The 55,411-nt window shown below is 73.2% G+C and carries 58 protein-coding genes and 1 pseudogene (1 of these 59 cut by a window edge); 15 read left to right on the top strand and 44 right to left on the bottom strand.

Annotated elements, in window-relative coordinates; genetic code table 11:
• From C569_RS32320 to C569_RS0113750, 3 genes are all read right to left on the bottom strand, one after another.
• The coding region (locus C569_RS32320) for a helix-turn-helix domain-containing protein (RefSeq protein WP_155945538.1) at positions 1-234 on the bottom strand (234 nt) is incomplete at its 3' end.
• Positions 235-284: 50 nt separating this feature from the next.
• Positions 285-923: a TMEM175 family protein gene (locus C569_RS0113755; RefSeq protein WP_026268117.1), complete on the bottom strand. Its 639-nt coding sequence runs from the start codon at positions 921-923 to the stop codon at positions 285-287.
• Positions 924-1,029: 106 nt separating this feature from the next.
• Positions 1,030-2,610: a Rieske 2Fe-2S domain-containing protein gene (locus tag C569_RS0113750; protein WP_026268116.1), complete on the bottom strand. Its 1,581-nt coding sequence runs from the start codon at positions 2,608-2,610 to the stop codon at positions 1,030-1,032.
• Between the two features lie 249 nt (positions 2,611-2,859).
• Here C569_RS0113750 and C569_RS32315 point away from each other — a divergent pair, with 249 nt between their 5' ends.
• The gene (locus C569_RS32315; protein ID WP_081635946.1) at positions 2,860-3,084 is read left to right on the top strand and encodes a hypothetical protein; all 225 of its coding nucleotides are present in this window, start codon (positions 2,860-2,862) and stop codon (positions 3,082-3,084) included.
• Positions 3,085-3,162: 78 nt separating this feature from the next.
• Here the strand turns inward: C569_RS32315 and C569_RS0113740 are convergent, their stop codons facing one another.
• From C569_RS0113740 to C569_RS0113705, 8 genes are all read right to left on the bottom strand, one after another.
• A complete protein-coding gene (locus C569_RS0113740) occupies positions 3,163-4,389 on the bottom strand; it encodes a DivIVA domain-containing protein (protein ID WP_018786353.1) in 1,227 nt (408 codons plus the stop codon).
• Positions 4,390-4,411: 22 nt separating this feature from the next.
• Positions 4,412-5,557, bottom strand: a complete 1,146-nt coding sequence (gene rlmN / locus C569_RS0113735; protein ID WP_026268115.1) for a 23S rRNA (adenine(2503)-C(2))-methyltransferase RlmN — start codon at positions 5,555-5,557, stop codon at positions 4,412-4,414.
• Positions 5,558-5,661: 104 nt separating this feature from the next.
• Entirely contained in the window at positions 5,662-6,999 is a 1,338-nt protein-coding gene (locus C569_RS0113730; protein WP_018786351.1) for a phosphatidate cytidylyltransferase, read from the bottom strand.
• 254 nt (positions 7,000-7,253) lie between these two features.
• On the bottom strand, positions 7,254-7,811 hold the full coding sequence (gene frr, locus C569_RS0113725; RefSeq protein WP_013284608.1) for a ribosome recycling factor: 558 nt from the start codon (positions 7,809-7,811) through the stop codon (positions 7,254-7,256).
• 86 nt (positions 7,812-7,897) lie between these two features.
• Entirely contained in the window at positions 7,898-8,665 is a 768-nt protein-coding gene (gene pyrH / locus C569_RS0113720; protein WP_036345766.1) for a UMP kinase, read from the bottom strand.
• Between the two features lie 157 nt (positions 8,666-8,822).
• Positions 8,823-9,650 carry a translation elongation factor Ts gene (gene tsf / locus C569_RS0113715; RefSeq protein WP_018786349.1) on the bottom strand — a complete coding sequence of 276 codons (828 nt, stop codon included), beginning with the start codon at positions 9,648-9,650 and terminating at the stop codon, positions 8,823-8,825.
• Between the two features lie 126 nt (positions 9,651-9,776).
• Positions 9,777-10,643 carry a 30S ribosomal protein S2 gene (rpsB, locus tag C569_RS0113710; RefSeq protein WP_018786348.1) on the bottom strand — a complete coding sequence of 289 codons (867 nt, stop codon included), beginning with the start codon at positions 10,641-10,643 and terminating at the stop codon, positions 9,777-9,779.
• A gap of 323 nt (positions 10,644-10,966) precedes the next feature.
• The gene (locus C569_RS0113705; protein ID WP_231394786.1) at positions 10,967-12,001 is read right to left on the bottom strand and encodes a hypothetical protein; all 1,035 of its coding nucleotides are present in this window, start codon (positions 11,999-12,001) and stop codon (positions 10,967-10,969) included.
• Positions 12,002-12,199: 198 nt separating this feature from the next.
• On the opposite strand from C569_RS0113705, the gene C569_RS0113700 reads away from it, so the two are divergent.
• The 4 genes from C569_RS0113700 to C569_RS0113685 all read left to right on the top strand — a co-directional run bounded on the left by C569_RS0113700 (position 12,200) and on the right by C569_RS0113685 (position 15,957).
• Positions 12,200-12,781, top strand: a complete 582-nt coding sequence (locus C569_RS0113700) for a hypothetical protein (RefSeq protein WP_018786347.1) — start codon at positions 12,200-12,202, stop codon at positions 12,779-12,781.
• Between the two features lie 119 nt (positions 12,782-12,900).
• Complete coding sequence (locus C569_RS0113695; protein WP_026268113.1) at positions 12,901-13,260, top strand: YraN family protein; 360 nt, start codon at positions 12,901-12,903, stop codon at positions 13,258-13,260.
• A gap of 1 nt (position 13,261) precedes the next feature.
• Entirely contained in the window at positions 13,262-14,782 is a 1,521-nt protein-coding gene (locus tag C569_RS0113690) for a YifB family Mg chelatase-like AAA ATPase (protein ID WP_018786345.1), read from the top strand.
• A complete protein-coding gene (locus C569_RS0113685; RefSeq protein WP_018786344.1) occupies positions 14,779-15,957 on the top strand; it encodes a DNA-processing protein DprA in 1,179 nt (392 codons plus the stop codon). Before C569_RS0113690 ends, C569_RS0113685 begins: the two co-directional genes overlap by 4 nt.
• Positions 15,958-15,964: 7 nt before the next feature.
• Here the strand turns inward: C569_RS0113685 and C569_RS0113680 are convergent, their stop codons facing one another.
• Complete coding sequence (locus C569_RS0113680) at positions 15,965-16,306, bottom strand: hypothetical protein (protein WP_026268112.1); 342 nt, start codon at positions 16,304-16,306, stop codon at positions 15,965-15,967.
• 466 nt (positions 16,307-16,772) lie between these two features.
• On the opposite strand from C569_RS0113680, the gene C569_RS0113675 reads away from it, so the two are divergent.
• Complete coding sequence (locus C569_RS0113675; protein WP_196806724.1) at positions 16,773-17,699, top strand: tyrosine recombinase XerC; 927 nt, start codon at positions 16,773-16,775, stop codon at positions 17,697-17,699.
• Between the two features lie 88 nt (positions 17,700-17,787).
• Positions 17,788-18,969 carry an aminotransferase class V-fold PLP-dependent enzyme gene (locus C569_RS0113670; protein WP_018786341.1) on the top strand — a complete coding sequence of 394 codons (1,182 nt, stop codon included), beginning with the start codon at positions 17,788-17,790 and terminating at the stop codon, positions 18,967-18,969.
• A 35-nt stretch (positions 18,970-19,004) separates the two neighbouring features.
• Here the strand turns inward: C569_RS0113670 and C569_RS30235 are convergent.
• Positions 19,005-19,595, bottom strand: a pseudogene (locus tag C569_RS30235) (murein hydrolase activator EnvC); the annotation flags it as partial.
• A 209-nt stretch (positions 19,596-19,804) separates the two neighbouring features.
• Between C569_RS30235 and C569_RS0113660 the strand changes: the two are divergent.
• Both C569_RS0113660 and C569_RS0113655 read left to right on the top strand, forming a co-directional pair.
• Positions 19,805-20,464 (top strand): methyltransferase domain-containing protein, encoded by a 660-nt coding sequence (locus C569_RS0113660; protein WP_018786339.1) that lies wholly within the window; start codon positions 19,805-19,807, stop codon positions 20,462-20,464.
• Entirely contained in the window at positions 20,461-21,567 is a 1,107-nt protein-coding gene (locus C569_RS0113655) for a sulfite oxidase (protein ID WP_018786338.1), read from the top strand. The genes C569_RS0113660 and C569_RS0113655 overlap by 4 nt, the downstream gene beginning before the upstream one ends.
• 12 nt (positions 21,568-21,579) lie before the next feature.
• Here C569_RS0113655 and C569_RS0113650 read toward each other — a convergent pair whose 3' ends face one another.
• From C569_RS0113650 to proS, 12 genes are all read right to left on the bottom strand, one after another.
• On the bottom strand, positions 21,580-21,903 hold the full coding sequence (locus C569_RS0113650) for a DUF2469 domain-containing protein (RefSeq protein WP_011905215.1): 324 nt from the start codon (positions 21,901-21,903) through the stop codon (positions 21,580-21,582).
• Positions 21,900-22,781 (bottom strand): ribonuclease HII, encoded by an 882-nt coding sequence (locus tag C569_RS0113645; protein ID WP_026268111.1) that lies wholly within the window; start codon positions 22,779-22,781, stop codon positions 21,900-21,902. Before C569_RS0113645 ends, C569_RS0113650 begins: the two co-directional genes overlap by 4 nt.
• On the bottom strand, positions 22,775-23,242 hold the full coding sequence (locus tag C569_RS0113640) for an NUDIX hydrolase (protein ID WP_026268110.1): 468 nt from the start codon (positions 23,240-23,242) through the stop codon (positions 22,775-22,777). Before C569_RS0113640 ends, C569_RS0113645 begins: the two co-directional genes overlap by 7 nt.
• A 90-nt stretch (positions 23,243-23,332) precedes the next feature.
• Positions 23,333-23,965 carry a signal peptidase I gene (gene lepB, locus C569_RS0113635; RefSeq protein ID WP_018786335.1) on the bottom strand — a complete coding sequence of 211 codons (633 nt, stop codon included), beginning with the start codon at positions 23,963-23,965 and terminating at the stop codon, positions 23,333-23,335.
• Complete coding sequence (gene lepB, locus C569_RS0113630; RefSeq protein ID WP_018786334.1) at positions 23,962-24,840, bottom strand: signal peptidase I; 879 nt, start codon at positions 24,838-24,840, stop codon at positions 23,962-23,964. The genes lepB (C569_RS0113635) and lepB (C569_RS0113630) overlap by 4 nt, the downstream gene beginning before the upstream one ends.
• 168 nt (positions 24,841-25,008) lie before the next feature.
• Positions 25,009-25,368 carry a 50S ribosomal protein L19 gene (gene rplS, locus C569_RS0113625; protein WP_018786333.1) on the bottom strand — a complete coding sequence of 120 codons (360 nt, stop codon included), beginning with the start codon at positions 25,366-25,368 and terminating at the stop codon, positions 25,009-25,011.
• 143 nt (positions 25,369-25,511) lie between these two features.
• A complete protein-coding gene (gene trmD / locus C569_RS0113620; protein WP_018786332.1) occupies positions 25,512-26,315 on the bottom strand; it encodes a tRNA (guanosine(37)-N1)-methyltransferase TrmD in 804 nt (267 codons plus the stop codon).
• A gap of 14 nt (positions 26,316-26,329) precedes the next feature.
• Positions 26,330-26,869 (bottom strand): ribosome maturation factor RimM, encoded by a 540-nt coding sequence (gene rimM / locus C569_RS0113615; RefSeq protein WP_018786331.1) that lies wholly within the window; start codon positions 26,867-26,869, stop codon positions 26,330-26,332.
• Positions 26,869-27,129, bottom strand: coding sequence for an RNA-binding protein (locus C569_RS0113610; RefSeq protein ID WP_026268109.1), 261 nt, complete (start codon positions 27,127-27,129; stop codon positions 26,869-26,871). The genes rimM and C569_RS0113610 overlap by 1 nt, the downstream gene beginning before the upstream one ends.
• A complete protein-coding gene (gene rpsP, locus C569_RS0113605) occupies positions 27,104-27,562 on the bottom strand; it encodes a 30S ribosomal protein S16 (protein ID WP_018786330.1) in 459 nt (152 codons plus the stop codon). The genes C569_RS0113610 and rpsP overlap by 26 nt, the downstream gene beginning before the upstream one ends.
• A gap of 241 nt (positions 27,563-27,803) precedes the next feature.
• Positions 27,804-28,451, bottom strand: a complete 648-nt coding sequence (locus C569_RS0113600) for a DUF402 domain-containing protein (protein WP_026268108.1) — start codon at positions 28,449-28,451, stop codon at positions 27,804-27,806.
• A 75-nt stretch (positions 28,452-28,526) separates the two neighbouring features.
• Positions 28,527-29,933, bottom strand: coding sequence for a proline--tRNA ligase (proS, locus tag C569_RS0113595; protein ID WP_018786328.1), 1,407 nt, complete (start codon positions 29,931-29,933; stop codon positions 28,527-28,529).
• Positions 29,934-30,002: 69 nt separating this feature from the next.
• Here proS and C569_RS31755 point away from each other — a divergent pair, with 69 nt between their 5' ends.
• Together C569_RS31755 and C569_RS0113585 are read left to right on the top strand one after the other, a co-directional pair.
• Positions 30,003-30,533, top strand: coding sequence for a hypothetical protein (locus C569_RS31755; protein WP_018786327.1), 531 nt, complete (start codon positions 30,003-30,005; stop codon positions 30,531-30,533).
• 25 nt (positions 30,534-30,558) lie between these two features.
• A complete protein-coding gene (locus tag C569_RS0113585) occupies positions 30,559-31,152 on the top strand; it encodes a TetR/AcrR family transcriptional regulator (protein ID WP_026268107.1) in 594 nt (197 codons plus the stop codon).
• A 40-nt stretch (positions 31,153-31,192) separates the two neighbouring features.
• Here the strand turns inward: C569_RS0113585 and C569_RS0113580 are convergent, their stop codons facing one another.
• The 8 genes from C569_RS0113580 to ftsY form a co-directional block, all read right to left on the bottom strand.
• Positions 31,193-32,272 (bottom strand): amidohydrolase family protein, encoded by a 1,080-nt coding sequence (locus tag C569_RS0113580; RefSeq protein WP_018786325.1) that lies wholly within the window; start codon positions 32,270-32,272, stop codon positions 31,193-31,195.
• Positions 32,273-32,282: 10 nt separating this feature from the next.
• Entirely contained in the window at positions 32,283-32,660 is a 378-nt protein-coding gene (locus C569_RS30225) for a Uma2 family endonuclease (RefSeq protein ID WP_231394785.1), read from the bottom strand.
• 119 nt (positions 32,661-32,779) lie between these two features.
• Entirely contained in the window at positions 32,780-34,333 is a 1,554-nt protein-coding gene (ffh, locus tag C569_RS0113570; RefSeq protein WP_018786324.1) for a signal recognition particle protein, read from the bottom strand.
• A gap of 198 nt (positions 34,334-34,531) precedes the next feature.
• Positions 34,532-36,796 carry a [protein-PII] uridylyltransferase gene (locus tag C569_RS0113565; RefSeq protein ID WP_018786323.1) on the bottom strand — a complete coding sequence of 755 codons (2,265 nt, stop codon included), beginning with the start codon at positions 36,794-36,796 and terminating at the stop codon, positions 34,532-34,534.
• A gap of 17 nt (positions 36,797-36,813) precedes the next feature.
• A complete protein-coding gene (locus tag C569_RS0113560; RefSeq protein ID WP_018786322.1) occupies positions 36,814-37,152 on the bottom strand; it encodes a P-II family nitrogen regulator in 339 nt (112 codons plus the stop codon).
• Positions 37,153-37,177: 25 nt separating this feature from the next.
• Complete coding sequence (locus C569_RS0113555) at positions 37,178-38,533, bottom strand: ammonium transporter (protein WP_018786321.1); 1,356 nt, start codon at positions 38,531-38,533, stop codon at positions 37,178-37,180.
• Positions 38,534-38,699: 166 nt separating this feature from the next.
• Entirely contained in the window at positions 38,700-39,563 is an 864-nt protein-coding gene (locus tag C569_RS0113550; RefSeq protein ID WP_174361701.1) for an aminoglycoside phosphotransferase family protein, read from the bottom strand.
• Positions 39,564-39,571: 8 nt separating this feature from the next.
• Positions 39,572-40,762 carry a signal recognition particle-docking protein FtsY gene (gene ftsY, locus C569_RS0113545; RefSeq protein WP_018786320.1) on the bottom strand — a complete coding sequence of 397 codons (1,191 nt, stop codon included), beginning with the start codon at positions 40,760-40,762 and terminating at the stop codon, positions 39,572-39,574.
• Between the two features lie 147 nt (positions 40,763-40,909).
• Here ftsY and C569_RS0113540 point away from each other — a divergent pair, with 147 nt between their 5' ends.
• Together C569_RS0113540 and C569_RS0113535 are read left to right on the top strand one after the other, a co-directional pair.
• Complete coding sequence (locus C569_RS0113540; protein WP_018786319.1) at positions 40,910-42,622, top strand: alkaline phosphatase D family protein; 1,713 nt, start codon at positions 40,910-40,912, stop codon at positions 42,620-42,622.
• A 13-nt stretch (positions 42,623-42,635) separates the two neighbouring features.
• Complete coding sequence (locus C569_RS0113535; RefSeq protein WP_018786318.1) at positions 42,636-43,061, top strand: MarR family winged helix-turn-helix transcriptional regulator; 426 nt, start codon at positions 42,636-42,638, stop codon at positions 43,059-43,061.
• 138 nt (positions 43,062-43,199) lie between these two features.
• On the opposite strand, the gene C569_RS0113530 is transcribed toward C569_RS0113535, so the two are convergent.
• The 3 genes from C569_RS0113530 to C569_RS0113520 all read right to left on the bottom strand — a co-directional run bounded on the left by C569_RS0113530 (position 43,200) and on the right by C569_RS0113520 (position 47,921).
• The gene (locus C569_RS0113530) at positions 43,200-43,817 is read right to left on the bottom strand and encodes an HAD family hydrolase (protein WP_018786317.1); all 618 of its coding nucleotides are present in this window, start codon (positions 43,815-43,817) and stop codon (positions 43,200-43,202) included.
• Entirely contained in the window at positions 43,814-47,413 is a 3,600-nt protein-coding gene (smc, locus tag C569_RS0113525; RefSeq protein WP_018786316.1) for a chromosome segregation protein SMC, read from the bottom strand. Before smc ends, C569_RS0113530 begins: the two co-directional genes overlap by 4 nt.
• A gap of 313 nt (positions 47,414-47,726) precedes the next feature.
• Positions 47,727-47,921, bottom strand: coding sequence for a hypothetical protein (locus C569_RS0113520; protein ID WP_013284566.1), 195 nt, complete (start codon positions 47,919-47,921; stop codon positions 47,727-47,729).
• A 373-nt stretch (positions 47,922-48,294) separates the two neighbouring features.
• Here C569_RS0113520 and C569_RS0113515 point away from each other — a divergent pair, with 373 nt between their 5' ends.
• Together C569_RS0113515 and C569_RS0113510 are read left to right on the top strand one after the other, a co-directional pair.
• The gene (locus tag C569_RS0113515; RefSeq protein WP_018786314.1) at positions 48,295-49,515 is read left to right on the top strand and encodes a CAP domain-containing protein; all 1,221 of its coding nucleotides are present in this window, start codon (positions 48,295-48,297) and stop codon (positions 49,513-49,515) included.
• A gap of 77 nt (positions 49,516-49,592) precedes the next feature.
• Positions 49,593-50,462 (top strand): endo alpha-1,4 polygalactosaminidase, encoded by an 870-nt coding sequence (locus C569_RS0113510; RefSeq protein ID WP_018786313.1) that lies wholly within the window; start codon positions 49,593-49,595, stop codon positions 50,460-50,462.
• 73 nt (positions 50,463-50,535) lie between these two features.
• Here the strand turns inward: C569_RS0113510 and mutM are convergent, their stop codons facing one another.
• The 8 genes from mutM to rsmD all read right to left on the bottom strand — a co-directional run.
• A complete protein-coding gene (mutM, locus tag C569_RS0113505) occupies positions 50,536-51,393 on the bottom strand; it encodes a bifunctional DNA-formamidopyrimidine glycosylase/DNA-(apurinic or apyrimidinic site) lyase (protein WP_018786312.1) in 858 nt (285 codons plus the stop codon).
• A complete protein-coding gene (rnc, locus tag C569_RS0113500; protein ID WP_018786311.1) occupies positions 51,386-52,204 on the bottom strand; it encodes a ribonuclease III in 819 nt (272 codons plus the stop codon). Before rnc ends, mutM begins: the two co-directional genes overlap by 8 nt.
• Positions 52,201-53,160, bottom strand: coding sequence for a fatty acid synthesis plsX protein (locus C569_RS0113495; RefSeq protein ID WP_026268105.1), 960 nt, complete (start codon positions 53,158-53,160; stop codon positions 52,201-52,203). The genes rnc and C569_RS0113495 overlap by 4 nt, the downstream gene beginning before the upstream one ends.
• A 132-nt stretch (positions 53,161-53,292) precedes the next feature.
• The gene (rpmF, locus tag C569_RS0113490; RefSeq protein WP_018786309.1) at positions 53,293-53,466 is read right to left on the bottom strand and encodes a 50S ribosomal protein L32; all 174 of its coding nucleotides are present in this window, start codon (positions 53,464-53,466) and stop codon (positions 53,293-53,295) included.
• Positions 53,467-53,471: 5 nt separating this feature from the next.
• On the bottom strand, positions 53,472-54,035 hold the full coding sequence (locus C569_RS0113485; protein ID WP_026268104.1) for a DUF177 domain-containing protein: 564 nt from the start codon (positions 54,033-54,035) through the stop codon (positions 53,472-53,474).
• Between the two features lie 124 nt (positions 54,036-54,159).
• Positions 54,160-54,657, bottom strand: a complete 498-nt coding sequence (locus C569_RS0113480) for a hypothetical protein (protein ID WP_018786307.1) — start codon at positions 54,655-54,657, stop codon at positions 54,160-54,162.
• A gap of 139 nt (positions 54,658-54,796) precedes the next feature.
• Complete coding sequence (coaD, locus tag C569_RS0113475) at positions 54,797-55,273, bottom strand: pantetheine-phosphate adenylyltransferase (RefSeq protein ID WP_018786306.1); 477 nt, start codon at positions 55,271-55,273, stop codon at positions 54,797-54,799.
• A protein-coding gene (gene rsmD / locus C569_RS0113470) for a 16S rRNA (guanine(966)-N(2))-methyltransferase RsmD (RefSeq protein WP_018786305.1) crosses the window boundary here: on the bottom strand, positions 55,270-55,411 show its end. The gene runs 422 nt beyond the window's last position; only the last 142 of its 564 coding nucleotides appear in the window; its start codon lies off the right edge, out of view — the gene reads right to left on this strand; it ends in the stop codon at positions 55,270-55,272. The genes coaD and rsmD overlap by 4 nt, the downstream gene beginning before the upstream one ends.

Below are 55,411 nucleotides of genomic sequence, written 5' to 3'. Positions count from 1 at the left end.
CGTCAACGCCTTCTGCTCGTTCGCGCGGCGTCCCCGTCGACGGGCATCCAAAGCCCGGTTTCCCTTACGGTCGAAGGCATCCACCCACCGCCACACCGTCTTGGGCGCCACCTGAAACGCCCTCGCCGCAGCGGCCTGACTCATCCCCGCCTTCACCGCCGCGACCACCCGGCGACGCAGATCCTCCTGCGCCGCCGGGGAAAGCGACCGCGTATCACGCACCATCACACCCATACATACCCAACGATAACGGCATATTTGGGTTACGGGTCAATAACAGTCACTCAGGGCGTCTCGGGCGACTCCCGGCCCGCGGGCGGGAGGTCGCCGGGCCCGCGCACCAGATAGACGCCGACCAGCAGCAGGTACGCCAGCAGGCTCAGCACCGGATCGACGAACACGATCGCGAACGCGATCAGGTACAGCAGCGGACCGACGCGGAACCGGCGCGCCACCGCCCGCGCCAGCCTCGGGTCCAGGCCCGGTTGCAGCAGCCCACGGCGGCGTGCCCACCACCAGCTCAGGTTGAAGAAAAGCGCCTCGCCGAGCACCACGCCCGCGTACAGCGCGGCGGTCAGCCGCTGGTCGCCGACGGTCCCGCGCAGGTTCTCCGCGAGCAGGTCGGCGGTGAACGGGATCGCCGCCACGAACATCAGCAGCAGCAGGTTCAGCACCAGCAGCATCTGGTCGACCCGGCGGACGTAACGCCACATGTTGTGGTGGGTCAGCCAGACCTGACCGACGATGGCGAAGGTGATCACGTACGCGAGGTAGGCGCGCCACTCGTGCAGCAGCGCGGCCGGCAGCCCGTCGTCCCGCGGGGTGTTCGGGCTGAACGACAGCAGCTCGACGGCCATCAGGGTGAGCACGATGGCGATCACCGCGTCGCTGAACGCCTCCACCCGGGAGGCGTCCCGCGCCATCTCGTTGCCGCGCCCGAACCGGTACGCCGGTTCCCTGTCCGCACCCGTCACGCCGCCCCCTCACGACCGATGGTCGCGTGCCGGGGGCGCGGACGCGGCGAATCCGTCAGATGGCCGCCTCCCCGGCCGGTGCCGGGGTCTCCGCGTCGGCGCGGTGCGCGCGGATCTTGTGCCCGACACTGGTCAGGCAGCGCCCGCTGGCCAGGTCGAACTTCCAGCCGTGCAGCTGGCAGGTGAGCTGGTCGCCGTCCACGATGCCGAACCGGCTGAGGTCCGCCTTCAGGTGCGGGCAGCGCCGCTGCACCACCCAGCCGTCGAGCGTGATGTCCTCGGCGTCGACCGCCCGCTCGTGCTCGTCGTACCAGCCCTCGGCGTACTGGAGGCGCTCCTCGGACAGGCACTTGAAGAAGGCGTAGACGAACTCGTTGTACTGGCCGATGCGGGCCGCGGAGAAACGGCAGGAGAGGAAGAGCGAGTTGACCCAGTCCACCTCGCCGATGTGCAGCAGGTGCTCGATCAGTGCCCGCTCGGTACGGAACCGGTAGCGGACCTTCTCGTCCGCGTACGGCCGGACCTCCTTACCCGGGAAGTCCACCACGATCGACTCGACCTCGGACCCGTCGTAGCCGACCAGGTCGAAGCGGACCGGCCCGCCGACGCCCTTGGCCAGGTAGATCGACTCGTCAAGCAGCGGCTCGATCCGGCGCTTCATCTCGCCGAGCACGTCGACCTCGGGGTGCCGCCATGACGCCTTCTCGGCCTCGATCACGCCGCGCTTGCGCTCCCGCATCTCCTCCAGGTGGGCGACCTTGTTCGCGAAGAACTCCTCCACCGGCTGAGGGTGGGTGGTGGTCGCGCCCTCGGTGGTGATCTCGGCGACGCTGCCCGGCAGCAGCACGATGCCGTTCGTGCCGCCGACCTTCGCGTACTCGGCCAGGAACACCGACTGGTCGGGGAAGATGTTGCCCTCGTCGCCGAAGATGTCGTTGAACTGCCACAGCTCGTCGTCGAGGAAGCACGGCGGGCCGGCGATCGGAAAGACGTGGTCGGCCTTCAGGTCGTCGATGTAGCGCCAGGTGCGGTCGAACTGCCGGTCCCGCTTCTGCTTGCCGAACGCGGTCTTCGCCGCCTGCGGCAGCTCGTAGACCATCGGGTACCAGATCGCGCCGGAGAACTGGAGCATGTGCGCGTGCACGTGGCCCAGCTCGGCGAACACGCTCAGGTCGGTCGGGCGGGCGTCGTTCTGGTTGAGCAGCCGGACGCCGTCGTACTCGACCCAGAGCGAGGAGTCTCCGATCGGGCCGTCGGTCGGGCTGGTCAGCGCCTGGATCATGATCTTCAGACCGCCGGGCAGCTCCACCACCTGCTCGTTCGGGGCCTTGAGGAACTTGGTGAAGCCCAGCCCCCGGAACTCGTCCTCCATCTCCGAGGTGGGGAACTCGGGCAGCAGGACGGTGGCGTCCTTCGACACGAAGTCACGCAGGTGCTTCGCGTCGAAGTGGTCCCGGTGCAGGTGCGACACGTACAGGTAGTCGACCTGACCGAGGGTCGCCCAGTCGAGCAGCGAGTTGTCCGGGAAGGGGAACCACGAGGCGAAGTAGGCGGGGTTGACCCACGGGTCGCACAGGATGCTGCCCGCGGGCGTGTCGATCCGCATGCTGGCATGCCCCGTACCGGTCACTCGCACCGCAGTCCTCCTCAAAAAGGCATCAAGGTGTACGTCAAGACGCTACCGGAGGCAGTGTGCTCGCCGTCCCGCGACGCCGGTAGTGGCCATCCGCCCCCACCGGTACGGGACCAACGACCCGGGCCGGGCGGGCCCGCCTGCTGTCGCCCGCCCGGGTCGTCCCCGGTGCTGGAGGCCGGACCCTGCGCCGGGCCCGGTTGGGGGCGTGCCAGACTGATCGGAGATCCGATCGCGAGGGAAGGACCGACAGTGGCAGGAGACGAGCCGGTAACCGCGCCAGATCAGCACAAGCCCGGACACCGCAAGTCCGGACGGATCGGTGCGGTGCTGTCGGCGCTGGCCTTGGTTCTGATGGCGTTCTGCGGGATCGAGGAGGGCCGGGTGGAGCACATCTGGCTGTTCGGGATCGCCGGGCTGCTGATCGCCATCGTCATCGGCGACGCCGTGCTGCGCCGCAACGGCCTGCGGTCCTGACGCGCGGCGCCCACGGTGGTGCGCGAAGGGCCCGTCCCCCGGCGAGGGGGCGGGCCCTTCGTCGTCTCGTGACCGGGGTCAGCGGCCGAGCAGGATGTCCTGCACGTCCTTGAGCGCGGCGTCGACCTCGGCCTCGAAGTAGCCGCCGGGCACCAGCCCGAAGCGCAGCGTGTCGAGTTCCTTCGGGTTGACCGGCATCGCGTTGCGCCCCTGCATGCCACCGAGCAGCGTCTCGAAGAACCGGTCGACCTGGTCCGGGTCGTACCCGCTGCCGAACCGGCGGACCTGGAAGCTGCGGCGGATCTGGTCGACCCGGTGCAGGTCGCTGCCGGGCGGGCCGGCCATCGGCGGCCCGACCATCGGCGGGCCGGCGGCCGGCGGGCCCACGAGGGGCGGGCCGGTCATCGAGGGGCCCGGGCCGTAGCCCTGGTCCGGCGGGCCGTAACCCGGGTCGGGCGGGCCGTAACCGGGTTCCGGCGCACCGTAGCCCTGCTGCGGCAGCGCCGGCGGACCGCCGGGGCCACGACCACGCAGCTCACGCTCGGGCATGCGGATCTCGGCGGTCATGTCGGCACGACCGCGCCGACCGGCCTCGAACCCGTCGAACCGCTCCTCCTGGCCGTACCCACCGGAGCCGCTGTCCGGCGGACCGTAGCCACCCGGGCCGCTGTCCGGCGGACCGTAGCCACCCGGGCCGCTGTCCGGCGGACCGTACCCACCGGGGCCGCCGTCCTGGCCGTAGCCGGCCGGGCCGGGCGGCAGGCCGCGCGGCGGCGGGCCGCCGTGCCCCATCGGTGCGCCCGGGCCCATCGGGCCGGGTCCACCCGGGCCGCGGGGACCGTCGTAGCCACCGCGCGGGCCGTCGTAGCCACCGGCGAACGCGCCGGTCGGCTCGTCGTAACGGTTGCCGTAGCGCTCGGCGGGCGGACCGGGCTGAGCGGACATCTGCCGGGGCGGCATCGGCGGCTGCGGGACCGGCGACATGCCCCGGTCGTCGCGCATCGGCGGGCCGAGCCGGTCGGCCATCCGGGGATCGCCACCGCGCCCGGCCGGTGCGCCACCGCGCTCCTCCAGCTCGGCGAGCTGCCGCTCGACCCGGTCGAGGTGCAGGTCGACCTGCCACTCGTCGTAGCCGTTGAACCGGACCCGGAAGACGACGTCGTGGACCTCCTGGGAGGCCACGGGCGCGCCGACCGGCTGGCCGTCGAGTGTCGCCTCGACCCGGTCCAGAAAGGCGTCGACCTCGTCGACCTTGTAGCCCCGGCGGAGCGCCTTACGCCGGAAACGCTGACCCTGACTCGCCACTATGTCTCCTGGTCTCGTACCGCTACGCCGTTGCCGCGCGTGAGTCGCCGTCCGTGTCCCCGGCGGCGGCGAGCTGCCCACAGGCCCCGTCGATCTCGCGTCCCCGGGTGTCGCGCACCGTTGTCGACACCCCGGCGTCGCGCAACCGCCGGACGAACTCCCGCTCGACCGGCTTCGGGCTGGCGTCCCAGCGGCTGCCCGGAGTCGGGTTGAGCGGGATCAGGTTCACGTGGGCCAGCTTGCCGGCCAGTAGCCGCCCGAGCAGATCGGCTCTCCACGGCTGGTCGTTCACGTCCTTGATCATCGCGTATTCGATGGACACGCGACGCCCCGTCGTGGCCGCGTAGTCCCACGCCGCGTCCAGCACCTCGGACACCTTCCAGCGCTGGTTGACCGGGACGAGTTCGTCGCGCAGCTCATCATCGGGGGCATGCAGCGACAACGCAAGGGTCACCGAGAGGTCTTCGCTGGCCAGTCGGCGGATCGCCGGCACCAGACCGACAGTCGAGACGGTGATGTGCCGCTGCGACAGGCCCAGCCCCTCCGGCGCCGGTGCCACCAGCCGGCGGATCGCCGCCACCACCCGCGAGTAGTTGGCGAGCGGCTCGCCCATGCCCATGAACACCACGTGCGACAGCCGCGGCGGCGAACCGGCCACCGCACCGGAGGCGGCCACCCCGGCCAGGTAGACCGCCTGGTCGACGATCTCGGCGGTGGACAGGTTGCGGGTCAGCCCGGCCTGGCCGGTGGCGCAGAACGGGCAGGCCATACCGCACCCGGCCTGGCTGGAGATGCAGACTGTCACCCGGTCCGGGTAGCCCATCAGCACGCTCTCCACCAGCGAGCCGTCGTGCAGCCGCCAGAGCGCCTTGCGGGTAGCGCCGTCGTCGCAGGCCAGCTCGCGGACCGGGGTCAGCAGCGTGGGCAGCAGCTCGCCCGCCAGCCGCTCCCGGGCCGCCGCCGGCAGGTCGGTCATCCGCTCCGGGTCGCGCACCAGCCGGCCGAAGTAGTGGTTGGAGACCTGCTTGGCGCGGAACGCCGGCTCACCCAACTCGGTGACGAGCGCCTGCCGGCCCGGCAGGTCCAGGTCGGCGAGGTGGCGGGGAGGCATCGCGGGACGGCGACCGCGGGCGTCGGGGTCTACGGAGATCAGCGGGAGACTCGTCATGGCGCGTCCAGTCTGACACGCGCCCGCCCGGACGCACCCGTCCGTACGTGTCGAATCGCCCCCGGCCACCCGGCCCGCAGCAGGTCGCCGCCGTGACGCATACCTCAGCTCACCACCGGGACGAACACTGCGAGCAACAGGTACGCCACCGGCACGGCGAACAGGATCGAGTCGAGCCGGTCCATCAGGCCGCCGTGCCCGGGCAGCAGGTTGCTCATGTCCTTGACGCCGAGATCCCGCTTGATCATCGACTCGGCGAGGTCACCGAGCACCGCCGAGACCGAGATCGCCATTCCGAACAGCGCCCCCCACCAGGGTGCCACGTCGAACAGCGCCCACAGCAGCGCCGCGCTGCCCGCCGCCGCGGCCGTCACCGAGCCGGCGAAGCCCTCCCAGGACTTCTTCGGGCTGATCGTGGGTGCCATCGAATGCTTGCCGAACGACACGCCCGCGGCGTATCCGCCGGTGTCGGAGAGCACCACCGCCGCCAGCGTCACCAGCACCCGCAGGTGCCCGTCGTCGGGCGCCGCCGCGAGCATGGCCGCGAACCCGGCGAGGAACGGCACGTACACCGCGATCAGGGTGGCCGCGGTCAGATCGCGCTGGTAGTTGCCGGGCCCGTCGCCCAGCCGCCAGATCATCGTGCCCAGCACCGTGACCAGCAGCCCGAGGCAGAGCGCGTCGGGGCCCGCGTACCAGCCCAGGCCCACGGTGAGCACGCCACCGGCGACCAGCGGCGCCAGCGGCGGGTGGGCGCCGCTGCGGCGTACCGCGCGGGCCATCTCCCAGATGCCGATCCCGACGGCGGTCGCCAGCACGGCGAGGAACGCCGGCCTGAAGAAGAACAGCGGCACCACGACCGCCGCGCCGAGGGCCACCCCGACGCCGATCGCGGCCGGCAGGTTGCGCCCCGCCCGGGACGCCTTCGGCGCGGTGGTCGGCGGACGCTCGGCGCTCGCCCGTCGCCGTCCCGGCCCGCGGCGGCCGGCCGACGGCTCGGGTGCGGACGCCGGCGCGGGCTCGTCGCGTACCACCGGGATCTGGTCGGTGGGCTCGTCCCGCACCGGCGCGATCTGCGCGGTCGGGTACTCGTCGTCGCGGGCCGGCTCACCCCACGGGCCACGGTGCTCCGGCCCGTCCGGCCGGCCACGGTCGCCGGCCGGCGGGCCGTCGTACCGGCCCGGCCCGTCGTGGTGCCGCGAGGTCGTCGGGTACGGACCGGCGTACGTGTCGGGGCCGGCGTACGTGTCCGGGCCGGCGTACGTGTCCGGGCCGGCGCCGGGACGCGCGTAGGTGTCCGGCGCGGCGGGGTGGGTGTGCGCGGCCGGGCCGGGACGCCACGGGCCGGGCTCCAGGTCGGTGTCCGGCCAGGGCAGGGCCGGGGCGGCCGGGCGGTCCCAGCCACGCGACTCGGTGTTGCCGTAGGGGTCGGGGTGGGACATCACGCACCGGCAGCCGGTACGAGAGCCACCACATGACGCAAGACCAAGACCATCCCCTACCGGCGTGAGACTTCCTGTTTACCGACCGACGGCCGGGCGACTCCCGCCGTTCACCCCGTGGTGGTCGGGAATCGTGCCGAGCCTACTGCACCCGCCGCAGCGCCGAAGGTGTGCGCCGCCGGGCACGACGACGGCACCGGGCCGCCGCCCGGGCGGGCGACGGCGGCGCGGTGCCGTGCGAGGTACGTGCGTGCTCAGACCTCGAGCAGCTCGCTCTCCTTGTGCTTGACCAGCTCGTCGACACCTGCGACGAAGCGCTGGGTCAGGTCGTCCAGCTCCTTCTCCGCGCGCCGGCCCTCGTCCTCGCCGACCTCGCCGTCCTTGACCAGGCGGTCCAGCTCCTCCTTGGCCTTGCGGCGGATGTTGCGGACGGCGACCTTGGCCTCCTCGCCCTTCTGCCGGGCGACCTTGATCATGTCGCGGCGCCGCTCCTCGGTCATCTGCGGCAGGACGATACGGAGCTGGTTGCCCTCGTTGTTCGGGTTGGCCCCGAGGTCCGAGTCACGGATCGCCTTCTCCATGGCGCCCAGCTGCGAGTTGTCGTACGGCTTGATGATCACCATGCGCGGCTCGGGCACCGCGATGGACGCCATCTGCGGCAGCGGGGTCGGGCTGCCGTAGTAGTCGATGACGATCCGGGAGAACATGGCGGCGTTGGCGCGTCCGGTACGGATGCCGCCGAACTCCTCCTTGGCGTGCTCGATGGCACGCTCCATCTTCTCCTCCGCCTCGAGGAGGGTGTCGTCGATCACCGGTCTCCTCGCCTCCTTCTGTCGCTCGTCGTGTGTGGTGCGGGTGCTGCCGTGGCAGAGGGACCGCTGCCGGGCCGGCGGGCCGGTCAGGCGGTGATCAGGGTGCCGATCTTCTCGCCCCCGACGGCCCGGACGATGGTGTCGTCGCCCTGGGCGCCGAAGACCAGCATCGGCAGGCCGTTCTCCATGCAGAGGCTGAACGCGGCGGCGTCGGCCACCCGCAGGTTACGGCGCAGCACCTCGGAGAAGGTGATCGAGTCGAGCTTGCTCGCGGTCGGGTCGATCCGGGGGTCGGCGGTGTAGACCGCGTCCACGCCGTTCTTGCTCATCAGCACCACGTCCGCGCGGATCTCCAGCGCCCGCTGGGCGGCCACCGTGTCGGTGGAGAAGTACGGCATGCCGGCGCCCGCGCCGAAGATGACCACGCGGCCCTTCTCCAGGTGGCGGATCGCCCGCAGCGGGATGTACGGCTCGGCGACCTGGGCCATCGTGATCGCGCTCTGCACCCGGGTCTCGATGCCCTCCTTCTCCAGGAAGTCCTGGAGGGCCAGGCAGTTCATGACCGTGCCGAGCATGCCCATGTAGTCGGCGCGGGCGCGGTCCATGCCGCGCTTCTGCAGCTCGGCGCCGCGGAAGAAGTTGCCGCCGCCGACCACCACGGACACCTGAACGCCGCGGCGTACCACGGTGGCGATCTGGCGGGCGATGCCCTGCACGACGTCGGGGTCCACGCCGATCGCGCCGCCGCCGAAGACCTCACCGGAGAGCTTCAGCACCACCCGGCGGGACCGACCGGGCGGAGGGGCGGTCGGATCGTCCGCCGCCAGGCTCCGGTCACTCACAACCTGCGTCATCCGCCCCGCCCCTTCTCCCCGCGCATCGCGCGAGCGTCGCGTACGTGCCCCTGCCGACCCTATGCGACGAGGAGGCCGCGGTGCCTGTCGCGTACACCGGCGGCCTCCTCGTCGACGTTCTCCCCTGTGCCCGGGCCGGACGGCCCGGTGCGGCGGCTCAGGCCTGGCCGACCTCGAACCGCAGGAAGCGGGTCACCTCGATGCCGGCGTCGGCCAGCACCTGCTTGACGGTCTTCTTGTTGTCGGCGACCGACGCCTGCTCCAGCAGGACGAAGTCCTTGAAGAAGGCGTTGACCCGGCCCTCGACGATCTTCGGCAGCGCCGCCTCGGGCTTGTTCTCCTCGCGGGCGGTCTGCTCGGCGATGCGCCGCTCGGACTCGACGGTCTCGGCCGGCACCTCGTCACGGGTGAGGTACTTCGGCCGCATCGCGGCGATCTGCATGGCCACGGCGCGAGCGTCGGCGTCAGCGGCCTCGTCCGTCTTGCCGGCGAACTCGACCAGCACGCCGACCGCCGGGGGCAGGTCCTGGCTCTTGCGGTGCATGTAGACGGCGGTGGTGCCGTCCAGCTTGGCGAAGCGGTTGAGCACCAGCTTCTCGCCGATCTTGGCGGACTGCTCCTGGATCAGGTCGGCCACGCTCTTGCCGTCGATGCTGCTGGCGAGCAGCTCCTCGGCGTTGGTGGCGCCGCTGGCCACGCCGTGCTCGACGAGCTGCTGGGCCAGCGCGATGAAGGCGTCGTTCTTGGCGACGAAGTCGGTCTCGCAGTTGAGCTCGAGCAGCGCCTGGCCGGAGTGGGCGATCAGGCCGTTGGCGGCGGTGCGCCCGGCCCGCTTGCCGACGTCCTTGGCACCCTTGACGCGCAGGATCTCGACGGCCTTGTCGAAGTCGCCCTCGGCCTCGGTCAGCGCCTTCTTGGAGTCCATCATGCCGGCGCCGGTGAGGTCGCGGAGCTTCTTGACGTCCGCGGCGGTGAAGTTGGACATGACTCTCTCTTCGGTGTCAGTGAGGTGGTCTGGGGTGCTGGTTACCCGGTTCCGGGCCGGTTCTGCCCGGCGTACCCGTCGCGCCCCACCGCCGGGAACCCGGACGGTGGGGACGCGACGGCGAGATCACTCCGCGGAGGCGGTCGCCGGCTGCTCGGCGGCCGGCGCGGCCTGCTCGGCGGCGGCGGGCTGCTCGTCGGCCTTCTTCGGCTCCTCGAGCAGCTCGCGCTCCCACTCGGCCAGCGGCTCGTCGGCGGCGACCTGACCGGCCTCGGGCTTCTCGTCCGCGCCCCGGTTACGGCCGGAACGGGCGATCAGACCGTCGGCGACGGCGGCGGCGACGACCTTGGTCAGCAGCTCGGCCGAGCGGATGGCGTCGTCGTTGCCCGGGATCGGGAAGTCGACCTCGTCCGGGTCGCAGTTGGTGTCGAGCACCGCGATCACCGGGATGCCCAGCTTGCGGGCCTCGTCGACGGCGATGTGCTCCTTCTTGGTGTCGACGATCCACACCGCGGCCGGGAGCTTCTGCATGTCCCGCAGACCACCGAGGGTCTTGGTGAGCTTGATCTTCTCGCGGGAGAGCTGGAGCGTCTCCTTCTTGGTGTAACCGGCGGCGGTGCCGCTCAGGTCACCCAGGGCCTCCAGCTCCTTCATCCGCTGCAGCCGCTTGTACACGGTCTGGAAGTTGGTCAGCATGCCACCGAGCCAGCGGTGGTTCACGTACGGCTGGCCGACCCGGGTCGCCTGCTCGGCGATGGCTTCCTGGGCCTGCTTCTTGGTGCCGACGAACAGGATGCTGCCGCCACCGGCGACGGTGGTGCGGACGAACTCGTACGCCTTCTCGATGTAGTCGAGCGTCTGGCGCAGGTCGATGATGTAGATACCGTTGCGCTCGGTGAAGATGAAGCGCTTCATCTTCGGGTTCCAGCGCCGGGTCTGGTGCCCGAAGTGCACACCGCTTTCCAGCAGCTGACGCATGGTCACGACGGCCATGGTGGGTTACTCCTACGTTGTCCCTGGTTGTCCGTCCGGCCGGCGGCCAGACGCCTGGCGCCCGGTCGCCGGCCAGGGTGGGCCCGGTGATCAGACCGGGACCAGGGAGGCCGTCGCCCCACGGACAAAACCGTGGAGAGGGCACGCGAGGTCGACCGCACGAGGCGGTCGCCAGTCGACCAGTGTACGCGCCCTCTCCGCCGCCCGGCCCCCGGGTGCGGGAGGCCGGCTTGATCGATCCTTGATCGACACCGGTACGGCGAAGTGGCGGTGTCAACCTGTCGGTGATACCGCCACTTCGCGGTAGATGGGCGTTTCCCCGCTCAGCCCGCCGCGAGGGCGGCGGCGAGGAAGAGGACCAGCCCGACGGTCAGGTACGCCGTCGGCGGGCGCAGCCAGCCCCGGCTGCCGTCGGCGAGCGCCAGCCCGCCGGTACGCAGCCCGTACAGGCCGGTGCCGAAGATCGGCAGCCCGACCACCAGGAAGACGCCCACCACCACGTGCGACGTCGACACCGGATCACCGAACAGGCCGTGCAGCAACACCCGTACCGCCGGCACCTCCAGCACCAACACCATCACCGCCAGCAGCACCGCTAGCGCGGGGCGCCGGGTCCGGTAGACGCCGTCACCGGGCGGCGGTCCGTCCGGTCGGGGCATGAGTGCCGGCATCGGGCCGGTCGGCATCTCCAGCGGGTTCGGGGCCGCCGCCGGCTGGGCCGGGCCGCCCGGACGCTCGCCGATCCGCAGCGCGGTGGCCTCGCCGGGGTTCAGCCGCGCCGCGGCGACTGGGTCCACCCCGCCGTCGGCGCCAGGCGCCGGGTACCCACCGATCGGGCTGAGCCGGGGCTTGTCGACGCCGCCGGCAGCGCTGCGGGCGTCCACGCCGGGGCCGCCGGCCGGGTCGCTGCCGTGGGCGATGAGGCCGTACGGGTCCGCACCGGCCGAGGCGGCGCCGGTCAGGGGGGCGGCCCCGGGCGTACCGAGCGAACTCGACAGCGGGTTCCCGTGCGCGGCGGTGCCGAGCGCGTCGACGCCGCTGCGGGACACCGCGCCGAGCGGATCGGCCGACGACTCCCGCGCCGCGCGACGGCCGGCGCGGGACCCCGGCAGCTCACCGGAGACCTCCGGGTCGTCCGGTCGCTGCGAACGCCAGCCGCTCGTGTCGTCCACCAGCGGATCGGCGGCGGAGTACCGGCCCGGCTCGGCGTACCGGTTCTCACCGGCGCGCTGCTCGGGCGTGCGGTAGTCGTCGTCGCGGTAGCGGGCCTCGCCCGCCGCGCGCCAGTCCGACTCGTATCTGCGGTCGCCCCACCGCGAACCCTGCTCATCCTCGGAGTAGCTCCGTCGTCCGTCCACGACCGGCACGGTATGCGACCGGCTCCAGCCGCGCCATTCGGGTCACCCGAGGGTCGGCCCAGGTCAGCGCCGACATCACCGGGTCGCCGACAGGACACGTTCAGTAGCCGCGCCAGGTCGCTGCCGCCCGGCGCCCCAGCGACGCGGATCCGGGATACCTTACTCCCGCTCACCGCACGAGAACGGGGAACGACGATGATGGCACGAACCGCTGCGAGCCTGCTGCTAGCGGCCACGGCACTGATCCTGACCTCCGGGTGCGCGCCGGAACCCGCGCCGCCGCCGGGGTCCGCCACCACACCGGTGGGCGCGCCGTTGCCGGTCGTGCGCACACTCCGGACGCCGGACACGCTGCTCGGCCTCACCAAGAACATGGATCGCGTGGCCATCGAATCGGCCAAGCGGCACCTCGACACACTGAAGCGTGAGGTCGCCCCGGCCACGAGTGCCGCCGGCTGGGCGTACGGCGGGCACGGGCCGGACGCCGACATGGTGTTCGTCACGGGAGTGTCCGGCACGGTCATCGACCAGCAAGGGCTGGTCGAGCGCGCACTGAACCCGTACCGCGTCGGCGCCCGGGAACAGGTCGATGCAGGCCCGCTGGGCGGTACGGCCCGCTGCGGCCAGGGGCGGACCGAAATGGAGAGCTACCTCGTCGTCTGCGCCTGGGCCGACACCCAGACCCTGGGCATCGTCGCCTTCCTCTCGTCCCGCCCGATCGGCGACCGGACGGCGCAGTTCCTCGAAGTACGCGAGGCGATGACCGAGACCGCCGGATGAACGGCATGCAGTAGCACAGTGGACGGGTGATCGTGAGCCCGTCCACAGGCGGCACCTTGTCTACAGGACGGCCCCTCGCAGCGCCCCCGCTCGTGGCCGCCGGTCGCATCCTGGCCGGCATGACGAACCGGAACCGAGCCGTCGGCGCGTACGGCGAGCGGTGCGCGCTGCGGCACCTGATCGAGACGGGCCTGCGCCCGGTCGCCCGCAACTGGCGCTGCCCAGACGGCGAGATCGACATCATCGCCTGGGAGGGCCCGGTCCTCGCCGTCTGCGAGGTCAAGACCCGCCGTGGCGAGCAGTTCGGCTCCCCCGCCGAGGCGGTCGTACCGGCCAAGGCCCGCCGGTTGCGCGGCCTGGCCGCGCGCTGGCTCGCCGAGACCGGCACCACCGCGGACGAGGTCCGCTTCGACGTGCTCTCCGTCCGGCTCCCTGTCACTGGCCCCGCCCGCGTCGAGCACCTCCGCGGCGCGTTCTGACATGGGGTACGCGAAGGTGCTGAGCGTCGGCCTGGCCGGTGTCGCCGGGCATCTCGTCGAGGTCGAGGCCGACCTGGCTCCCGGGCTGCCCGCCGTGATCATCTCCGGCCTGCCGGACACCGCGCTGCACGAGGCGCGCGACCGGGTCCGCGCCGCGATCGTCAACTCCGGCCAGAAATGGCCCAACCGGCGCATCACGCTCAACCTGCTCCCCGCCACCCTGCCCAAGTACGGCTCGGCGTTCGACCTCGCGATCGCGCTCGCCGTCCTGGCCGGCTCGGGTGAGCTGCCACCGGTCGCCCTGGACGCCACTGTCGTGCTCGGCGAACTCGGCCTCGACGGCACCGTACGCCCCGTCCGCGGCACGCTGCCCATGGTCGCCGCCGCCGCCCGCGCCGGGCACACCCGCGTCGTCGTGCCCGCCGGCAACGCCGCCGAGGCGGCGGTCATCCCGGGCGTACGCGTGCACGCGGTCGACACCCTGCACCGGCTCGTCGCCCACGTCCGCGACGGGAGCCCGCTGCTCGCCCCGCCCGCCCACGTCCCCGCCGGCGGCCCGGCCGGGCCCGACCTGGTCGACGTGGCCGGGCAGCCGCTCGGGCGGCGCGCCCTGGAGATCGCCGCCGCCGGGGGCCATCACCTCGCGCTGCTCGGCCCGCCCGGCGCCGGCAAGACCATGCTCGCCGAGCGACTGCCGTCGATCCTGCCCGAGCTGGACGACGAGGCAGCACTGGAGGTCACCGGGCTGCACTCGATCGCCGGCCTACTGCCACCCGGCGGCGGGCTGCTGCGCCGGCCCCCGTTCCAGGCGCCGCACCACTCGGCCACGGTGCCCGCGCTCGTCGGAGGCGGCTCCGGGCTGGCCCGGCCCGGCGCGGTGTCGCTCGCTCATCGCGGGGTGCTGTTCCTGGACGAGGCCCCCGAGTTCGGCAAGGGCGCGCTGGAGGCGTTGCGGCAGCCGCTGGAGAGCGGCCGGGTGCGGGTGGCGCGTACCCGAGGCGCCACCGAGTACCCGGCCCGTACCCAACTGGTGCTGGCGGCCAATCCCTGCCCGTGTGCGAAACCCTCCGGTGACGTCGACTGCGAGTGCCCGCCGCTGGCCCGGCGGCGCTACCTGGGGCGGTTGTCGGGCCCGCTGCTCGACCGGGTCGACGTGCAGGTTCAGCTGACGGCGGTCCGCGCGGCGGAGCTGCTGAACACCAGCGCCGCGCCGGAGTCCTCGGCCACCGTCGCCGCCCGGGTCGTCGCCGCGCGGCACGCCGCCGCCGAGCGCTGGGCGGCCACCGGGCACCGGGTGAACGCCGACGTCCCCGGTCCGTACCTGCGCCGGCCGCCGTGGCACCTGCCCGCCCGGGTCACCACGGATCTGCGCCGCCGGCTCGACACCGGTTCGCTGTCCGCGCGCGGCTACGACCGCGTACTCCGTCTCGCCTGGACGATCGCGGACCTGGACGGGCGGGACCGGCCGGGCCACGACGACGTCGCGGAGGCCGTCCAGCTCCGGACCGGGGAGGTCGCGTGAGCGCCGACGACCGCCGGCTGGCGCGGGTCGCGCTCACCTGGCTCGCCGAGCCCGGCACCCGGTCGGTGTACGCGCTGGTCGAGCGGATCGGCCCGGTCGCCGCACTCGACCTGCTGCTGTCCGGCGAGGCGCCGGAACGGGCACTGCGGGCGGCAGTCGCGGCGCGCGGCGTCTCCGGTGACGCCCGGGCGGTCGCCGCGGCGGCGCTGGCCCACGGCGAACGGCTCGGCGCCCGGCTGGTCACCCCGGAAGACGACGAGTGGCCGGCCCAGGTCCGCGACCTGCGCCGGCTGGCGCTGTCCGGCGCCACCCGGCGGGTCGACGTGGAGACCGACCCTCCGCTCTGCTTCTGGGTACGCGGGGCGTGGCCGCTCGGTGAGGCGCTGGCGCGCTCGGTGGCGGTGGTCGGCGCCCGCGCGGCCACCCCCTACGGCGCGCACGTCGCCACCGAACTGGGCTACGGCCTCGCCGACCGGGAGTGGACGGTGGTGTCCGGTGGGGCGTTCGGCATCGACGCCGCCGCGCATCGCGGGGCGCTGACAGCGGGCGGACGGACCGTCGCCGTGCTCGCCTGCGGGGTGGACCGCCCGTACCCGATGGGCAACGCCGCCCTGTTCGACCGGATCGCCGAGACCGGCCTGCTGGTGAGCGAGTGGATTCCGGGCGCGGAGCCGCTGCGGCCGCGGTTCCTCATCCGCAACCGGGTGATCGCGGCGGCGACGAGCGGCACGGTCCTCGTCGAGGCCGCCGCACGCAGCGGCGCCACCCAGACGCTCAACCGGGCGCTCGGCCTGCACCGCCCGGCGATGGTGGTGCCCGGGCCGGTGACCTCCGCGATGTCCGTCGGCGGGCACGAGGTGCTGCGGGACCGGCCGGAGGCCCGGCTGGTCACCAGCGTCGCGCACGTGCTGGAGGAGGTGGGCCGGATCGGGTACGACCTGGCCCCGCCCGCCCGGGCACCCGAGCGCCCCCGGGACCGGCTCGACGAGGAGGCCACCCAGGTGCTGGAGGCGCTGCCGCGCCGCCGGACGCTCGACCTGGAGAGCGTCGCGGCGCGGGCGGGAGTGGACCTGCGTACCGCCATGCGCAAGCTGTCCATGCTGGAGGAACTGGCGATGGTGGTACGCCGCGACGGCGGTTACGCGCTCGCGCCGCCACCGGCCGACCGGACGTGAGCCCGTGTCAGTCGCCCTCGAACCGGATCTCGGCGTCGCGGCGGTCCGCGCATCGGCGGACGAGCCGGGCCAGCCGGAGGACGTGGTCGACCTCGGCCGGCGTCCGGGCCACCTCGGCCAGGCACCGCAGCTCGGCGAGCAGTTGCGGCATCCGCCCGGCCTCCACGGCCAGCTCGCCGAGCGGGTCGACGCGGTCCAGCATCGGGGTCCGGCCACCGCCGCGGACCCGCTTGAGCAGGTCGGGCAGCACGTCCTGCGGGTCCGCCACGGCCTCGATCGAGGCGTACGCGGGGCGGCGACGACCGGTGCCCGCCGATATCTGCCGGTAGAGGACGGCGTCCACTCCCACTCTCGGTCCTCCTCGAACCGGCGTCACCGTCACGGGAACGCGTTCGCCTGATCGCGGCCGGATCGACCTCCGTCGGGGCTGGCTCGGCCGCGCTGCCTGCCGGTCGCCGCACCGCACCGCACCGCACCGCACCGCAAGCGTGCCGCAGCACGAGTTTCCCCTGTCCAGACCCGCTTCTGCCACCCCGCTCAGCGCGTCGCCGCGTATCCGACGCCGGAAGGAGGCGGGCGACATGGCGGACGGCACATCCCACGGACGACGGCCGACCCGCCGCGAAGGCGGGCGCGACAGCCGGGCGGTACGGCGTAGCGGCGGCGGCACGGCGGCGGGCGGCGCTCCGGCCTTACGCTGGAGCGGTGATCGCTGTCTGCCTCCTCCGCCGCGACCGCGTGCGCCCGGACCGGGTGCCGCGGTGAGTCAGCGGCGGCGCGGCACGCGGGACGCGCACGCGGAACTGCCCGCCTCGATGCGCGAGGCGGTGGACGACTTCGCCGACCACCTGTCGCGGGCCCGCAACCGGTCCGTCCACACCGTCCGGGCGTACGTCACGGATCTGGTGTCGCTGCTGGACCACGCCGTCCGGATGGGCTGCGCCGAACTGCCGGAGCTGGACCTCGCCGTGGTGCGCAGCTGGCTGGCGAAGCAGCGGACCATGGGGGCGGCCCGGACGACGATGGCGCGGCGCGCCGCCGCGGCCCGGACGTTCAGCGCCTGGGCGCACCGGACCGGCCTGCTTGCCGACGACGTGGCGGCGCCGCTGGCCAGCCCCCGAGCGCGGCGGGAACTGCCCACCGTGCTGCGCGCGGACCAGGCCGCCGCCCTGATGGAGGCGACCCGTCCCGCCGACGTCCCGCAGGCCGGGGAACCGGCGGGCACGGAGGCGCCGGAGGCGGTGCTGCTGCGCGACCGGCTGCTGTTGGAGTTGCTCTACGGCACCGGGGTACGCATCAGCGAGGCGTGCGGCCTGGACGTCACCGACGTCGACCAGGACCGCCGGGTGGTACGCGTGCTCGGCAAGGGTGGGCGGGAGCGGTCGGTGCCCTACGGAGTGCCGGCTCAGCGGGCGCTCGACGCCTGGCTGCGCGAGGGCCGGCCCGCGCTGCTGAACGCGGGCTCGGGCCGGGCGCTGCTGCTCGGGGCTCGGGGTGGACGGCTCAACCCGACCACCGCGCGGCGGATCGTGTCGGGCTGGGCCGGTGCCGCCGGGGTGCCGCGCGTGACGCCGCACGGGCTGCGCCACTCGGCCGCGACGCACCTGCTCGAAGGCGGCGCGGACCTACGCGCCGTGCAGGAGCTGCTGGGGCACTCGTCGCTCGCCAGCACGCAGATCTACACGCACGTCTCGGTGGAGCGGCTCCGCGCCGTGTACCGGCAGGCGCACCCCCGCGCCTGACCGCCGAAGGCGCGCGGGCGGCGTCGGTGAGACGGTCAGCGGGCCGAATCCGGCCGGTGCATGATCCATCCCGGGCTAGGATCGACGGATGACGGTGCCGCAGCCACCCGAGCCGATTCCCGGGGCTCGGCTGCTCTTCTCCCTCGATCCCTCCGTCAGCCACCTCAACCACGGTGCGTTCGGCGCCGTACCGATCGCCGTGCAGCGCGCCCAGCAGCGCCTGCGCGACGAGATGGAGGCCAACCCGCTGCGGTTCTTCACGCAGGGCCTGGTCGACCGGATCGCCCACACCCGGCGGCACCTGGCCGCGTTCCTCGGCGCCGATCCGGACGGCACCACGCTCGTCGGCAACGTCACCGCCGGTGCGGCAGTGGTGTTGCAGTCGCTGGCGCTGCGTCCCGGCGACGAGATCGTGACCACCGACCACGGGTACGGGGCGGTGGCGCTGTCGGTCGCCCGGGAGTGCGCCCGCACCGGGGCGGTGTCCCGCACCCTGCCGGTGCCGCTGACCGCCACCGACGAGGAGGTGGTCGAGATCGTCCGCGACGGGCTGCGCCCCGGGCGTACCAAGCTGCTGATCATCGACCAGCTCACCTCGCCGACCGCCCGGCTGTTCCCCGCCGCGGCCCTCGTCGCGGTGGCCCGGGAGCAGGGCGTGCCGGTGCTGGTGGACGCCGCCCACGCACCGGGCATGCTGCCGGCCACAGTCGCGTCCGCCGGCGCCGACTTCTGGGTCGGCAACCTGCACAAGTGGGCGTACGCGCCGCGCGGCACCGCAGTGCTCGTGGTCGCGCCGCAGTGGCGGGAGAGGATCCAGCCGCTCGTCGTCTCCTGGGAGCAGGACAGCGGCTTCCCGATCCGGGTGGAGTGGCAGGCGACGCTCGACTACACCGGCTGGCTGGCCGCCCCGGTGGGCCTGTTCACGTTACGTAGCCTCGGCGTGGACCGGGTACGCGCGCACAACGCGGCGCTGGCCGCGTACGGGCAACGGGTCGTCGGGGACGCGCTCGGTGTGGCGCCGGAGCGGCTGCCGGAGCCCGGCGGACCGGCGGTCGCCATGCGGCTGGTGCCGCTGCCGCCCGGTGTCGCGTCGACGCTGGACGCGGCCCGGGAGTTTAGGAGCCGGATCGCCGACCGGCTCTCCGCCGAGGTCTCGATCGCCGGCTGGAACGGACGCGGCTATCTGCGGCTGTGCGGCCAGGTCTACAACACCCCCGACGAGTACGACCGGCTGGCCGTCCGGCTGCCCACGCTGCTCGCCCAGGGCTGAGCGACACCCGATCGCCCGTCGGCGGGGGCGGGGTGCAGCGGCAGCAACCGGACGCGACCGAGCCCGAGCAGGGCCAGCGGATCGAGGTACTCCGCGTCGCGTCGCAGTCCCCAGTGCAGGCAGGCCGCCTCGGTGCAGCCCGGATGCCCGGCGAGCAGATCGCCGACCGGCGTGCCGGCTTCGACCGGGGTGCCGGCGGTGAGGCGGGCACGGACCGGCTCGTAGGTGGTGCGCAGCCCGTCGGCATGGCCGACGGTGAGCACCGGCCGGCCGGCGACGGTGCCGGCGAACAGGACGATCCCGGCGCCGGCCGCCAGCACCGGGGCGCCGGGTGCGGCGGCGAGGTCGACGCCCCGGTGCCCGGACAGCCAGGGCTGCGGCGGCGGGTCGAACCGCCGCACCACCCGGGGCGCACCCGGCAGCGGCCACCGGAATCGCCCACCGGGTGCAACCTGAAGTCCCGCAGCCGAGCCGCCCGCCGCCGAAGCACCAGGAGCCGGGGCACCCGCTGATGCGGAAGCATCCCGCCCGCGCGCAGGTACGGCCGGAGGCGGCCCGGCCGCGAGCGAGTGGACCCCGACCCGGGACGACGACGGCGAGAGCCCGGCCGAGGACGACGGCACCACGGCCCGGGACGGCGTGAGGACGCCCGGCAGGCAGCCGACGAGGAACCACACCACCGCGTGAGAGATCGAGGAACGCACGCGAGCACCCTGCCGACCCCGGGCACCGTCCCGCGTGCCGCACGCGGCCGTCCTGTGGACGACGCACCGGCTGTGGACGAGCGCCGGAATCGGGGCCGATCTGCTACGGCCGGGACGCCTATGCTGGCCGGGTGACGAAGGACTGGTACGCCTGGCACAGCGACTACGACCAGCCCGAGTCCGCGCTGGCCCGGCGGCTCGCCGAGGTGCGGCAGCGTGTCGCCGACGCGCTCGACGCCGCGCCGCCCGGCCCGCTGCGCGCGCTGAGCCTGTGCGCGGGTCAGGGCCGCGACCTGATTCCGGTGCTGGCCACCCACCCCCGTGGCGGCGACGTGACCGCCCGCCTGGTCGAGCTGGACGCGCGTAACGTCGACCTGGCCCGCCGTGCCGCCGCCGACGCGGGGCTCACCGGCGTGGAGGTGGTGACCGGTGACGCCTCGCTGACCGATCGCTACGCCGATCTGGCCCCGGCGGATCTCGTGCTGGTCTGCGGCATCTTCGGCAACATCACCGACGACGACATCCGGGCCACGGTGCGGCACTGCGCCTCGCTCTGCGCCACCGGCTGCACGGTGCTGTGGACGCGGCACCGGCGCGAACCGGACCTGGTGCCGGCCATCTGCGAGTGGTTCGCCGAGGAGGGCTTCGACCCGGTCGCGGTGAACAGCCCGGCCGACGGTGTGTGCGTCGGCGCGCACCGATTCACCGGCACGCCCCGCCCGTTGGCGGCCGGGGAGCGGATGTTCGCGTTCGTGGGTTACGACGTGCTGGAGCGGACGGAGCAGCAATGACCACTGTGGACGATGCCAGCCGGCCCTCCCGGGTGGCCGGGCCGGACGAGGCGATCAGTGCCGAGGAGCTTCAGCTCGCCGCGCGCAACCACGGCATCCCGCTGGAGGCGCTGCGGTACGACGTGACCCCGGCGGGCCTGCACTACCTGCTCATCCACTACGACATCCCGGACGTCGACCCGGCTGCGTACGCGCTGAGCGTGTCCGGCGCCCTCGATCGTCCACTGCGGCTGGACCTGGCGGCGCTGCGCGACCGGCCCCGGGTGACCCACCGCGTGACGCTGGAGTGCGCGGGCAACGGCCGGGCGCTGCTGCGTCCCCGGCCGGTCAGCCAGCCCTGGCTGGTGGAGGCGGTGGGCAACGCCGAGTGGACCGGTACGCCGCTGGCCCCGCTGCTGCGCGAGGCCGGCCTGTCCGGCGACGCGGTGGACGTGGTGTTCACCGGCGCGGACCACGGGGTGGAGCGCGGCGTCGAGCAGGACTACCAGCGGGCGCTGCCGGTGGCCGACGCGCTGCGTGAGGAGGTGCTCCTGGCGTACGAGATGAACGGCGCTCCCCTGCTGCCGCAGCACGGCGCGCCGCTGCGCCTGATCGTGCCCGGCTGGTACGGCATGGCGCACGTGAAGTGGCTGCGGGACATCACCGTGACGACCGAGCCGTTCGACGGCTACCAGAACGCGGTGGCCTACCGGCTGCGGCGCGACGCCGACGACCCGGGCGTGCCGGTGACCCGGATCGAGCCGCGTGCGCTGGTGCGTCCGCCCGGGTTCCCGGATTTCATGTCCCGCGTCCGGGTGCTGCGGCCCGGGCCGTGCACTCTGGACGGCCGGGCCTGGTCCGGCCACGCGCCGGTGACCTCGGTCGAGGTGACGACGGACGGCGGCGGGACGTGGGCACCGGCGGTCCTGGACGAGCCGTCCGGGGGCGAGTGGGCGTGGCGCCGATGGTCGGTGACCTGGACGGCGACGCCGGGGCGGTACGTGCTGGGGGCCCGGGCGACCGACGCGTCGGGGCGCACCCAGCCGGTCGAGCAGCCGTGGAACCGGGGCGGGTTCGCGAACAACCTGGTGCAGTGGGTCGAGGTGGTCGTGCCGGCGCAGTGATCCGGCGCCGGGTCAGCTCCCGAACCCGGAATCTGCGGGAAGCGAGATGTCGGGCTTTTCGAGCTCTTCCACATTGACGTCCTTGAACGTCATAACTCGAACATTCTTGACGAACCGGGCAGGACGGTACATGTCCCACACCCAGGCGTCGTGCATCTCGACCTCGAAGTAGACCTCGCCGTCGGAGTTCCGCACGTGCAGGTCGACCTGGTTGGCCAGGTAGAAACGGCGCTCGGTCTCCACCACGTAGGAGAACTGACGGACGATGTCGCGGTACTCCCGGTAGAGCTGAAGCTCCATCTCGGTCTCGTACTTCTCGAGATCTTCCGCGCTCATCGCACTCCGCCTTCCATGACCACATCTTCCCCCACCGACGCCGGAGGTCGCGGCTGCTCGCCCAACGCCACGCCGACGGTACCCCCTGACGCGCCGCAGCGCCCCATCGGCTCGTCCGGGCGGCCGGCGAACGCGCCGGGCCCGAGACCCGGCAGCCCGGCCGCGGGCTCGGGCGGCACCGCGTCGGCGCCGTCGCCCGCCGGGCGGCGGGCGCGGGGAGGCCGGCCGTCCCGTCCGGAGACGGCGGCCACGTTCACGTACGAGAAGCGGTGTTCCCGGCAGGGCCCGAGCGCGCGCAGCGCTGCGCTGTGCTCGGCGGTGATGTAGCCCTTGTGCTCGGCGAAGCCGTAGCCGGGGAACCGCCCGTCCAGGTCCACCATGATCCGGTCCCGGGTGACCTTGGCCAGCACGCTCGCCGCCGCCATACACGCGGCCACCCGATCACCCTTCCAGACCGCCAGGCCTGGCACGTCCAGCCCGTCGACGCCGAAACCGTCGGTCAGCACGTACTCCGGGCGGGTGGTGAGCGAGGCGAGCGCCCGGCGCATCGCGGCGAGGTTGCACACATGCAGCCCCCGGGAGTCGACCTCCTCGGCGGGGACGACCACCACGGCGTACGCCAGGGCCCGTGCCACCACCTCGTCATGGACGCGCTCGCGGGCGGCGGGGGTGAGCAGCTTGGAGTCGGCCAGCTCGTCGATCTCGCCGCGCCGCCCCTCGGGCAGGATCGCGGCGGCGGCCACGAGCGGCCCGGCGCAGGCGCCCCGACCGGCCTCGTCGGCGCCCGCCACGTGCCGGAAGCCACGCCGTTGCAGGGCGCGTTCCAGCGCGTAGAGGCCGCCGTCGCGGCGGACCACTGTGCGCGGCGGGGTCAACATGCGCCGCCTCCCGCCAGCACGGCGCCGAGCCGGCCGGGCAGGTCCGGCGGGTAGTAGCGCTCGGCGGAGGCGGCCAGCTCGGCGACCGGCCACCAGCGGTGCCCGTGCACGCTCGCCCGCTCGACGTCGTCGAAGCCGGCCGTGTCGACCTCCCAGCCCGTCACCCGGACCAGGTAGAACTGCTGGTCCTGGCGGTACCAGACGCCGTCGAACGGGAACTCGACCGTGTCCGAGAAGACCGGCGCGCCCAGCTGCGCCGGGGCCAGCCGCAGGCCGGTCTCCTCGGCCAGCTCCCGGGCGGCGCCGTCGGCCGGGGACTCCCCCGGGTGCAGCCCGCCGCCGGGGGTGAACCAGTAGCGGTGCCCCGGCCGGGCAGGATCACTGCCCTCGAAGAGCAGCACCCGGTCGGACGCGTCGACCAGCAGCACCCGGGCCGCGCGACGAGGGGTGTAGACGGTCACCGCACCAGCCTGCCAGACGCCTGCGACGAACGGCCACGCCCTCCCGCCCTCGACGGCGGGCCGGCGTGGCGGGGCGTGGCGCGGGCGGGCTCAGGGATTGGGGATCCCGTCGAACTGATCGGGGACGCTGAGCAAGGTCGCGCGGCTGACCGGCCAGAAGACGGTGAAGGCCCGGCCGACGACCTCGCCCTCGGGGATGGTGGCGACGTTGATGTCCTCGCCCGACTGCTGCCAGTGCTCCAGCGAGTCGCCGGACGCCTCCCGGTGGTCACCCATGACCCACAGGCGCCCCTTCGGCACGGTGATGTCGAAGTCCTGGTCGGCGGGCTTGTTGCCGGGGAAGAGGAACGGCTCGTCGATCGGCTTGCCGTTGATGACCAGCCGGTCCTGCCCGCCGGTGCGGTCGCAGCAGACCACGTGATCGCCGCCGACGCCGATGATCCGCTTGATGAAGTCCTCACCGTCAGGGTCGCCGCTCCACTCGGTGGGCGCCTTGAACACGATCACCTCGCCCCGGTGCGGCGAGCGGAAGTCGTAGACCAGCTTGTTGACAAGCACCCGATCGTCGATCTTGAGGGTGTTCTCCATGGACTGCGACGGGATGAAGAAGGTCTGCAGCACGAAGGCACGCACCAGCACCGCGACCAGGATCGCCACGCCCAGGAGGATGGGCAGCTCCTTCCAGAAGGAGCTGCGGGGCTTCTCGGTCTGCTCGTCGATCACGGGAGGAGCCTACGTCCAAGGGTGCGGCGCGGTCGCCCCGAACCCGCCAGAACGGTGAGCGTCGCCGCGAGCGGAAGGATCACCACGACGCCGCCGACCGGGTCGGGATCCACCGGCCCCGCCGCGGGCGCGGCGTCCGACCGGGGCACGCTCGTGAACGTCTCGGGTACGGGCAGACTGGTCCACCGCTGCGACGGCCAGACGATCATGAAGGCGCGGCCGACCACGTTCTCGATCGGCACCGGCCCCTGACATCGGGCGTCCTGCGAGACCAGCCGGTGGTCACCCATCACGAAGATCTGCCCCGGTGGCACCACCACCTCGGTGAACTGCCGGGACCGGCACTCCTTCGGATTGGGCGGCAGCTCGACCGGGGAGTCCTCGAAGACGTACGCCTGCTCGTCCAGCGGCATCCCGTTGACGACCACCCGGCCGTCGTCGCAGCACCAGACCTTGTCGCCCGGCACCCCGATGACGCGCTTGATGAAGTCCTTCTCGCCGGGGCGGCTGACGCCCACCAGATCGCCGAGCGTCCGGCCGGCCCGCCCGGCGAAGTCGGCCGGCGGCGCGGGCGCCTCCTGGGCGACCCAGCGGTCGGTGCCCCGGAACACCACCACCTCACCGCGCACCGGGTCGCGGACGTCGTAGACGACCTTGTTGACGAGCACCCGGTCGCCGACGAGCAGCGTGTTCTCCATCGACCCGGAGGGGATGAAGAACGCCTGGAGCAGGAACGTGCGGATCAGCACGGCGAGGCAGAACGCCACGATCAGCAGCAGCGGCAACTCCTGCCAGAGCGGCATCTGGCGGCGACTGCGACGGGCCCGTCGGCGCCAGGGATCGACGGTGCCGTCCTCGTCAACCATGTGCACCATGCCACTCTCCGGTCCGCGGAAACGACACTACCGCCCGGGAGTCCCCTCGGAGACCCCACGGGCGGCAGTGGACCGTTTCGCACCGTCCGGCTGCGCCCGTACCGACCAGGGTAATGCGGTCTGGTAGATACGACATCCGCGCAGCTCGGGCGGCGTGGCGTACGGAATTCAGCTCGCCGGCTGCTTCTCCCGCAGCTCCTTGATCTTGGCCTTCTTGCCGCGCAGCTCACGCAGGTAGTAGAGCTTGGCGCGACGCACGTCACCGCGGGTCACGACCTCGATCCGGTCGATGCCCGGGCCGTTGAGCGGGTAGGTCCGCTCCACGCCGACACCGAAGCTGACCTTGCGGACCGAGAAGGTCTCGCGCAGACCGTCACCCTGGCGGCGGATGACGACGCCCTGGAAGATCTGGACCCGGGACCGGTTGCCCTCGACGACCCGCGCGTGCACCTTGACGGTGTCACCGGCACGGAAGTCGGGCAGGTCGGTACGCTTCGACTGGGCGTCAAGGGCGTCCAGGATGTTCATCGCTGCGTCCTCGTGAGGCTCACGGCGCATCGTCAGTCGATGCGCGAACGGGTGATTCTGACCCCCGGGTGGCGACCGGCGAGGCCGGCCCCGGTCGAGGGTCCTCGCAACCGCCCACGGCGTGGACGGATGCGGCAACCCCTCTACTTTGCCACATCCCCCGGTGGCGAGGAAAATCCGCCCCGGTCCAGCGCCGCCCGGTCCAGCGCCGCCCGGTCCCGCTCGCCGAGCGCCTCCGGGGCCAGCGCGGCGACCATGTCGGGACGCCGGGCCGCGGTCCGCAGCAGCGACTCGTCCCGCCGCCAGCGGTCGATCCGGGCGTGGTCGCCGGAACGGAGCACCTCGGGTACGTCCAGCCCGCGCCAGCTCGCCGGCTTCGTGTAGAGCGGGGCCTCCAGCAGCCCGTGCGCGTGCGACTCCTCGTCCAGCGACCCCGCGTTGCCGAGCACACCGGGCAGCAACCGGGTGACCGCCTCCAGGATCACCAGCACGGCCACCTCGCCGCCGAACAGCACGTAGTCACCGAGGGACACCTCGGTCACCGGCATCCGGGTCGCGGCGTGGTCCAGCACCCGCTGGTCGATGCCCTCGTACCGGCCGCAGGCGAACAGCAGATGCGACTCGGCGGCCAGCTCGTGCGCCAGGGCCTGGGTGAACGGGACGCCCGCGGGCGACGGCACGAGCAGCCGGGGCAGCGTGTGCCCGTCCGGGCTCAGCTCGCCCGGCGCCAACGCGTCCAGCGCCTCACCCCACGGCTCCGGGCGCATGACCATGCCCGGACCGCCGCCGTAGGGCGTGTCGTCGACGGTGCGGTGCACGTCGTGGGTCCAGGTCCGCAGATCGTGTACGGCCAGCCGCAGCGTGCCGTTCGCCCGGGCCTTGCCGATGAGCGACAGATCCAGCGGGGCGAAGTACTCGGGGAAGATCGACACGATGTCGACGCGCATGCGGTGGGCTCCAGCTAGAGGTCGAGCAGTCCGCCGGGCAGGTCGACGACGACGCGACCGCCGGCCAGATCCACCTCGGGCACGATCGCCTTGACGAACGGGACCAGCGCGGTACGCCCCTCGGGGCGCCGCAGCACCAGCATGTCCGACGCGGGCGCGTGGTCGATACGGGCGACCTCGCCCACGTGCTCGCCGTCGCGGGTGACCACGGCGAGCCCGACCAGCTGGTGGTCGTGGAACTCCTCCGGGTCCTCCGGCGGGGCGACGTCGGCGCTGTCCACGCCGAGCAGCGTGTTGCGCAACGCCTCGGCGACGTCACGGCCCAGCACGCCCTCGAAGGCGACCAGCAGGCGGCCCTGGTGCCAGCGGGCCGACTCGACGGTGAGTGCCGGCGGCACCCGCCAGGCGCCGGGCTCCGACGGGGTGACCCCCGGCTCGGTGGTCAACACCGAACCGGGGGCGAACCGTGCTTCGGGCTCGTCGGTACGCACCTCCACGGTGACCTCACCGCGGATGCCGTGCGGCTTACCGATCCGGCCGACGACGAGAAGCATCAGTACGAGTCGACGATGTCGACGCGTACCCCACGCCCGCCGATGGAGCCGATCACCTGGCGCAGCGCCTTGGCGGTCCGGCCGGACCGCCCGATCACCGTGCCGAGGTCCTCGGGGTGCACGCGGACTTCGAGGCGCTTGCCCCGACGGGAGTCGACCATGCGCACCCGGACGTCGTCCGGGTGGTCGACGATGCCCTTGACCAGGTGCTCCAGAGCGGGACGCAGCGGCATGTCAGGCCTGCTCGCCGGACTCGGCACCGGTCTGCTCCTCGGCCTTGGGGGCCTCGGCCTTCGGCTCCTCCGCCTTGGCGGCGGCCTTCTTGGCCGGCTTCGCCGGGGTGTCCGCCACGCCGGCGGCGGCCTTCGCCTCGGCCTCGTACGCCGCCTTGCGGTCGGCCCGCTCGGGGGCGACCTTCAGCGGCGGCGGGGCCGGCAGGCCCTTGAACTTCTGCCAGTCACCGGTCAGCTCCAGCAGGCGCTGCACGGCCTCGCTCGGCTGGGCGCCGACCGAGAGCCAGTACTGGACCCGCTCCGACTTGACCTCGATCACCGAAGGGTCTTCCTTCGGCTGGTACACACCGACGAACTCAATCGCGCGACCGTCACGCTTGGTGCGCGAGTCGGCGATGACGATGCGGTACTGCGGGTTGCGGATCTTGCCCATCCGCAGGAGCCGGATCTTTACGGCCACAGTTGTTTCGCTCCTGTTGCGATCTCACCGGCCCGTACGGGCGGTGTGGCGGGTGAGCGCCGACCGGCACAGTGGGGTTGGGCCGGAGACTGCTCGGTGAACTGGCGACGCGCCCGGGTTAGAGGGCGCCGGACGCGCGCCGGATACCAGCGCCCCATTCTGCCAGATCCAGCCCGGAACTCTCACACCGGTCCCGGGCACCACGCCCGGGGCGGGGCGGGCCGTGACGCAGGACACCGGTTCAGCGCACCGGCGGACGGTCCCATCCCGGCGGAAGTTCGTCCGGCGCGTCCCATTCGGCGGGCGGGGTGAAGTCGCACCAGGTGCCGTCGAACGGGAACTCCCCGGCCTCGGCGATCCGGATCACCCGCTCGCCCTCGGCGCGTACCGCCTTCTCGTCGGTCACCCAGTAGTGCTCTGGGAACGCCAGCCGCTCGGCGAACTCGTCCTCGTCCTTCCACTCCCAGCTCAGGTCCGGGTGGACCACGACGTCGAGGTCCTGGTCGACCATGTCGACCCCGGCCACCGCGCCGTCGTCCCAGCGGACGCCGGGCTCCTCCAGGTTCACGTACCAGTTCTGGAAGCGGCCCGCCGCGTCGCGGAACCACCAGACCGAGTGGGCCGCGCCGGCGGGCAGGAACTTCAGCACCGGCGGGCCGTTCCACCGCCCCCGCGCGAGCCGGTAGGACGACGTCACCCACTCCGCGAACGGCACGGCCCGCATGCCCAGGCCGGCGTCGTTCACCTCGTGCGCGACCGCCGCCTCCCGCGCCACCCAGAGCACCAGGCCGCGCTCGTCGTCGGAGACCACCCGGGCCGACCGGACCCAGCCGATCCGGCCGTTGCGCACGTTCCGGTGCATGATCAGCCGTCCCGGCTCGAACCGCACGCTCACCCCCGCCGTCGTGTTAACAAGGGCCCCCGCCTATGCAGAATGCGTTAAGAAGGGGCCCTTCCTTGCACCTCAGTACGCGCGGGCGAGGATCGCCACCAGGTCGGGCTCGTCCTCCGAGTCCGGCACCGAGCCGTCGGCGCGGACCAGGCAGCGGACCGTCACGCCCTGACCGTTCGCCTCGGCCTCGCCCTCGACGCCGACCGCCGACCACGGCACCCGCGCCCAGCCGTCGGCGGACGCCTCGATCGCCTCGGCCAGCGTCGACACCTCGACGGTGCGTGACCGGCGGAACTCCAGCGCCTGGTCGTGCAGCACCCGCTGGTCGGCATCCAGCGCGGCCAGGACCGCGCCGACCACGTCGGCGACGGGCGTCGGGGCCTTCGAGCCGTCCGTACGCCGGACCACCACGGCGTTGCCGGCGGCCAGGTCACGCGGGCCGACCTCGACGCGGACCGGGTAGCCGCGCAGCTCGGCGTCGACGGCGCGGCGGCCGAACGCGGTGTCGGTCCGGTCGTCCAGCGCCACCCGGACCCCGGCGTCGCGCAGCGCGTCGCACAGCTTGCCCGCCGCCTCGCTGACGCCCTCGCCGTCCTTGACGATCATCACGTACGCCTGGACCGGCGCCAGCTTCGGCGGCACCCGCAGCCCGTTGTCGTCGCCGTGACACATGATCAGGCCGCCGAGCATCCGGGTGGAGGTGCCCCAGGAGGTCGTCCAGGCGTGCTCCCGGCCGCCCTCGGCCGAGGAGTAGCTGATGTCGAACGCCTTGGCGAAGTTCTGGCCCAGCTCGTGGCTGGTGCCCAGCTGGAGCGCCTTGCCGTCGCCCATCATGCCCTCGCACGTGTACGTGGCGGTGGCACCGGCGAAGCGCTCCCGGGCGGTCTTCAGGCCGACCACCACCGGGATGCCGAGCACGTTGACCATCAGGTCCTCGTACGCCTCGTGCAGGATCCGCCGCGCGTAGGCGCGGGCGTCGTCACGGGTGGCGTGCGCGGTGTGCCCCTCCTGCCAGAGGAACTCGCTGGTGCGCAGGAAGATCCGGGGGCGCAGCTCCCACCGGACCACGTTGGCCCACTGGTTGAGCAGCAGCGGCAGGTCCCGGTACGAGTCGATCCACTTGGCCATGAACTCGCCGATGACCGTCTCGCTCGTGGGTCGCACCACCACCGGCTCGGCGAGCTGCTTGCCGCCACCGTGCGTGACCACCGCCAGCTCCGGCGAGAAGCCCTCGACGTGCTCGGCCTCCCGCTTGAGGTAGCTCTCCGGGATGAACAGCGGGAAGTACGCGTTCTCCGCGCCGGCCGCCTTGATCCGGGCGTCCATCTCGGCCTGCATCCGCTCCCAGATGGCGTAGCCGGCCGGTCGGATCACCATGGTCCCCCGGACCGGGCCGTTGTCGGCCAGCTTCGCCTTGGCGATCAGATCCTGGTACCAGCGGGGAAAGTCCTCCGCACGGGGAGTGAGCACGCGTGCCATGACCGCACATCCTATGCGTCCCGTGACGGGTCGGCGCAGCCGGGCGCGCCCGCACTACCATCTGCCGTCATGCTCACTCCCGGACCCGACCCGGCACCGGCGCCGGCCGCACTCGCCGCCCGCTGGGTGGCCTGGGTGGCCGCCCACCGGCAGCCGGTCAACCCGCTCAAGGACACCACCGGCCGGCACGGCGGGCGTCACCAGCCCGCCGACGTGTGGTTCCTCGCGGGCACGCTGGGCGGCCAGGTCAGCAGGCGTTGCGTGGTGCCGGCCGGCCGGCCGCTGTTCTTCCCGGCCTTCTGCTGGTGGCAGCCCGGCCGCCGGGACGACCCGGCCGAGCCGATGCCCCACGCCAGCGGGCACGCGGAACTGGACGGGGTCGCGGTGCCGGTGCGGGCGGCGGGCTCCCCCGCCTCGTTCCCGGTGCGGGGGTTCTTCAACAACGTCGTCACCGCGTGGCCGTGGCCGGTGCACGTCTCCTGCTGGGGCCTGTGGGGCCTGGTGCCGCCACCCGCGCCGGGGACGCACCACCTGGCCTTCGCCGGCCACGACGGCGGGCGGTTCTGGGTCGAGGCGGAGTACGAACTCGAGGTGCGCTGACCAGCGCCCGTAGACTTCGATCACCATGCCGAAGCCGAGGAACGTCACTCCGGTGCGCGAGTCGATCGTCGACGCCGCCCGTACGCTGACCGTCACGACCGGCTGGGCCGGGGTCCGGATGGGCGCCGTCGCGAACGCGGCCGGGGTGAGCCGGCAGACGGTCTACAACGAGTTCGGCACCAAGGCGGGCCTGGGCGAGGCGCTGGCCCGGCACGAGGTGGACCGGTTCGTCGGCGAGGTCCGGTCCGCGCTCGGCGAGCACGACTCCGACGTCCGCGCGGCCGCGTACGCGGCGATCCACCGCACGCTCGCCTCGGCCGCCGGGAACCCACTGGTCCGGGCGGTGCTGACCAGCACCAGGGGCGGCTCGGAGGAACTGCTGCCGTACCTGACCACCCGGTCCGAGCTGGTGCTCGCGGAGGCCGCGGCGGCGCTGCTGGAGTGGACCGGAGAGCGCCTGCCCGACGCCGATCCGGCGGCGCTGGCGTTCGCTGCGGACAGCGTCGTCCGCCTGGTGGTGAGCCACATCGTGCGGCCCGGAGGCCCGGTGGACGAGACCGCCGACCGGCTGGCCGACCTGGCGGTGCGCCTGTTCCTGATGGCGGCGACGACGCGCTAGGCCGACGGCCCGCCAGGCCGGCCGCGACGACGACGGCCGGTCAGCGGACGACCCGGCCGCGCAGCACGATCCGGCTGGGCGTCCGGACCACGCGCAGGTCGCGGCGCGGATCCTCGGGGTAGATCACCAGGTCGGCGAGGCCGCCCTCGACCAGCCCGGGGAAGCCGAGCCACTCCCGGGCCCGCCAGGAGGCGGCGGCGAGCACGTCCGTCGCGGACATGCCGGCCTGCTCGTGCAGCAGCAGCATCTCCTCGGCCGCCAGGCCGTGGTCGATGCCGCCGCCCGCGTCGGTGCCGACGTAGATCGGCACGCCCGCCTCGTGCGCGGCGCGCACCACCTCGGGGAAGCGGTCACGCAGGGCGAGCATGTGGTCGGCGTACCCGGGGAACTTGGACCGGGCCTGCTCGGCGATGTGCCCGAACGTCCGGATGTTGATCATCGTGGGGACCAGCGCGGTGCCCTGCCGGGCCATCAGGTCGATCAGGTCGAGGCTGAGCCCGGTGCCGTGCTCCACCGAGTCCACCCCGGCCCGCACCATGATCTCCACGGCCGACTCGGAGAACGTGTGCACCGCGGCGCGTACCCCGGCGGCGTGCGCGGCGGCGACCGCCGCGGCCATCGTGTCGGCGTCCCAGGCCGGCGCCAGGTCGCCCACTCCCCGGTCGATCCAGTCGCCGACCAGCTTCACCCAGCCGTTGCCGGCCGCGGCCTGCGCGGCCACCGTCGCGGCGACCTCCGCCGCGCCGACCTCCACGCCGATGTCGCGCAGGTAGCGCTTCGGCGGGGCGACGTGCCGGCCCGCGCGGGCCAGTCGCGGCAGGTCCGGCTCGTCCTCCAGTTCGGGGTACGGGTACGGCGAACCGGCGTCCCGGATCGCCAGCACGCCCGCGTCCCGGTCGATCCGGGCCAGCTCCCGGGCCTGGTCGAGCGAGGTGATCGGGCTGCCACCGCGGGCGATGCCGATGTGGCAGTGCGCATCGGTCAGGCCGGGCAGGACGAAGCCACCGTCGGCCACCGTCTCGGCGCCGGGCACCGGTTCGAAGGTGACCCGGTCACCGACCAGCCAGACGTCCCGGACCTCGTCGTCGGGAAGGAACACACCGCGCACGTGCAGAGCCATGTGCACAGTCCTACCCGATCAGTCCTCCTCGCCGGCGAGCAGGTCGTTGCGGCGCGCGGTCAGCGCCGGCAGATCGACCGAGACCTTCCAGGGCCGCTCGGTGACGAACACCCTCGGTGTGCGCCAGTTCCTGGTACTCGCGCGCGGCGCCGTCGAGCGTGTACTCGGTGAGTGTGACCCGCTCGCGCTGCGGGTCCACCAGCCAGTAGGAGCGGATCCCGGAGCGGGCGTAGACCTTCGTCTTGTCGTACCGGTCGCTGAAGTGCCACCCGGCGGGAACGACCTCCCCCGCGAGCAGAGCGTCCTCGACCGGGACGGGCGACCGCCCGGCGTGCTTGCGCCGGATCACCACGTCCGGACGCGGCTCGTTGTGGCGGCCGACCCGCATGGCAGGTCGACCGTCCACTCGTGCCGCTCGGGCAGGATCAGGGCCGCGGTCACTGACATCTCCTCCCAGGGGAGAACTGACCCTGGGTGATGCTCACCCCGCATGCCGTCACCGTCACGCTAGCGGGGGCCCTTGTCGCCGCCCTTGCCGAGCTTGTTGAAGTCGATCTTCGGGAGCTTGAACCCCGGCGGCAGGCCCTGCCCACCGGCCAGGTCACCCGGGTCCAGGCCCGGCGGGAGCTGCGGCATCCCGCCGGGGAAGCCGCCCGGCACACCGGCCCCGGTACGCGGCCGCCCGCCGCCCTTGGTGCCCTTGCGCTTGTTCTTCGGCGACTTGGTCGCCTTGCGCCGACCACCGCCGGGCAGGCCCATCATGCCGCCCATCTGCTTCATCATCTTCTGCGCGTCGGCGAAGCGGTTGAGCAGCTGGTTGACGTCCATGACGGTGACGCCGGAGCCGCCGGCGATCCGGGCCCGGCGGGAACCGTTGATGATCTTCGGGTTGGTGCGCTCGGCCGGGGTCATCGACCGGATGATCGCGGTGACCCGGTCGAAGTGCTTGTCGTCCAGCTCGGCGAGCTGGTCCTTCATCTGCCCCATGCCCGGCATCATGGCCAGCACGTTGGCGATCGGGCCCATCCGCCGGACCGCGATGAGCTGATCGAGGAAGTCCTCCAGCGTGAAGGTCTCCCCGCCCATCAGCTTGGCGGTCATCTTCTCCTTCTGATCGGTGTCGAAGGCCGCCTCGGCCTGCTCGATCAGAGTGAGGACGTCGCCCATGCCGAGGATCCGGCTGGCCATCCGGTCCGGGTGGAAGACGTCGAAGTCCTCCAGCTTCTCGCCGGTGGAGGCGAACAGGATCGGCTGGCCGGTCACCTCGCGGACGGAGAGCGCGGCACCGCCGCGGGCGTCGCCGTCGAGCTTGGACAGCACCACGCCGGTGATGCCCACGCCGTCGCGGAACGCCTCGGCGGTGCGCACCGCGTCCTGGCCGACCATCGCGTCGATGACGAAGATGACCTCGTCGGGCTGGACCGCGTCGCGGATGTTCGCGGCCTGCTGCATCATCTCGGTGTCGATACCGAGCCGGCCCGCGGTGTCGACGATGACGATGTCCCGGGCGGCGCGACGGGCGTGCTCGATCGAGTCGCGGGCCACCTGCACCGGGTCGCCGACGCCGTTGCCGGGCGCCGGGGCGTACACCTCGACGCCGGCCCGGCCACCGAGCACCTGGAGCTGCCCGACGGCGTTGGGACGCTGGAGGTCGGCGGCGACGAGCAGCGGCTGGTGGCCCTGGCTCTTGAGCCAGCGGGCCAGCTTGCCGGCGAGCGTCGTCTTGCCGGAACCCTGGAGGCCGGCCAGCATGATCACGGTCGGCGGGTGCTTGGCGAACTGGAGCCGCCGCCCCTCGCCGCCGAGGACGTTGATCAGCTCCTCGTTGACGATCTTGACGATCTGCTGCGCCGGGTTGAGCGCCTGGGAGACCTCGGCTCCGCGCGCCCGCTCCTTGACGTTCGCGATGAAGCCCTTGACCACCGGCAGGGCGACGTCGGCCTCCAGCAACGCCATCCGGATCTCGCGCGCGGTGGCGTCGATGTCGGCGTCGGTGAGCCGGCCCTTGCCGCGGAGCTTGGTGAAGATCCCGGACAGGCGGTCACTCAAGGTGTCAAACACGCGAACATCCCGTTTGTCGTTTTCGGCGGGCACATGCTGCCGGGCCGGTGGTCCAGCCCACCGTTAGGGTAGCCCGCCGCCCGCGCCCCCGCTCCGGCCCGCCGCCCACGCGCCCGCTCCGGGCGGGCGTAGCTGGTGGACGGGGCGCGTTAACAAGGTGCCCTTCCTCTACTGGAGGCGTTAACAGGGGGCCCTTCCTTACACGGCGGCGAGTGCAGCGGCCTCGATCCGGGCCCGCTCCTCATCCGACGGCCAGCCGCCGACCAGGTAGAACGCGTCCACCACATCGCCGCCCAGCGTCGAGATCCGGGCCGCCCGCACCTGGGCGCCCGCCTCGTCCAGCGCGCAGGTGACCCGGTACAGCAGTCCCGCCGCGTCGGCCGCCCGCAGCTCCAGCAGCACCGCGTCGGTGGCCGCCTCCCGGTGCCAGACCACCCGCGGCGCGGCACCCCGGCTGCGGGCGGCCAGGGCCCGGCCGCGCAGCCGCTGGGTGACCGAGACGTCGCCGCCGACGGCGCGGCGCAGGTCGGCGCTGAGCGCGATCGGGTCCGGGGCCAGCCCGTAACGCGGCTGCACCCGGCACTCGACCAGGGCCCGGCCGTCGACGGTGGCGGCGTCCGCGGAGATCACCTCCAGGCGGTGCAGCGCCAGGCAACCGGCGACGGTGGCCAGCAGCCCGCGCCGGTCGGCGGCGGCCACCGACACTCGGTCCTCCCCCAGGTGTACGACAGGCAGCGGCCCGGCCACGAGCGCCGGGTCCGGGGCCGGCGGGGCGGGTACCACGCCGGTGTCCAGCGTGGTGCGCACCCGGCTCACCAGCTCGGCGATCAGCCGGCCCTTCCAGCCGGACCAGGCGGCCGGGCCGGTGGCGGCGGCGTCGGCGCGCACCAGGGCGTGCAGCAGGTCCAGCGTGGTGGTGTCGCCGACCCGCTCGGCGACGCCCGCGACGGTTTTCGGGTCGGACAGGTCACGCCGGGTGGCCACGTCGGGCAGCAGCAGGTGCAGCCGGACCAGCGTCCCGATCAGCGCCGCCTCGGCCGGCGGCAGCCCGATCCGGGTGGCGACCGCCTCGGCCAGCGGCGCACCCACCGTCGAGTGGTCCCCGGAAAGCCCCTTGCCGATGTCGTGCAGGAACGCGCCGAGCAGCAGCAGGTCCGGCCGTTCCACGTCGCGGGTGTGCCGGCTCGCCTCGTACGCGGTCTGCACCAGGTGCCGGTCGAGCGTGAACCGGTGCACCGGGTTGTGCTGGGGCAGGCTGCGCATCCGGGTCCACTCGGGCAGCCAGCGGTCGATCAGCCCGTACCTGTCGCAGGTCTCCCAGGCGGGCACCAGGCCGGAACCGGCGCCGAGCAGGGTGATCAGCGCGTCGCGGGCGGCCGCCGGCCAGGGCGCGGGCAGCGGCGGGCAGTACGCGGCCAGCCACTCGCAGGTGGCCCGCGCGATCGGCAGCCGGGTGGTGGCGGCAGCGGCGGCCACCCGCAGCGACAGGCTCGGGTCGGGGCGGGCCCCGATGGCGGTGCGGGCGAGCACCAGTTCGCCGTCCTGCTCCACCACGTCCCGGGCGACCGGGCGGCGCAGCGGACGGCCGGGCGCGGCGCGGTGCCGGCCGGAGCGGAGCCGGTCGGCGGCCCGCCAGGCGTCGTCCAGGGCGTGGCTGACGGTGCGGGCGTCGCCTGCCACCAGCCGCAGCAGCGCGTCGCCGTCCTCGGCGCCGAGCAGGCGTGCCACGCCGTCGCGTTCCTGGGCGACCAGGCGGTCGACCCGGCGGCCCACCTGCTGGTGCAGCGCGTCGCGGGTGTCCAGCAGCCGCCGGTGGGCCGCGTGCACGGCCGGGCGGAGCGCGTCGGTGACCCCGGCGGTGGCGATGGCGCGCAGGATGCCCACGTCACGCAGCCCGCCGGCCGCCTCCTTGAGGTCGCCTTCGAGCAGGAAGGCCAGTTCGCCGTGCGCCTCCCAGCGGGCGGCGGTGATCTCGCGCAGGCCGGGGAGCTGGCGGATCGCGGTCCGCCGCCAGTGGTCGGTGGCGGTACGCGAGAGCTGGTCGGTGAGCGCCGGGTCACCCGCCACGTGCCGGGCGTCGAGCAGGCCGAGGGCGACCTTGACGTCGTCCTGGGCCACCGACAGCGCCTCGGCGACCGTGCGCACGGAGTGGTCCAGCCGTAGCCCGGCGTCCCAGATCGGATACCACAGCGACGCGGCCAGCTCGTCGATGCCGGGCACCCCGGCGTGCAGCAGCACCAGGTCGAGGTCGCCGTAGGGGGCGCACTGGCGGCGGCCCAGCCCGCCCACCGCGACGAGCGCGACCCCGTCCCGGTCCGGGAAGGCCCGGCGCAGCCAGGCGTCGAGCGCGCCGGCCCGCGCGGACCGGGCCGCCGCGCCGATCCCCGCGGGTACGCCGGCGACCTCGTTGACCACGGGCGCGCCGTCCCCGGTGGGGGCGGCAGCCGTGGTCAACGAGGTCACGTCGGCGGATCCGGCGATCAGAGGGCGTCGAGCCCGCGCTCGCCGGTACGCACCCGGACGACCTCCTCGACGCCGGTCACCCAGACCTTGCCGTCGCCGATCTTGCCGGTCCGGGCGGCGCCGACGATCGCGTCCACGACCTTGTCGACGTCCATCTCGTCGGTGAGCACCTCGACCCGGATCTTGGGCAGGAACTCGACCGTGTACTCGGCACCCCGGTAGACCTCGGTGTGCCCCTTCTGCCGGCCGTAGCCCTGGACCTCGCTGACGGTCAGCCCGGCCACGCCGAGGGCGTGCAGGGCCTCCTTCACCGCGTCCAGCTGGTACGGCTTGATGACCGCGGTCACCAGCTTCATGTCCAACCCCTCCATCCCAGGAACGTTAACCGGCGACCTTCTCGCTGACCGGCACGGACTCGTCGGACTCGGCGGCGGGCTCCGCGGCCGGCTTGCCGGCGCCGATCCCGGCCATCGCGAACGCGCCACCGCTGCTGCCCGTGGCGGGCGACAGGTCGTAGCCGCTCTCCGCGTGCTCGGCGATGTCGATGCCGTCGACCTCAGCCTCGGCGGAGACCCGGAAGCCGATCGTCTTGTCAATCACGAAGCCGAGGGCGTAGGCGACCACGAAGGAGTAGACGGTCACGATCAGCGCGCTCAGCGCCTGCTTGCCGAGCAGCGTCGCGTCGCCGCCGACGAGCAGGCCGTCGGTCTCCACGAGCGAGCTGACCGAGGCGGTGCCGAACAGGCCGATCCAGAGGCAGCCGATCCAGCCGCCGACGAAGTGCACGCCCACCACGTCGAGGGAGTCGTCGTAGCCGAGCCGGTACTTCAGGCCCACGGCGATAGCGCAGACCGCACCGGCGACCACACCCAGCAGCACCGCTGCGGCCGGGGTGACGAAGGCACAGGCCGGGGTGATCGCGACCAGGCCGGCGACGGCGCCGGACGAGGCGCCGACCAGGGTCGGCTTGCCGTCGCGCAGCCACTCCACCACGATCCAGCCGAGCAGCGCCGCGGCGGTCGCGACCTGGGTGTTGATGAACGCCAGCGCGGTGACCCCGTCGGCGGTCAGCTCGGAGCCGGCGTTGAAGCCGAACCAGCCGAACCACAGCAGCCCGGCACCGAGGGCGACCATCGGCACGTTGTGCGGCTTCATGCTCTCGCGCGGCCAGCCGACCCGCTTGCCGAGCACCAGCACCAGCGCGAGCGCCGCCGCACCGGCGTTGATGTGCACAGCGGTACCACCGGCGAAGTCCAGCGCGCCGATGTCGCCGCCGATCAGCCCGCCGCCCCAGACCATGTGGGCGACCGGGAAGTAGACCAGGGTGGCCCAGCCGAACGCGAACAGCAGCCAGCCGGCGAACTTCACCCGGTCGGACAGCGCGCCGCTGATCAGCGCCACGGTGATGATCGCGAACATCATCTGGAAGGCGATGAAGACGTAGATCGGGATGCCGGTCTCGCCCCACAGGTCGTTCTCGCCGACGAAGGTCTTGGTGCCCAGATACTGACCCAGGTCACCCCAGAACCTGCCGCCCTCGCCGAAGGCGACGGTGAAGCCGTAGAAAAGCCACAGGATGCTGACGAGCCCGATGGACGAGAAGCTCATCATCATCATGTTCAGAACGCCCTTGGACCGGTTCAGCCCGCCGTAGAAAAGCGCGAGACCCGGGGTCATGAGCAGCACGAGGGCAGTCGAGACAAGCAACCAGGCAGTGTTCCCGGTGTCGATCTCCACGCTGCCTCCTCTCGTTGTCGTGTTCCTCCCTCCGACTGAGACCTGGCAGCATCGCCCGTCAGCCGGTTGCGCGGAAGCTTTGCCGCCGGCTGTTTCCTTCAGCGACACCGCGCGATTTCCGACGCGTGACGGGTTGTTTCCGACGTGTGAAGAACGCCGATCTTGGTCAGCGCAGCGCGTACTCCAGCTGGTGCCGCTCGTAGTCGAGCAGCCGCAGGTCACGCATAGGGCGACGCAGGTGACCCTTGTGGACGATTCGGACGAACGCCGGCTCACCGGCGGCGGCCATCCGCCGGATGCCCTCGACGTGGTCGACGATGCGCTTGCGGATGGTCCGGATGAGCCGGTGCCGGTCGCGCGGGATCAGCCCGTACGCGTCGGCGAACAGCCGCAGCCGGCGCGGCCGGTCGGGGTGCTTCCAGCCGAGCGTGATCGAGTCCCGGTCGGAGAAGATCGGCACCCAGGTCCAGGCGGCGTACGCCACGTCGTAGATGCGGGCGCCGGGCGAGGCGAGGTCGAAGTCGATCAGCCCGAGCGTGCCGTCCGGCCGCCAGATCACGTTGTGCGGCGCGGCGTCGTGGTGGCAGATGACCTCGGTGTCCGGCGGGGGCGGGCCGAACGAGCGCCAGACCGCGCCGGGCGGCGGGGTGAAGCCGTACTGGGCGTCGTGGAACATCCGCAGCATGGTGGCCACCGTCACCAGGGCCTCGTCGGTGACCCAGTGCGGGGCCAGCGGGTACTCCCCGCACTCCCCCTCCAGGTACGACAGGACCTCCCGGTTGCGCTCGTCCATGCCGAGCGCCCGGGGCGCGCCGGTGAATCCGACGTACTCCAGGTGGCGCAGCAGCGCGTGCACGGAGGGCGTCCACGGGCCGGCGTTGCGCCGGACCGTGTCTCCCACACGGACCACGGTGCTCACGTTCCCGCCGTGCAGCGGGATCTCCTGCGAAGTCACGTACGGTCTCCCGAGGCGTGGCGACGGGTGGCTGGGGTCGCGCCACCCCGCGTAGGCGCGATCGTCAGTCGTCACGGGAGAGGCTACGCGTCCCGGGCGAGCGGCTCGGTGCCGAGCAACGCGTCGACGAACTGTGCCGGGTCGAACGGGGCCAGGTCGTCCTTGCCCTCGCCGAGGCCGACGAGCTTGACCGGGATGCCGAGCTTGCGCTGCACGGCGATCACGATGCCGCCCTTGGCCGTCCCGTCGAGCTTGGTCAGCACCACGCCCGTCACGTTCACCGCCTCGGTGAAGACCCGCGCCTGCTCCAGCCCGTTCTGGCCGGTGGTGGCGTCGAGGATCAGCAGCGTCTCCTCGATCGGGCCGTGCTTCTCCACCACCCGCTTGACCTTGCCCAGCTCGTCCATCAGGCCGATCTTGTTCTGCAGCCGGCCGGCGGTGTCGATGAGCACGGTGTCCACGCCGGTGTCGATGCCGCGCTTGACCGCGTCGAACGCGACGCTCGCCGGGTCGGCGGCCTCCGGCCCGCGGACCGTCTCGGCGCCCACCCGGCCGCCCCAGGTCTCCAGCTGGTCGGCGGCTGCGGCCCGGAACGTGTCGGCGGCGCCGAGCAGCACGCTGCGGCCGTCCGCGACGAGTACCCGGGCGACCTTGCCGCAGGTGGTGGTCTTGCCGGCGCCGTTGACGCCGACCACGAGCACCACCGCCGGGACGCCCTCCTTCGGGGTGGTGCGCAGCGAGCGGTCCAGGCCCGGGTCGAGCGCGTTGACCAGCTCGGCGGCGAGCAGCGCGCGCAGCTCGTCCCCGGTCCGGGTGCCGAGCACCCGGGTCCGCTCGCGCAGCCGGTCGACGATCTCCCGGGTGGCGTCGATGCCGACGTCGGCGGTGATCAGGCTGTCCTCGATCTCCTCCCAGGTGTCCTCGTCCAGCCGGTCGCGGCTGAGCAGGCCGAGCAGGCCCTTGCCGAAGACGTTCTGCGAGCGGGACAGCCGCGAGCGCAGCCGGACCAGCCGGCCGGCGGTGGGCTCCGGCACCTCGACCTGCGGCACCTCGACCGGAGGGGCCGGCGGCGCCTCGACCACCACACCTGTGGTGAGTTCCGCCTCCGGGGCCTCGACCGGCGGGCCGGCCAGGTCCTCCTCCGTCCGGGTGTCGACCTCCGTGCGCGGCAGCGGCGGCTGCGGACGCCGGCGCAGCCGGGGCACCACGAGACTCAGGCCGCCGATGATCAGCACGCCGAGCAGGGCGAGAGCGACGAGGAGGTATTCCGTCATGCCCGAAATCCTGTCAGATGCCGACGACCACGTCCCACTCACCGCCTCGGCACGCGAACAACCTGCGGGTACGCTCGCACCGGAAGGCGTACCGCAACCGCCGGCCGGGTAGGAAAGAGCCGTAAACGATCTTGTCGGAGGTGCGTCGTGCCCGGTTCCCGCCTGCTCATCGGCCCGCTGTTGCGCCGGGTCGTCGACACGCGGGCGACCGTCTGGGTGGAGACCAGCTCGCCCGCCGTGGTCACCGTCCGCACCGCCGACGGCGCCACCGGCAGCGCGCCCACCTTCTCCGCGTACGACCACCACTACGCGATCGTCGTGGTGACCGGGCTCACCCCGGACAGCCGTACGACGTACGAGGTGCTGATCGACGACGAGGTGGCGTGGCCGCTGCCCGACTCGTCGTTCCCGCCCAGCGTGATCCGGACCCGCGCGCTCGACGACACCGACCAGCCGGTGCGGCTGCTGTTCGGCTCGTGCCGGGAGACCACCCAGCACTCCACCGCCCGGAAACTGCCGCCGGACGCGCTGGACGCGTACGCCCGGCGGGTGATGGCCGCGCCCGGCGAGACCACCCTGCCCGACCTGCTGGTGCTGCTCGGCGACCAGGTGTACGCGGACGAGACCTCGCCGACCGTGCGGCGGCTGCTCAAGCGGCGCCGGAAGCGGCCCAAGGACGCACCGGCGACGCAGGTGGTGAGCTTCGACGAGTACACCAAGCTCTACCTGGAGTCGTGGCGCGACCCGGAGATCCGCTGGCTGCTCTCCACCGTGCCGAGCGTGATGATCTTCGACGACCACGAGGTGATCGACGACTGGAACACCTCGCAGTCGTGGCGCGCGGACATGCGCGAGCAGCCGTGGTGGGCCGAGCGGATCCGCAGCGGCCTCGCCTCCTACTGGGTCTACCAGCACCTGGGCAACCTCAGCCCGGACGAGATCGCCGCCGACCCGGTGTACGCCAAGGTGGTCGCCGCCGAGGACGCCACGAGCGTGCTGCACGAGTTCGGCGAGCGGGTCGACTCCGAGGCCGATCTGGCGCACGACACCGAGCGCTGGCGGGCCGTGCAGTACCAGTGGAGCTACGCGCTCGATCTCGGCCGCACCCGCCTGGTCATGCTGGACAACCGGTCGAGCCGGGTGCTTAAGCCGGGCAACCGGGCGATGCTGCCGCCGGGCGAGTGGTCGTGGTTCCTCGACCAGGCGCACGGCACGTACGACCACCTGGTGGTGGGCAGCTCGCTGCCGTGGCTGCTGCCGCCGGGCATCCACCACGTGGAGGCGTGGAACGAGCGCCTCGCGGACTCCGGCCGGCCCTGGGTGGCCCGGCTCTCCGAGCAGATCCGCCGGGCTCTGGACCTGGAGCACTGGGGGGCGTTCCGGCGCTCGTTCGAGGCGCTGGGCGAGCTGTTCGCGCGGCTGGGCAGCGGCACCGCGGCGCGTACCGGGGCGCGGGTGGGTGCCGGGCCGGCGTACGCGCGACCCGCGTCGATCAGCGTGCTCTCCGGTGACGTGCACCACTCGTACGTGGCCCGGGCCCGGTTCGCCGACCGCGACGTCCGCACACCCGTGCACCAGCTCACGTGTTCGCCGATCCACAACCAGGTGCCGGCCGCCATGCGCCCACTGATGACGCTGGGCTGGAATCCCGGCCCGGCCGGGGCGACCCGGGCGCTGGCGCGCTCGGCCGGCGTACGCCGCCCGCCGGTGCGGTGGCGGAAACTGGCCGGACCCTACTTCGGCAACGCGGTGGCCACGCTCACCCATCAGGGCCGCGGGGCCGCGGTGGTGATCGAGGGGACGACCCGAGAGGGTGAGCTGCGACCGGTGGCACGACAGAAACTCAGCGACGACGACTGAGTACCCTCTGAGCGTGGACGAGACGCTGCGCGCCGTGGAGCACGAGTTGACCGCGTTGCTGCGCCGTGGCCGGGCACTGTCCTGGGAGATCGCCCGCGAGGTCCACCCGAACCTGGAGCCCAACGCGTACGGCCTGCTGCTCTGGCTGCGTCGCTCGGGCTCGATCCGGCTCACCGACCTGGCCGCGAAGCTGGGCATCGGCAAGGGCACGCTCAGCCGCCAGATCGGCGGGCTGGAGGCGCTCGGCCTGGTCCGCCGCGACCCGGACCCGACTGATCGGCGGGCGGCCCAACTCAGCCTCACCGAGGAGGGCACCCGGCGGTTCGACGCGGCGCGGGCGGCCCGGCTCGGACAGATCCGGCGTTCGCTCGAAAGCTGGCCGCCAGAGGACGTCGCGGACCTCGCCCGGCTGATGCACCGCTTCAACGAGTCGTTCTGAGCTGCAAGGAAGGGCCCCTTGTTAACGCCTCGCGAGGTGAAGGGGCCCCCGCTTAACATCTGCGCCCATGACCTGGACCGTGCACCGGTGATTCCGCCACCGCGCCGCATGCATCGGCGGCGTCACGGCGCCGGAGCGTCAGTACGCCAGCGCGGCGCGCAGGTAACGGAGGTCGGCCGGGCCGCTCCAGCGGTGCGCGGACAGGCCCGCCACCCGGGCGCCGGCCACCGCCCGGTCCTCGTCGTCGACGAACAGCACCCGCCCCGGCGGCGTACCCAGCGCCGCACAGGCGGCCTGGAAGTACTCCTTCGCCGGCTTGTGCACCCCGATGGCCGAGGAGTTGACGATCACGTCCAGCTCCTCGGTCAGGCCCAGCGCGGCCAGGTCGGCGTCGAGCAGGTCGGTGGCGTTGGTGCCCAGCCCCACCCGGATGCCCGCCGCCCGCACCTCGCGGACGAACGCCAGCACGTCCGGGTCGACCTCGCCGCGGTAGCTCTGCCACTCCTGGACGGCCGCCCGCGCCCGATCCGCGCCGACCGCGGGGGTCAGCGCGTCGGCCACGCTCACCATCCACTGGGCGTGGCTGACCTGGCCGGTCAGCACCGGCTGGAGCAGGCCCCAGGACATCGCGATCTCACCGAGGACACCCTCGGTCAGCCCGTACTCCCGCTCGACACCGGCGGCCACCGCCGGATCCCATCGGCGCAGCACGCCGTCGAAATCCACCAGGAGCGCCGTGGCGCGTTCCCGACTCACTCGCTCGTCACCTGTTCCTCGTCGTCGGCCCGGTTGAGCCGCTGGCTGATCACCTGGGTCACACCGGCGCGCATGGTCACCCCGTAGAGCGCGTCGGCGATCTCCATGGTCCGCTTCTGGTGCGTGATCACGATGAGCTGGCTCTTCTCCCGCAACTGCGCCAGCAGCGTGATCAGGCGGCCCAGGTTCACGTCGTCGAGCGCCGCCTCCACCTCGTCCATGATGTAGAACGGGCTGGGCCGGGCGCGGAAGATCGCCACGAGCATCGCCACCGCGGTCAGCGACCGTTCCCCGCCGGAGAGCAGCGAGAGCCGCTTGATCTTCTTACCCGGCGGGCGGGCCTCGACCTCCACCCCGGTGGTGAGCAGGTCCTCCGGGTCGGTGAGCACCAGCCGGCCCTCGCCGCCGGGGAACAGCACCGTGAAGACCTGCTCGAACTCCCGGGCGGTGTCTTCGAACGCGCTGGCGAAGACCTCCAGGATCCGGTCGTCCACGTCCTTGACCACGGTGAGCAGGTCGCGCCGGGTGGCCTTGAGGTCCTCCAGCTGCTCGGAGAGGAACTTGTACCGCTCCTCCAGCGCCGCGAACTCCTCCAGCGCGAGCGGGTTCACCTTGCCCAGCAGGGCCAGTTCCCGCTCCGCCTTGGCCGCCCGCTTCTCCTGCACCGGGCGCTCGTAGCGGACCGGCTCCGGCACCGGCCGGCCGTCCTTCTCGGCGAGCGCCACGTCCGCGTCGGTGGGCGGGACCAGCCGGTCCGGGCCGTACTCGGCGACGAGCGTGGCCACGTCCAGCCCGAAGTCCTCGGCGGCCTTGGCCTCCAGCTGCTCGATGCGCATCCGCTGCTCGGCGCGGGCCACCTCGTCGCGGTGCACCTGGCTGGTGAGCCGTTCCAGCTCGGCGGCGAGGCGCTTGGCCGCGCCGCGTACCTCGGACAACTCGGCCTCGCGCGCGGCGCGCTCGCGGGCGACGGCGTCCCGGTGCTCCTCGGCCCGGGCGATGGAGACGGTGAGCCGGGTGAGCGCCTCGCGGGCGCCGCCGACCACGGCCCGGGCGATCTGCGCGCCGCGGGTGCGGGCCGCGCGCCGGGCCGCGGCGCGCTCCCGCGCCGCCCGTTCGGCGGTGGCCTGCCGGGCCAGCGAGTCGGCCCGCCCGGCGATCGAGGCCACCCGTTCCTCGGCGGTACGCACCGCGAGCCGGACCTCCATCTCGTTCTGCCGTGCCTGCGGCACCATGGCGGCGAGCTGGTCCCGCTCCTCGGTGGACGGTTCGGCGTCGATCGGGGTGGCCTCGGCCAGCCGCAGCCGTTCCTCCAGCTCGGCCAGCGCCGCGAGATCCCGTTCCCGGGCCGCCTCGGCGCGTGCCCGGGACTCGCCGAGCCGGTCGGTCTCCGCCTTCGCCGAGCGGGCGGCGGCGCCCAGTTCGGCGAGGCGGCGCGCGGCGGCGTTGCGGTGACTCTCCGCCTCCCGCTTGGCGGCGGCGGCGTGCTGCACGGCCTCCTTGGCGGCGGCCACCTCGGCGCGCGCCTCGGCAAGCTGTGCCCGCAGCTCGGCTGCGGTGCGTTCGGCGGTGGCCCGGTTGGCCCGCGCCTCCTCGACGGCGGCCTGCACCTCGATGAAGCTCGGTGCCTTGGCCGACCCGCCCGCCGCCGCGTACGCCCCGACCACGTCGCCGTCGGGGGTGACCGCGCGCAGCTCCGGATTCGCGGCGACGAGGGCGGACGCGGCGGCCAGGTCGTCGACGAGCGCCACGTCGCGCAGCGCCCGGTGCACGGCCGGGCGGATCGCGGGCGAGCACTCCACCAGGTCGGGGGCCCAGCGGGCGCCCTCGGGCAGCTTCGGGCGCAGCGCGTCGGCGGAGCCGTCCATGCCCGGTCCGGCAGGGCTGCCGACCAGCAACCCGGCCCGTCCGGCGTCGGAGATCTTGAGCAGCCGCATCGCCTCGACCGCCTCGTCCACACCGCTGACCGCCACCGCGTCGGCCAGGCCGCCGAGGGCGGCGGCGAGCGCCGCCTCGTCACCGGGGGCGACTGTCAGCAGCCCGGCGAGGCTGCCGAGCAGGCCGGGCACCTGGTCGGCGCGGGCCAGCAGCTCACCGGCGCCGTCCTTGCGGCGCAGGCCCATGGCGAGCGCCTCCTCGCGGGCCTTCCAGGTGGCGGCGTCCTTCTCCGCGGCGCGCTCACCGTCGGCCAGGCTGCGCACCGCCGCCTGGGCCCGCTCGTGCCCGGCCACCGCCTCGTCGTGCCGGGCGTCCAGGTCGGCGTTGTCCCGGTCCGCCTCGGTCGACTGCTCGGCGACCGCGTCCAGGTCGGCCTGTGCCTTCTCGGCCCGGCCCAGCGCGTCGGTGTGCGCGGCGGCGAGCCGTTCGATCTCCTCGCCCGCGCTGGTGGTCCGCGCCCGGGCGGAGTTGACCTGGCCGGTGAGGCGGGCCAGCCCCTCCCGCCGGTCGGCGATCGCCTTGGCGGCGGCGACCAGTTCCCGCTCGGCGGCGGCGAGCTGCCGTTCCAGCTCCTGCCGGTGCTCGACCGCCTCGGCCAGCCGGATCTGGTCCTCGGTGAGCGCCGCGCGCAGCTCCTCCTCCTGCTCGCGGACGCGCCGCGACTCCGCCTCCAACTGCTCGGGGTCGCGCCCGGGGCGTTCGTCGTCGCCGACGGCACTGAGGTGACGCAGCCGCTCCCGGGCCAGTTGCTCGATCGAGCGGAACCGCTCCTGAAGCGCGGATAGGCGGTACCAGGTGTCCTGCGCCGCCGCGAGCAGCGGGGCGTCCTCGGCCAGCGCCGCCTCCAGCTCGCCGAGGCGACCCTGCACCTCGCCGTGCTCGGCCTCGATCAGCTCGCGCCGCTCACGCAGCGCCGTCTCGTCGGCGATCTCCTTGTCCAGCGTGGTCCGCAGCGTGTGCAGGTCGTCGGCGAGCAGCCGGAGCCGGGCGTCGCGCAGGTTGGCCTGGATCCCGGCGGCACGGCGGGCCACCTCGGCCTGCCGGCCCAGCGGCTTGAGCTGGCGGCGCAGCTCGGCGGTCAGGTCGGTCAGGCGGTTGAGGTTCACCTGCATCGCGTCGAGCTTCCGCAGCGCCTTCTCCTTGCGCTTGCGGTGCTTGAGGACGCCCGCCGCCTCCTCGATGAAGGACCGCCGGTCCTCCGGCTTGGCGTGCAGCATGCCGTCGAGCCGGCCCTGGCCGACGATGATGTGCATCTCGCGGCCGATGCCCGAGTCGGACAGCAGCTCCTGGATGTCGAGCAGGCGGCAGGAGTCGCCGTTGATCTCGTACTCGCTCTCGCCGGAGCGGAACATCCGGCGGGTGATGGAGACCTCGGTGTACTCGATCGGCAGAGCGCCGTCGGTGTTGTCGATGGTGAGGGTGACCTCGGCCCGGCCCAGCGGCGCGCGTCCGGCGGTGCCGGCGAAGATGACGTCCTCCATCTTGCCGCCGCGCAGCGCCTTGGCGCCCTGCTCGCCGAGTACCCAGGCGATGGCGTCGACGACGTTGGACTTGCCGGAGCCGTTCGGGCCCACCACGCAGGTGATCCCGGGCTCCAGCTTCAGCGTCGTGGCGGAGGCGAAGGACTTGAAGCCCCTCACCGTCAGGCTCTTGAGATGCACCTTCTCGATCCTCGTCCGGTGGCCGCCGTACCGTCGCCGGCTGCGCGGACCTGGTGAACCCGCAGACTAACCCGGGACCGGGGCGCCGCCGCCATGCGACCCACCCGCCGCACCGGCTGTCCGCTTTCCACCCGGCCGTAGCGGGCGGAGCGGAAATACATGATCACAATTACCGGGCGCAATTCCGGCCGGTTCCGCAAGATCGAGAATTGCGGCGGCGGTACCGAAAAGGTCCGCACATGGCTGCGCGCCGGCACTTGAGTGTCGGCGCGCTTTTCGGTGTGGTGCGATTCAGTTTTCGGACAACTGGAGATCAGGTCAGCGCGGGCTCGGCCAGACGGAGGAGGTCATCGGCCTCCGCCGCTGCCGCCGCAAGCCGATCGTTGTCGGCGCGCAGACGCGTGATCTCGAACTCCAGTGCCTGAACCCTGGCACGCAGTCGGGTGACCTCGTCGAGCAGACGCCGGTCGGGCGCTGCACTTACGTGGCCGTAGAGGGCCTTCGCCATGCTGACTCCTTGATGTGCGCTGCCGGAAAGGCCGGCCAACGCGCGCCCATGATGTTCGCGGCTGCCATTCCCCCCTGCATAGGGGCATGACTGGGCGCGACTGGCGACACCTACATATTGAGCCGAAACCCCCTCCGTCGTCAAGTTGACCAAGGCCGTAGATCATCTCCACGTCGGCCGGTCCACTCGCCGGGGGGCTGCCACGAGGCGCGGACACGCTCTGTCCGGACACCTTTACTGTACGCCGGAAATGTGTGAACGACTCATCCTTGCCGCCGGCTTCGCCTTAACTCTTCCTTAGCCACGTTGCCGCAGCTCGGAGCGCGCCCGTAGCGTCACTCCGGCCCGCAACCGACCCGTGGAGGGGACAGGCGTGTACCGCTGGAACGACCCGATCGAACCGGAGGACGCCCGCCGACGTCCCGAGCCGCCGACCGACGGGGGTGGGGCGTGGCCCACCGACCGGCCCGGACCGCGGTCGTCGTACCCGTTCGGGGATTCCGCGCAGCAGTCACCCGCCGACCAGGCCGGCTACCACGACGCCGGCCACGGCCCGGCCGGATACGACGCCCAGCCGGGCTACCGCCCGGAGAGCGCGCCGCCCGCCTACGGACCGGCCGGCTCCCACCCGCCGCCCCACGACCGGTGGAACGCCCAGGAGCAGCCCACCGCCGCGTGGCACGGCCAGGAGCCCGCGTGGCAGGGCCAGGAGCCCGCGTGGCAGGGCCAGGAGCCCGCGTGGCAGGGCCAGGAGCCGCCGGCCGGCGGCTGGGAGCAGCCCGCCGCGACCTGGCAGCCGGCGACCGACACCCCGGCCGACGACCAGCGGCGCCCGAAGCGGCGCCTGTCCCGGCCGCTCGTGATCGGCGGGGCCGCCGCCGCGGCGACGCTCGTGGTGAGCCTCGGCGTGGGCGCCGTCCTGCTGCCCGGCGACGACCAGGGCACGAAGCGCACCTCCGCCGACGCGCCGGTGGCCGCCGCGCCGCAGGCTTCCGGCGGGACCGACGAGGCGCCCGCCGACGCGCTCGCGCCCGAGTCGGCGAGCCCGTCCGCCGTACCCACCACCGCCGCGCCGAGCCCGACGACGAAGGCCACCCCGAAACCGAACCGCAGCACCGCCCCGTCGCGGCAGCAGGAGCGCAGCAGCGCCCCGGGCGGCGGCACGGCGAGCGGCGGCTCCACCAGCACCAAGGCCACCGCCACGACCGGGCTCAGCGCCGAACTCCAGAAGGTCGTGACGATCGTCAACCAGGAGCGGGCGAAGGCCGGCTGCAAGGCGCTCACCGTCAACGCCAAGCTGAACCTGGCCGCCCAGCGGCACAGCCAGGACCAGGCCGACCACCGGAAGATGGACCACAAGGGCAGCGACGGCAGCCAGCCCTGGGACCGGGTCAAGGCCGCCGGCTACAGCTACCGCATGGTGGGCGAGAACGTGGCTTGGAACTACCAGACCCCGGCGGCGGTCATGGAGGGCTGGATGAACTCCGAAGGCCACCGGAAGAACATCCTCAACTGCTCGTACACCCAGATCGGGGTGGGCGTGGCGCGCAGCAACGGGCCGTACTGGACGCAGGTCTTCGCCACCCCGAGCTGACCGCGCGTCGCGATCGGCCCGGCGCTCGTTGACCGGTCGGGGGCGGCGTCGGGCCGCCCGCGTCCGGGGAGCTGTCGATGCGGATCCGGCCGGTGTGGGCCGTGCCGCGTGCCCGGCCGGCCCACGTCGGCGGACGTGGCCCGCGCCGGGGCGTGGCGCTCGCGCTAACCGCACTGCTGCTCGCCCCGGTGCCGGCCTGCCGCGGGCCGGTCACGCCGCCCGGCGCGCCCACGCCCTGGCCGGCGGCGCAGGCCGACCGCTGGCGGTGGCAGTGGCAGCTCACCACCCCAGTGGACGTGACTGTCGACGCCGACGTCTTCCTCCTCGACCCGGTGGCCACCACCTCGGCCGAGACCGCCGCGCTGCGCTCGCAGGGCCGCCGCCTGGTCTGCCACGTCCGGGCCGGCACGTACGCCGCTGGCGACCCGGACGCCACCCGCTTCCCCGCCGCCGTGCGCGGCGCGGCGGTGCCGGGGCGGCCGGGGAGCCGCTTCCTGGACGTACGGAGCTGGGACGCGCTCGCGCCGGTGCTGGCCGACCGGTTCCGGCTGTGCCGGGGCAAAGGCTTCGGCGCGGTGGCGCTCGCCGACGCGGACGGCTACCGGCACCGCTCCGGCTTCCCCCTCCACTTCGACGATCAGCTGCTGTTCAACCGCCGGCTGGCGGGGCTGGCCCGCAAGCTGGACCTCTCCCCCGGGCTGGTCGACGACGTGGCGCAGCTGGCCGCGCTGGCCCCCGACTTCGACTTCACGGTCAATCAGGAGTGCGTACGCCGCCGCGAGTGCGCGAAGCTGCTGCCGTTCGTCGACGCCGGCAAGCCGGTCTTCCACGTCGAGTACACAGGTGATCCGGCGGACTTCTGCGTCACCTCGGTCGGCTACGGCTTCGCCTCGATCCGCAAGGACCGGCAACTGGACGCGTGGCGGGAGCCGTGCACGCTGCCGTGACGCCGATGCCGAGCTGCCCTCTCCGGGGACCGTCCGGCGATGCACACCGGCGCAACCCCGAACCGGCTCGGGGTCATCCCCGGAGGGTGCCCCGGGGCCGTGGCTGGCACCGCGGGCAGCTGTAGGAGGACCGGTTCATGAACGCCTCGCGCCGGATCGGCGCACCGCAGCGCGGGCAGGGCTCCCCCTCCCGGCCGTACGCGTTCAGCGACCGGTCGAAGTAGCCGCTCTCGCCGTTGACGTTGACGTACAGCTCGTCGAAGCTGGTGCCGCCCTGCTTGATCGCCTCGCCGAGCACGTCCCGAACGTGCCCGAGCAGCCGCAGCGCGGCCGGACGGGTCAGCGCGTCGGCGGGGCGGGCGCCGTGCAGCTTCGCCCGCCACAACGCCTCGTCGGCGTAGATGTTGCCCACCCCGGAGATCAGCGTCTGGTCGAGCAGCGCGCGTTTGATCTCCGTGCGCTTGCGGCGCAGCGCCGCCACGAACACCTCGTCGGAGAACTCCGGGTCCATCGGGTCGCGGGCGATGTGGGCGATCTCGGCGGGCAGTTCCGCCCCGCCTTCGGAGACGGACAGCCCGCCGAAGGTTCGCTGGTCGACGAAGCGCAGCTCCGGTCCGTCGTCGGCGAACCGGAACCGGACCCGCAGGTGCAGTTCGTCGGCCGCGCCGACCGGCTGCAACAGCAGCTGACCGGACATGCCGAGGTGGCCGATCACCGCGTCGCCGCTGTCCAGCGGCAGCCAGAGGTACTTGCCCCGGCGCTGCACGCCGGTGATCGTCCGGTCGGCGAGCACGTCGGCGAAGTGCGCGCCACCGGGCGCGTGCCGGCGTACCGCCCTGGGGTGGCGTACCTCGACGGCGGCGATGCGCCGGCCGATCACCCACTGCGCGAGTCCCACCCGGACGGTCTCGACCTCGGGCAGCTCAGGCACGGCCGGCGCCCGCCTCGACGTCCGTCGCGTCGTCCCGGGCCTGCGACTCGTCCCGGGCCTGCGACTCGTCCCGGGCCGCCTGCGCCGCCGCCTGCGCCTCGGCCTGCTCGGTGAGCGTCCGCCAGGCCGACTCGGCCGCGCGCTGCTCGGCCTCCTTCTTGCTGCGCCCCTCCGCGCCGCCGTAGCGGTTGCCGGCCACCACCACCCAGGCGGTGAACGTCTTGAGGTGATCCGGCCCGGTGCCCTCGATCCGGTACTCGGGCACGCCGAGCCCGAGCGCGGCGGTCAGCTCCTGGAGACTGGTCTTCCAGTCCAGCGCCGCGCCCCGGCCCGCCGACTCGGCCATCAGCGGGTCGAACAGCCGGTGGATGACGATGGCGGCGGTGTCCAGGCCGTACTGGAGGTAGATCGCGCCCAGCAGTGCCTCCAGCGTGTCGGCCAGGATGCTCGCCTTGTCCCGCCCGCCGGTGGCCTCCTCACCCTTGCCGAGCAGCAGGTACGCGCCCAGCCCGTCCGGGCCGAGGCCACGCGCCACGTCGGCGAGCGCCCGCATGTTCACCACACTGGCGCGCAGCTTCGCCAGCTGCCCCTCGGGCAGGTCGGGGTGGTTGTGGAACAGCGCTGTGGTGATCACCACGCCGAGGACCGAGTCGCCCAGGAACTCCAGCCGCTCGTTAGTGGGCAGGCCGCCGTTCTCGTACGCGTACGAGCGGTGGGTCAGCGCGCGCTCCAGCAGTTCCGGGTCGAGCGACACCCCGAAGGCCGCCTCCAGATGGCCGACGGAAGCACGCCGCCGCTTGTCGTTGGTCATGGTGCTACCTCGGTGTCGTGTCGGTCAGGTGCGGGATCGGGCGGGATGTCGGCGAGCAGGGCGCGGACCGTCCCGGCGGCGTCGCGGCGCCACAGGTGAGCCGCGAGCGCGATACCGGAGGCCACATCCTCGGAACCGGCCGCGCCGTGGCACACCACCACGGTGCCGCCCACCCCGAGCAGGGCGGCGGCACGCGGGGCGCCTCCGCGTGACGGTGGGCCGCCGGCCATGGCGTACGCGCCCTCGATGGCCTTCAGCAGGACGTTTCCGGTGAAGCCGTCGGTCACCACGACGTCGGCGCGGGCGCCGAGCGAGATGTCGTACCCCTCGACCAGGCCGACGTAGCGGCCGTCGCAGGGCAGCGGCGCGGCGGCGAGCGCGGGCGCGGCGGCGCGGCGCAGCCGGTCGCCCTTGCCCGTCTCGTGGCCGACGGAGAGCAACCCGACGCGGGGTGCGGTGACGGCGTGGGCCACCGACGCGTAGGCGGCACCGAGGAGGGCGTGCCGGGCCAGCGTGGCCGGGCCGGGTTCGAGCGTGCCGCCGACGTCGAGCAGCACCACCGGCCCCTCGACGGCGGGCAGCGTGGCGGCGAGCGCCGGGCGGCGTATCCCGGTCCAGCGGCCGAGGCCGAGCGCGGCGGCGGTGACCGTGGCGCCGGTCGAGCCGGCGGAGACGACCGCGTCGGCCAGTCCGTCATGGACGGCCTGCACGGCGGTGCGTACCGTGCTCTCGCCGCGGGCGGCGGTGGGATGGTCGGCCATGCCGACGGCGGTCCGCACCGGGCGGACCGTGACCCGTGCGCGCTGGGCCGGGTCGAGCGCACCGATCAGCTCGTCGGCCACCTCGATCGGGCCGACGAGCATCAGGTGCAGGGCGGGATCCGTGCGTACCGCTCGCAGAGCGCCGTCAACCACGACGGCGGGAGCATCGTCCCCGCCGAGGAGGTCGACGGCGATCCGCGCGGTGCCCGGCTCCGACGGTCCGCCGGCCGTGAGCCGGGCGGCGGTGGCGGGAGCCGGGGCACCGGGCGAGAGCCTTGGTGCGCGCGTCACCCGACCGGTGGTCGGGGACGTCACTCGGCGGCCGGGTCAGACCTCGAGGACCTGACGGCCGTTGTAGGTGCCGCAGACGGAGCAGGCGGCGTGCGGCAGCTTGGCCGACTTGCACTGCGGGCAGGCCACGGTCGCCACCACCGTGGCCTTCCAGTTCGCCCGGCGGGCGCGGGTGTTGCTGCGCGACATCTTGCGCTTGGGGACGGCCACGGTTCTTACTCCTCTGTACGGGTCAGTTGCGTCAGGCTCGCCCAACGCGGGTCGACCTGCTGATGGCTGTGGTCGGCCGGCAGATCGTCCCAGTGCACCCCGCAGTCGGGGCACAGGCCTGGGCAGTCCTCCCGGCAGAGCGGGTTGGTCGGCAGCGCCAGCACCACCGCGTCCCGCAACGCCGGCTCCAGGTCGATCAGATCGCCCTGCATCCGGCCCACCTCGTCGGTGTCGGTCGTGTCGTCCGTGGTGCTGTTCTCGTACGCGTACAGCTCCTGGATCGTCACGGCCAACGAGTCGTCGATCTCGCGCAGGCAGCGCCCGCACTCGCCCTTGACGGGGCCGGTGACGGTCCCGGAGACGAGCACGCCCTCGGACACCGACTCCAACCTCAGGTCGAGGTCGAGGTCCGCGCCCTCCGGCACGCCGATCAACTCCACGCCGAGGTCCGCCGGTGCCGGCACGACCCGCTTGTGCGTACGCAACACGCCAGGTCGGCGCGGCAGTTCCCTCGTGTCGAGGACCAGCGGCGACCTGGGGTCGAGTGTGCTTGGCGAGTGTTTGGGCATAGTCAGACTCCGGCCGTTGAGAGGCCGACAAAGAAGGTTACCTGCCAGACGGGCGGACCGTCGAACCGGGGGTTCGCCTCCGGCTCGACGGCAGCCGGCTGTCGGCGACCGGCCCGTGCGCCGCTCAGAAGGGTAGCGGGCGGTCCGCCTCGTCCCCGGCGAAGGTGCCGATCTCACGCAGCGCGTGCATCTTGTCCCGGCCGCGCTCTATCGAGGCCAGCGCCCGGGTGAGGAACTGCTCGAAGTTCGCCAGCGCGGTGTCGACGTAGTCGTCCACCTCCTCGCGGAGGCGCTGCGCCTCGGCCCGCGCCTCGGCGATGATCCGCGCGCCCTCGTGCTCGGCCGAGACGGTGATCTCGTTGACCGAGACCAGGCGGGCGTGTTCCGCCTCACCCTCGCTGATGATCCGGTCGGCCTCGCGCTTGCCGGCCTCCATGATCTTGTCCCGCTCCTCCAGCAGCGCGGCGGCCCGGCGCAGGTCCGCGGGGAGCTCCGCGCGCAGCTCGTCGAGCGCGGCGATCATCTCGCCCCGGTCGACCATGCAGTTGTTGCGCGACATCGGGACGGAGCGGGCCTGCTCCACCATGGCGATCAGTTCGTCGATGCGATCGAGCGGGTCCACCGGTACCTCACTCCTGTCTTCGTCGGCCGCCCTCCATCATGCGGCCTGCACCGGTTCTCGGCGCTGCAGACATCATGTCGCGCCCGAGCCACATGCACCCCATCCGCCCCACCCGGCGCGTCGCCTCCCGGGACAGAGGTCAGGGGCGGAGGCGGGTGGAGAGCTGCGCCCGGACCAGGTCGGGGACGTGGGCGGAGATGTCTCCGCCCCACTTCGCCACGTCCTTGATCAGGCTGGAGGAGATGAACGAGTACAGCGGGTTGGTCGGCATGAACAACGTCTCCACGCCGGCCAGGCCGATGTTCATCTGGGCCATCTGCAGCTCGTAGTCGAAGTCGCTCACCGCACGCAGGCCCTTGATCAGCACACTCGCCCGCTGCGCGCGGCAGAAGTCGACAAGCAGGCCCTGGAACGACTCCACCCGGACGTTGTCGTACGAGGCGGTCACCTCGCGGAGCATGGCGATCCGCTCCTCGACGGTGAACAGACCCTGCTTCGACTGGTTGACCAGCACTCCGACGATCACCTCGTCGAACAGCCGGCTGGCCCGGCCGATGATGTCGAGGTGTCCGTTGGTGACCGGGTCGAACGAGCCCGGGCAAACCGCACGTCTCATGATCGGCGACCGTACCAAAGAGTGGTCTCGCCGTAACGTCTGCTGCGCTCCGGAGTGACACCTTCCACCCACGTGACCGCTCCGGTACGGCTGGACCGCTCGACGATCACGAGGGCGTCCGGGGCGAGCCAGCCGCCG

Source organism: Micromonospora sp. CNB394 (assembly GCF_000374985.1).
GTDB classification, from domain to species: Bacteria; Actinomycetota; Actinomycetes; order Mycobacteriales; family Micromonosporaceae; genus Micromonospora; species Micromonospora marina.
The sequence above is the reverse complement of the archived record's forward strand: the minus strand, read 5'-3'. Positions and strand labels throughout refer to the sequence as shown.

What these genes read in the sequence shown, in the direction of transcription:
- C569_RS0113755 (WP_026268117.1), bottom strand. Translation starts at nt 923, where the DNA reads ATGGCGCGGGACGCCTCCCGGGTGGAGGCGTTCAGCGACGCGGTGATC.
- rlmN (WP_026268115.1), bottom strand. Translation starts at nt 5,557, where the DNA reads ATGACGAGTCTCCCGCTGATCTCCGTAGACCCCGACGCCCGCGGTCGC.
- C569_RS0113730 (WP_018786351.1), bottom strand. Translation starts at nt 6,999, where the DNA reads ATGTCCCACCCCGACCCCTACGGCAACACCGAGTCGCGTGGCTGGGAC.
- pyrH (WP_036345766.1), bottom strand. Translation starts at nt 8,665, where the DNA reads ATGACGCAGGTTGTGAGTGACCGGAGCCTGGCGGCGGACGATCCGACC.
- tsf (WP_018786349.1), bottom strand. Translation starts at nt 9,650, where the DNA reads ATGTCCAACTTCACCGCCGCGGACGTCAAGAAGCTCCGCGACCTCACC.
- rpsB (WP_018786348.1), bottom strand. Translation starts at nt 10,643, where the DNA reads ATGGCCGTCGTGACCATGCGTCAGCTGCTGGAAAGCGGTGTGCACTTC.
- C569_RS0113700 (WP_018786347.1), top strand. Translation starts at nt 12,200, where the DNA reads ATGGCACGAACCGCTGCGAGCCTGCTGCTAGCGGCCACGGCACTGATC.
- C569_RS0113695 (WP_026268113.1), top strand. Translation starts at nt 12,901, where the DNA reads ATGACGAACCGGAACCGAGCCGTCGGCGCGTACGGCGAGCGGTGCGCG.
- C569_RS0113690 (WP_018786345.1), top strand. Translation starts at nt 13,262, where the DNA reads ATGGGGTACGCGAAGGTGCTGAGCGTCGGCCTGGCCGGTGTCGCCGGG.
- C569_RS0113675 (WP_196806724.1), top strand. Translation starts at nt 16,773, where the DNA reads ATGCGCGAGGCGGTGGACGACTTCGCCGACCACCTGTCGCGGGCCCGC.
- C569_RS0113670 (WP_018786341.1), top strand. Translation starts at nt 17,788, where the DNA reads ATGACGGTGCCGCAGCCACCCGAGCCGATTCCCGGGGCTCGGCTGCTC.
- C569_RS0113655 (WP_018786338.1), top strand. Translation starts at nt 20,461, where the DNA reads ATGACCACTGTGGACGATGCCAGCCGGCCCTCCCGGGTGGCCGGGCCG.
- C569_RS0113650 (WP_011905215.1), bottom strand. Translation starts at nt 21,903, where the DNA reads ATGAGCGCGGAAGATCTCGAGAAGTACGAGACCGAGATGGAGCTTCAG.
- C569_RS0113645 (WP_026268111.1), bottom strand. Translation starts at nt 22,781, where the DNA reads ATGTTGACCCCGCCGCGCACAGTGGTCCGCCGCGACGGCGGCCTCTAC.
- lepB (WP_018786334.1), bottom strand. Translation starts at nt 24,840, where the DNA reads ATGGTGCACATGGTTGACGAGGACGGCACCGTCGATCCCTGGCGCCGA.
- rplS (WP_018786333.1), bottom strand. Translation starts at nt 25,368, where the DNA reads ATGAACATCCTGGACGCCCTTGACGCCCAGTCGAAGCGTACCGACCTG.
- trmD (WP_018786332.1), bottom strand. Translation starts at nt 26,315, where the DNA reads ATGCGCGTCGACATCGTGTCGATCTTCCCCGAGTACTTCGCCCCGCTG.
- rimM (WP_018786331.1), bottom strand. Translation starts at nt 26,869, where the DNA reads ATGCTTCTCGTCGTCGGCCGGATCGGTAAGCCGCACGGCATCCGCGGT.
- proS (WP_018786328.1), bottom strand. Translation starts at nt 29,933, where the DNA reads ATGGCACGCGTGCTCACTCCCCGTGCGGAGGACTTTCCCCGCTGGTAC.
- C569_RS31755 (WP_018786327.1), top strand. Translation starts at nt 30,003, where the DNA reads ATGCTCACTCCCGGACCCGACCCGGCACCGGCGCCGGCCGCACTCGCC.
- C569_RS0113585 (WP_026268107.1), top strand. Translation starts at nt 30,559, where the DNA reads ATGCCGAAGCCGAGGAACGTCACTCCGGTGCGCGAGTCGATCGTCGAC.
- C569_RS0113580 (WP_018786325.1), bottom strand. Translation starts at nt 32,272, where the DNA reads ATGGCTCTGCACGTGCGCGGTGTGTTCCTTCCCGACGACGAGGTCCGG.
- C569_RS30225 (WP_231394785.1), bottom strand. Translation starts at nt 32,660, where the DNA reads ATGCGGGTCGGCCGCCACAACGAGCCGCGTCCGGACGTGGTGATCCGG.
- C569_RS0113560 (WP_018786322.1), bottom strand. Translation starts at nt 37,152, where the DNA reads ATGAAGCTGGTGACCGCGGTCATCAAGCCGTACCAGCTGGACGCGGTG.
- ftsY (WP_018786320.1), bottom strand. Translation starts at nt 40,762, where the DNA reads ATGACGGAATACCTCCTCGTCGCTCTCGCCCTGCTCGGCGTGCTGATC.
- C569_RS0113520 (WP_013284566.1), bottom strand. Translation starts at nt 47,921, where the DNA reads ATGGCGAAGGCCCTCTACGGCCACGTAAGTGCAGCGCCCGACCGGCGT.
- C569_RS0113510 (WP_018786313.1), top strand. Translation starts at nt 49,593, where the DNA reads ATGCGGATCCGGCCGGTGTGGGCCGTGCCGCGTGCCCGGCCGGCCCAC.
- rnc (WP_018786311.1), bottom strand. Translation starts at nt 52,204, where the DNA reads ATGACCAACGACAAGCGGCGGCGTGCTTCCGTCGGCCATCTGGAGGCG.
- C569_RS0113485 (WP_026268104.1), bottom strand. Translation starts at nt 54,035, where the DNA reads ATGCCCAAACACTCGCCAAGCACACTCGACCCCAGGTCGCCGCTGGTC.
- coaD (WP_018786306.1), bottom strand. Translation starts at nt 55,273, where the DNA reads ATGAGACGTGCGGTTTGCCCGGGCTCGTTCGACCCGGTCACCAACGGA.